Origin of the sequence: Pseudomonas sp. NFACC14 (assembly GCF_900106885.1) — a bacterium.
GTDB classification, from domain to species: domain Bacteria; phylum Pseudomonadota; class Gammaproteobacteria; order Pseudomonadales; family Pseudomonadaceae; genus Aquipseudomonas; species Aquipseudomonas fluorescens_AA.
Genome location: NZ_FNOA01000002.1, coordinates 57672 through 113136, shown reverse-complemented (window position 1 = coordinate 113136; position 55465 = coordinate 57672). Strand labels below are relative to the sequence as shown.

The following is a 55465-nucleotide window of genomic DNA, read 5'->3' as shown; positions in this document are numbered from 1 at the left end:
ACATGGGACTCCTGGGCAAAAAATGCGGCTCGATCACAGGGAGCGAAGCTTATGCCCAGGCCAGCCAGGGCACAAACGCCAGCTGAAAACAGAGTATTACCAGCCGGGTAATAATCGCCTCATACGGTCAACGAGCCGTTGATGCACGTCACCACCGCGCCACCAATCCAGACCTCTTCCCCCAACTGCTCGACATGAATCCGCCCGGCCCGGCCCATCGTCAATCCCTGGCTGACCACATAGGACGCAGGCGCCAGCCCCTTGCCCAACATCCATTGCGCAAGCCCGGCGTTCAAGCTGCCGGTGGCCGGATCCTCGGGCATGCCATCACCGGCGATGAAGCCGCGCACTTCGAAGTGGGCCTCATCGCCATCCACGGCCCGATCCCAGGGTGCGATCACGCCCACGGCCAGGTCCAGCAACTGCTGGTAATCCGGCTCGAGCGTCAGGACTTGCCGGCGATCCTTGAGCATCACCGCCAGCCAGCCGGCACCATTATCGACCCATTGCGCCTCGACAATCGCCTGCGCTGCGAGCCCCAGCCCCTTGCACACCCGCTCCAGCAGCTCGGCCTCCAGCGGACCGGACTTGAGCAAGGGCGGCGCGAGGAACGCCAACCCATGATCGCTGCGGCGCACCCTGACCAGGCCGACGCCGCACTCCTGCACGATCTCCTGCCCTTTGGGCACGCCTCCGGCTTCCAGCCAGGCGTGACAACTGCCCAGGGTCGGATGCCCGGCAAACGGCAACTCGGTGGACGTGGTGAAAATACGCACCCGGTAATCGGCTTCCGGGTGCTGCGGCGCCAACAGGAACGTGGTTTCGCTGAGATTGGTCCAGTTGGCGAAAGCGGCCATGCGCGAGTCACTGAGCCCATCGGCCCCCAGCACCACCGCCAGCGGATTGCCCTTGAGCGGCACATCGCTGAACACATCCAGTTGCTTGTAATCGAATCGGCGGGGCGTCGGTTTGCTCATTCCGGAATCTTCAACCCGCGGGCCACGGCCGGTCGCGCCAGGAAGCGCTCCAATACCCGCGTCACATCGGGGAAGTTCTGGATACCCACCAAATCATCGGCTTCATAAAAACCGATCAAGTTGCGCACCCAGGGAAACGTGGCGATATCGGCAATGGTGTAGCGCTCGCCCATGATCCAGTCCCGCCCTTGCAGACGGCCATCGAGCACCTTGAGCAGGCGCCTGCTTTCCTCGACATAACGATCCCGTGGCCGCTTGTCCTCGTAGTCCTTGCCGGCGAATTTGTTGAAGAACCCCAACTGCCCGAACATGGGCCCGATCCCACCCATCTGGAACATCAGCCACTGGATCGTCTCGTAGCGCGCCGCCGACTCCTGGGCCAGCAACTGTCCGCTCTTGTCCGCCAGATAGATCAGGATCGCCCCCGACTCGAACAACGCCAACGGCTGGTCCCCCGGCCCGTGGGGATCGAGAATCGCCGGGATCTTGTTGTTGGGGTTCAGGGACAGGAACTCGGGCGACAGCTGGTCGTTGTTGGCGAAGTCCACTTTGTGGGGCTCGTACGGCAGGCCGATCTCTTCCAGCATGATCGAAACCTTCACGCCGTTGGGGGTTGGCAGGGAGTAGAGCTGGATCCACTCCGGGTATTGGGCGGGCCACTTCTGGGTGATGAGGTATGGCGTCAAGTCGGGCATGGGGTCGGCTCGGAAATGAAGGAAACCCCGAGGATATCCAAGATGTTGGGGACGACACCACTGCCCGTCACACAATTCACGTCGTCCCTTCTTAATTCAGCAACATCCTGTGGTTAACGTTCGTCCCATCTCCTGACGGAGATCGCTACAGTGCACCGGAATCGAACCAAAGCGCTCGAAGGGACTCTGAGCAATGCCCGCGAAGAACCAACGAGGCGTAACGACAGGGAAAACACCCGAGGCCAAGCGCTTCGCGGTACCGGGGTTTGTCAGCCTGACTCAAGCGTGCTGAAGACTATTATTCGATGATGAACCCACTGAATTTCGCCAGACGCTTCAAACACCGTTCGTGGCTGATGCTGCCGACGCTGCTTGTGGTCTGTGGCCTGGTGCTGTCGCTGGAATCCAGCGTCAGCCGCGCCCAGCCAGCCGACGGCGTACAGACCCTGGTGTTCCTGCGCCACGCCGAGAAACCCGCCGGTGGCCTGGGCCAGCTCAACTGCCAGGGCCTCAATCGCGCCATCGACCTGGCCACCCTGCTGCCGGAAAAATTCGGCAAGGCTGACTACGTGTTTGCGGCCAACCCGACCCGCAATGTCGAAGAGGGTGAGCTGGACAACTCCTACAGCTATATTCGCCCGCTGATGACCATCAGCCCCAGCGCCATCAAGCTCGGGCTGCCGGTAAACATCAGTTTTTCAGCCAACGACACCAGCGACCTGGCTGACGAGTTGCTGCACGACAAGTACCACAACTCCACCATCTATACCGCCTGGTCCCATGGCTACCTGCCGGAGCTGATCAACAAGGTCGCCGGTGAGGCGGTGGGCAAGAAGCAGACCATTACCGAAGACTGGGCATCCGGGGACTTCGATTCGCTGTATGTGCTGACCCTGACCTGGCACAACGGCAAGGCCAGCCTCACCAGCCAGAGCTACAAGCAAGGCTTGGACAATGGCCAGCAAGCCTGTCCGACCTGATCATCAATGTGGGAGCGAGCTTGCTCGCGATGGCGGTGGGTCAGCTTGCCTCAAGGGCGCCTGTGTTGCCGTCATCGCGAGCAAGCTCGCTCCCACAGGTCATCTTCCCCGGGCCGCCCGCTCGCGCAAGTACTCCAGCACCGCCGCCTGCTCCCCCGAGAACTCGATCCGCAAGCCCTTCTTTTCCCGCTGGAACACGTACATCGGGTCGTAATACTCACTCAGCAAACCCTCGATCCAACCGCGATGCACGTCGACGGCACCGCTGTGGGCCTGCTCGGCCAGGGCTGTTTCCAGGATGTCCTTCAAGCGCCGGTGACGGTCGCCACCCAGGCGTTTGTGGATGTTGTCCAGGCTTGCCAGCAATCGCTCGGAAAACAGCGAAAAACCTTCGTCGCCATGTACTGCGACAAACTCCGCACACAGGTCAATGACGTAATCCTGCAGGATCCGTTCGACCCGACGCTCCAGACTGTCTTCCAGCCAGACCATCGGAACCTGCTGCATGCGCTGGTACAAGGACAGTGGCAAGGCGCAGCTGCCGACCGCACGGCTCTCATCTTCCAGCACAAACTGCTCGATGCCGGCGGCGCGTTTTTTCAGCACATCCACGGCCAGGCGGTTTTCAAAATCGATGTTGGAAGGCTGGCCGGTGGCGCGTTTGCCGAAGCTCGAACCGCGATGGTTGGCATACCCTTCCAGGTCCAGGCTGTTGCCCAGTTGGCCCAGCGCTTCGGTCTTGCCGGTACCGGTCATGCCGCCCAGCAGCACCAGGTCGCACTCGGCCACCGCCTGTTCGACGGTGTCCAGCAAGAACGTGCGCATGGCCTTGTAGCCACCGCCGACCCGAGGGTAATCAATGCCCGCTTCGTCCTTGAGCCATTGCTGGACGATCTGCGAACGCAAGCCGCCGCGAAAGCAATACAGCAGACCGTCGGGATGGGCCTTGGCGAACGCCGCCCAAGCCTGGATGCGCTGGGCCTTGGTCTCACCGGACACCAGTTGATGCCCCAGGACGATGGCGGCCTGTTGCCCCTGTTGTTTGTAGCAGGTCCCGACACGTTGCCGTTCGTTGTCGGTCATCAACGGCAGATTGACCACGCCGGGGAAAGCGCCCTTGATGAATTCGACTGGGGCGCGTGTGTCCATCATCGGTCGGTCATGGAGGAAGATGTCGCGGTAATCGGTGATGTCCTGGCTCATCAAGACACCTCGACCGCGTAACGCTGTCGCTCGACCAACTCGCCAATGGGCTCCAGCGCCAGGCCGAGTTCCGTGGCCACCCGCAGGAACTCGTCCTCGCCTTCGGGGGTGACGGCAATCAACAGGCCGCCGCTGGTCTGCGGGTCGCACAGCACTCGCTTGTGCAGTTCCTGGACCCGACCGACCTTGCTGGCGTAGCTGTCGTAGTTGCGCAGCGTACCGCCCGGCACACAGCCCAGGTCGAGGTAGTATTCGACGCCCGGCAGACGCGGCACCGCGTCATAGCGGATGCGCGCGGTCAACTGGCTGCCGTCGGCCATTTCCACCAGGTGCCCGAGCAGGCCGAAACCGGTGACGTCGGTCATCGCCGTCACGCCATCGAGCTTGCCGAAGCGACTGCCGGGTTTATTGAGGGTGCACATCCAGTCACGGGCCAGGCCAACATCGGCAGCGCGCAGCTTGCCTTTCTTTTCCGCCGTGGTGAGGATGCCGATGCCCAGGGGCTTGGTCAGGTACAGCCGGCAGCCGACGGTGGCCGTGTCGTTGCGCTTCATATGGCGCTTTTGCACCAGGCCCGTGACCGCCAGGCCGAAGATCGGCTCGGGCGCATCGATCGAATGCCCGCCCGCCAGGGGAATACCGGCCTCGTCACACACGGAACGACCGCCGCGAATCACTTCCCGGGCAATTTCCGGGGCCAATACGTTGACTGGCCAGCCAAGAATCGCGATGGCCATCAGCGGATCACCGCCCATGGCGTAGATGTCGCTGATGGCATTGGTGGCGGCGATGCGACCGAAATCGAAGGGATCATCGACAATCGGCATGAAAAAATCGGTGGTCGAGACCACCCCACGCTCTTCGTCGATGGCATACACCGCAGCGTCGTCGCGAGAAGCATTGCCGACCCACAGCTTGGGATCGAGGTTCTGCGCACCACTGCCGGCCAGGATCACTTCCAGCACTTGGGGCGAAATCTTGCAGCCGCAACCGGCACCGTGGCTGTACTGGGTCAGGCGAATCGGCTCGCTCATGGGCATCTCTCCGGTCAGTCAAGGGGATCGATTCTAACAGCAACGCCGCCGACTCAGTGCCGTACCGAGCATCCGCCCGTGCAACACTTTGGTGCTGCTTCAGGCGGGCGTGAAGCATTCGGCGCACCCTGCCTGACCAAAAGGACAGGAAAACAGCCTCAATCTCAAGCTTTTCAAGCCACTGCACAAAATTGGTATGGGATGTGCAAACGTTTGCGCATTCGATCCTGCCCCAGCGGATCGACGATTTTTTTCAATCACGGAACCCGGGCTTCGGCCCGCACGAACAAGGACTTTCCATGCACTTCACTTCCCGGTGTCGCGCCACGCCCGGCGTATGGGCAGCCACCCTGCTACTGACCGCCGTTACCGGACTACTCAGCGCCACGACCCACGCCCAACCCACCGAGGTGTCCGCCCAAGGCGAAGCCCTCAGCCCTGAAGCCACCCCGTCGAAGAAAGGCGCCTACCTGTCGGACTGGTACAACCAGGACCTGACGCTCATCGGCAGCAAAGACATCAGCTTCGGCCCGCAACCGGTCGACGATATCTATCTGGAATATGAATACTTCGGACGCAAGGGGCCCTTCGAACTCTATGGCTACGTCGACATCCCGAAGATTTTCAACATTGGCAACAGTCACGACAAAGGTGCGTGGGACCACGGTTCACCCGTGTTCATGGAACACGAGCCGCGGATTTCCATCGACTACCTGGCCGGCCGCAGCCTGGCCATCGGGCCGTTCAAGGAATGGTATGTGGCGTTCGACTGGATCTACGACCACGGCAGCAACAGCGCCAATCGCGCGAACACCTTGTACAGCGGCCTGGGCACCGACATCGACACTCACTCGAGGGTCAACTTGTCGGCCAACCTCTATGGCCGTTATCAATGGGAAAACTATGGCGCCAGCAATGAATATTCCTGGGACGGCTACCGCGCCCAACTCAAGTACATCGTGCCGATCAGCCAGTTCAGCAATGGAGCCTCGCTGACGTACATTGGCTTCACCAACTTCGACTTCGGTTCGGACCTGCACAAGGACAACCCGGCCCGCACCGCCAACGCCACGGTCGCCACCAATGTCTTGCTGTACGCGTTCACCCACGTGCGCTTCACTCTGGTGGGCCGCTACTTCCACAACGGCGGCAACTGGCAGGATGGCAGTGAACTCAACTTTGGCGATGGCAACTTCCGCGCCCGCTCCGATGGGTGGGGCTATTACGCCGGGGTCGGCTATCAATTCTGAGCACATCGTCGCAGCACCCTTTCGAATCCATGGAGGTCACGAACACATGATCAATCGCCTGTTTGCTTCAATCGGCCTGGCAAGTACTGCACTCTTCGCGACAAGCGCCGGGGCCGCACCGCCACTTCAACCCAAAGTGATGCTGATCACGATGTTCGCCCCCGAAGCGCAGAACTGGATCGAACGCTTGCAGCTCAAGGATGAAATCCGTATACCGGGTCTGTCCGCCGAGTACCCGACGATCCGCTGCAATGCCGAACGGGTCTGCCTGCTGATCACCGGCATGGGCCAGACCAACGCGGCGGCTTCGACCCTGGCCCTGGCGCTCTCCCCGACCGTCGACCTGCGCAAGAGCTATTTCCTGGTGGCCGGGATCGCCGGCATCAACCCGCACCACGGCACGCTCGGCACAACCGCCTGGGCCCATTACCTGGTGGAGTTCGGTACTCAATGGGAGCTGGATTCGCGGGATGTGCCCAAGGACTGGCCCACCGGCTACCTGGGCATCAACACCAAGGGGCCGAACGAAAAGCCGCCGCTGGACTACAAGACAGAAGTCTTCGAACTCAACCCGGCCCTGCAAGCCAAGGCCTTTGCCCTCAGCCAGCAGGTGACCCTGGCCGAAAGCAAGGAGTCGGCCGCCTGGCGCTTGAAATATCCGTATGCCCCGGCCAACCAGCCGCCGGTGGTGACCCGCTGCGACACCCTGGCCGGCAACACCTGGTTCTCCGGCACGCGCCTGAGCGAGCGCGCCGAAGTCTGGACCCGCCTGCTCACCGACAACAAAGGCGTCTACTGCACGACCCAACAGGAAGACAACTCGACTTACGAGGCCTTGCTGCGGGCCAGCCGTGAAGGTCGGGTGGACATCAACCGGCTGGCAGTGCTACGGGCCGGGTCCGACTTCGACCGCCCCGAGCCCGGTGGCAATGAAGTGGATAACCTGCTCAAGTACGCCGACCAGGGCGCGTTCGTCCCTGCGCTGGAAAACCTGTTCCGCACCGGCAACCCGCTGGTGCAGGACATTGTGAAGAACTGGTCGGCGTGGAAGAACGGCGTGCCAGGACTCTGATCTTTCAGCGCCAGGATCCTTTGTGGCGAGGGGATTTATCCCCGCTGGGTCGCGAAGCGGCCCCAAGTCTGCCCCGCCCTGATGAGCGGGGCTCAGGACCGCTCCGCGCTCCAACGGGGATAAATCCCCTCGCCACAGGGAACTGATTGGGCTGTTCTCAACGGCTCAGCCAATGGAATTTTCCCTCCCGGGCAGGATCATTTGAACATCAACCGCGCGCCCCCAGGAGACCGCCAATGCCTCTCACACCCTCCGCCGCCGACAGCACTCACCTGGACTACGGTCTCGACACCCTGTTCGGCCGCCAGACCAAAAGTATCGACTGCCAATACGCCGTCCAGCGCCTCGACGAGGACAAGCCGGTGTGGTTCGCGCTGCACGTTCAACCGCCGATGCCGGACGACCTGGACAAGGCCGAGATCGTGGTGTTCAGCGCCGAGGGCCGGCGCCTGAGCGGCATCGTCCGCAGCACTGAACGCCTGGCCGATGGCAGCCTGCAACTCAACGTGGAACCCGACTGAACCGTTCAGGCCTGACGGGCATTGCTGCGATACATGAACACCAGCGCCAATGCCAGGCAGGCCATGGCAAGGACTCGACTGCCGGACAATTCGATGGCCGGGTTGCCCAGCCAGCCGAAATTGTCGATCAGCATGCCCATGCCCAGTTGTCCGACGATGACCGCCACGGTGGCCACGGCCGTGCCGACCCTGGGCACCGCGCCCACCATCACCATCATGTACACCACACCGAACAAGGCCCCGCTGAGTTGCCATTTCGGCATGTCCAACAGCGTCAAGCCGTGGGCCGGCTCGAAAAACACGATCAGCAGCCCGGTGGTCACCGTGCCCACCGTGAACGTCAGCAAGCTGCTGCGCAACACACCGACCGTCTGGCCCAGGCGCCCGTTGATAGCCGCCTGCACACTCAACACCGCACCGGCCGCGACGACCAGCAACAACAAAACAAACAGATTCATGTTCAACCTCGGGCAATCAGGACAAGGGCAACGACAATCAAGGCCAACGCCAGCCAGCGTTCGCCATTGACCCGCTTGCGGGCCGTCCCGAACCAGCCGAAATGATCGATCAGGACACTTTTACCCACCTGGCCGGAGAGAATCGCGACCATGGTCATGGCGATGCCGATGTGCGGCGTGGCGAGTGTCAGCACGACCACATAGATCGGACCGAGAAAACCGCCGATCAATTGCCAGCGTGGCAACTCATGCAAGGCTGGGCCTCGCTGCCGGCCACTGAGCAACAACAGCAGGAAAAGGATCGCCGAACCGACGCCGAAGATGCTCAGCGTGGCCCACAGATGCCCGACCTGGGCCCCGAGCGGCCCGAGCAGGCCGGCTTCCACCGACAAGCCCATGCCGGCCAGGATCACCAGAGGCAGCAACAGCCAGCGCAGTAATGTCCGGGGTCTGGCGGGTGTCGATACCGGCACGGCTTCGCTCAACGAAGATGTTTGCATGAGTCAAAACCTGTTCACTTGAAAGAGGGCCGGCATTATCGGCTGGTGCCGCTGTGCGATAAATGTGAGTATCCCGACAACACTTTTGCGCAATACGCACAGGAAAGCCCGCACCATGCATGGCCTCGATGAACTGGGCTTCAAGGCATTGCGATTGTTCGTCGCCGTGCTCGATCACGGCAGTTTTTCGGAAGTCGCACGGCGCGAAGGCTTGGCGCCGTCCTCGATTTCCCGGCAGATCCAGTTGATGGAACAGGCCCTGAACCAACAGTTGCTCTATCGCCACACCCGCGCCGTTTCACCCACCGAGGCTGGCCGCCTGTTGGGGCATCATGCACGGCTGCTGCTGGTGCAACTGGAGGAAGCCGAACAGGCGCTGCAGGAGCAACACAGCGAACCGTCCGGACTGGTGCGGATCAATGCGCCGGTGGTGTTTGGCCAGCGCCACCTGACACCGTGGTTGGGGCAGCTATGCGAGCGTTATCCGAAGCTGCAACTGGAGATCCAGCAGACCGACAGCTACGTCGACCCACTGCAGGAAGGCGCCGACCTGCTGTTCCGCATCGGTGCGCTGCACGATTCGAGCATGCAGGCGCGCATCCTCGCGCCCCATCGCTTCCAGATCGCCGCCAGCCCGACCTACCTGGCCCGCCACGGCGCACCACTCAAGCCCCAGGACCTGGTTCACCACCGGTGCCTGGCCTACAAGGGCGTGACCGGCCAGCAGCGCTGGTTCTTCCGCCGCCCAGGCCAGGCCTGGACCCCCTACAGCGTCAGCGGCCCGATCACCGGCAACCACGCCGACACCTTGACCCAGGCCGCCGAACAAGGCCTGGGGCTGGTGATGTTCCCGTCGTGGTTGATCGGCGAAGCCGTGCGTAACGGCACGCTGGTCCCGGTGCTAAAGGATTACCAGGCGTCCAACAGCCTCGAACCGCAACAGATCGCCATCCTCTGGCCGGGCAGTCGACGCCTGTCGGTGAAGGTCCGCACGGTCATCGATTTCTTTCTCGAGTGTTTTGGCGAAGTGCCCTACTGGGATCGCTGAACACGGCGCGGCCTCAGTCGAACTTGACCAACGGCCTTGAACCCCGGCACTTCGATGCGCAACCTGAGCGAGGCGGTGCTAACGTGACGGCCCACCTCCGACAAGGATGATCGCGTGCTGCTGCTCCTAATCGCCCTGGTCGCGCTACTGGGGATGCCGTATCTGTTCCCGACGGTACGGCCGGTGTTGAGCGGGCCGGCCTTTGCCTTGGGCGTCGCGGTGTCAGTGGCCATGTTGCGGGTGACCCGCCGCCTGCTGAGGCAGGCGGCATCGCCAAAATGACGGTCTCTTGCTGGAGTCCGGGACGACGCCCATGGGATGATCGGCCTTCAAGCGCGACCATCCGTGGAGATTTTCAATGTCATTGCTGAGTAAACAAGCCGCCGTCCTGTTGCTGGGGGCCTTCGCCAGCCTGGTCGTGGTATCCACCCTGGCGGCCCCGGCCAAACCTGCCAGCGATGCACCGGCGCAGAAGGTGTCGATGCTGGGCGGCAAGTTCACCTTCACCTTGCCCAAGGGTTTTACAGCGACGCCATTGCCCGCCGGTGAAGCCGCCCAGGGCACCGCCGGGGCGACGGGGACGATGTACAGCAATGCCACCAGCAAGACCGTGGTGATCGCAGCGGAAAACACCATCATCGACGGTGCGAATGTGAAGGATGACGATGGCGCGTTCCTCGACGCTACCATGGCCGACTTCGCCGCCCAGCGCCTCAAGTCCCTGCCGGATGCCAAGCTCCTCAGCGAAAAAAGCCTGAAGCAAAAAGGTACCGGCGTGGGCCTGCGCCAACTCGATACCCGCGCGACCCAGGGCGGCGGACCGACCCTCGACACCACCTTGCTGGGAGCCTCCGGCACGCGCATGGCGGTGGTGCAGATCATCTCCCGGGCCAGCGACAAGACCGGCCATGAAGCGTTGGTGAAACAGATCGCCAGCGGTCACTAACCCCCTCAGAACATGTGGGAGCCGAGCTTGCTCGCGATGGCGTCGGCACAATCAGCATAGATGCAAGCTGACACACCGCTTTCGCGAGCAAGCTCGCTCCCACAGGGTTTGTGGAGGTTCATGAGTTTTGCATCCAGCGCAGGTCCATTGTGGGAGCGAGCTTGCTCGCGATGGCGGCGGCACAATCAACATCGACTCAAGCTGACCCAGCGCTTTCGCGAGCAAGCTCGCTCCCACAGGGTTTGTGGAGGTTCATGAGTTTTGCATTCACCACCATGATGCGGTGGTGTGTCTAGCCACCATCGGTGTCGATGTCAGCATCCGTGTCGTCACCGGATTTCGGCCGGTCCGGGTCAGGCTTGAAGCCGGGGCTGAAGGTGTTGTCATTGTCCTGATAATGCTGCTTCTGATCGACCTCAGTGGCGGCGCTGTCAGCCTGGTCCGCTCCTGCAGGACTGACGGGCTCGGCACTCGAAGGCTTGCCCGGGACCTGGGGATCGATGGCCGGATCGTTGCGCGGGGATGGCGCCTGCGCCTGGCCTTGTTGCTGGGTGTCTGCGGGATCGTCGTTCATGGGCACCTCGTTCATGACAGGGCCGGATGGATGACCGGTCTTGAACATTCGAAGGTGACGCGACGGCTTCGGTTCCATTTGTTTAAGACGCCGCGATCAACCGCCCAGCACGCTCCTCACCATCCGGGCCAGTGCGTCCGGACCGTAGGGTTTGCTCAACAAATGGGTATCGGGGCTCAATTGATGGTTGCGGGAGATGATGTCCCGGGTGTGCCCCGAGGTGAACAGCACGGGGACCGGCGGGGTCTGCACCTTGGCCCAGGCGGCCAGGTCGGAACTCTTGATCAGGCCGGGCATGACCACGTCGGTGAAGATCAGGTCGACCGGGGTGCCATCCAGCAGCAGCTTCATCGCCTCATCGCCGTTGGCGGCCGTGAGGGTCCTGTAGCCGGACTGCTCCAGCAGTTCCACCGACGCGCTGCGCACCTCGGCGTTGTCCTCCACCACCAGGATCGTCTCTTGCCGGCCGGAATGAAGCGCATCATGTTGCTCGGTTTCCCCGGCTTCGGGCGCAAGGCTTCGAGGGAAATACATCCGCACCCGCGTGCCTTCGCCCAGGTCACTGGCGATCTCGATATGACCGCCACTCTGCTTGACGAACCCGAACACCATGCTCAATCCAAGCCCGGTGCCCTGGCCATCGGTCTTGGTGGTGAAAAACGGTTCGAACACCTGCTTCAGGACATCGGGCGGCATGCCAACGCCGCAATCGATCACCGACAGCCGGACATAATCGCCGGCCGCAATTCCCTTGCCGGCGCAGAACGCGTCATCGAGCACGATATTCTCGCCGATCAGATGGATAGTGCCCTCGCCCCGCATGGCATCACGCGCATTGATCGCCAGGTTCAACAGGGCATTTTCCAACTGATTGCGATCGACATGGATGCACCAGGGTTCCTGGGGCAGGCTCACTTCAATCAGGATGGTTTCGCCCAAGGCCCGCTGCAGCAGTTCACCCATGCCCTCGTAGATGCGCCGAGGGTTGTAGACCGCCGGTGACAATGGCTGGCGCCGGGCGAAAGCCAACAGCTGCGATGACAACTTGGCCCCCCGCTCCACGGCTTCGATGGAGGCACTGACCCGTCGTTGCACATTGGCGTTGTCCCGTTCGTGGCGGGCCAGCAAGTGCAGATTGCCGGCGATCACCTGCAGCAAGTTGTTGAAATCATGGGCCACGCCACCGGTGAGGCCGCCAATGGCCTCGAGCTTCTGCGACTGGCGCAACTGCTCTTCGGCTGCCAACCGCGCCTGCACCTCGTCGGCGACACGTTGCTCCAGGTCGCGGGTGAATTTGAGCAGCGAAGCTTCGGCCGTCTTGCGTTCGTCGATATCAATCAGCACTCCCGGAAACCGCAGGGGCCGGCCTGTCCTGTCGAACTCGCATCGACCGCTGGCCAGCACCCACCGGTAGTCACCGCCCAGGCGGCGAACCCGATACTCGGCGCTGTAAGGCGTGCCTGTGCGAACGGTCAGTTCGACCCGCTGGTTGACCTCTTCGAGGTCGTCCGGGTGGATGCCCTGGCGGGCAATCTCGATGGGCAGTGCGTCCAGCGGACAGTCGGGGGGGTAGTTGAAGGTGCGGGCAAAACGCTCATCGCCCGACAGCGTGTCGGCCTGGATGTCCCAGACGAACGATCCCAGCAAGGGCCCGGCCGAAAGCGCCAGCTGAATGCGTTCATTGACCGCGCGGTAACTGCGTTCGGCCTCTTGCCGGGCGCGCTCGGTCAATACGTGCTCTGTGGTTTCCACCACAATCGCCAGCACACCCGCCGGAGACTGGTCATCATCGGGCACCGGGCTGTAGTAGAGGTCCATCCACACGTCTTCAGGCTTGCCATCGCGCAGCAGGACCAGCTCTTTGCTGCGGTAGGACAAGGTGCCGCCGGCCAGACAGACGTCCAGTACATGGCGATTGAATTCGGCCACCTCCGGCCAGCCCAACTCCACCGCGCACCCCAGCAAGTAGGGGTGGCGGCCGCCGGCGAACTCGGCATAGGCATCGTTGTAAATCATGAAGCCCTGGCGGCCCCACAACATCACTATCGGCAGGGGCGAAGCCAGCAACAATTGGACAGCGCTACGCAAGCTGGCGGACCAGTGCTCGATGGCGCCCAACTCGGTTCGGCTCCAATCGAACGCCCGGATACGCCCGGCCATCTCACCGCCCCATCCAGGGCAGCCGTGATTCTGGGATAGAAACTCCATGGTCGACTCTGAACCTCAAAATGCCTGCAGGGAATCGACAGACACAAATCCCTTGCGATCAGAGCTTCGAGCGCCGGGTTGGCGTTTGGTTTCATGTGAGGGCGCAGTTCGGATCGGGGAGACGATTAACACTGTGGCGAGGGGATTTATCCCCGCTGGGGTGCGAAGCAGCCCCCATGATTCATCAGCCACCGTGGTGTATCAGACGGGACGCAGGGGGTTGCTGCGCAACCCAGCGGGGATAAATCCCCTCGCCACGTAATTCCGATGCCGCAGCAATCGTGTCTCCAGCCTGCGAATTCAGCGGAAATCGCGGCTCTGCACTTGGATACCCGCCAGCAATTCAGTCAGGTCGCTCAAGCGCCCGGCGATCAAGTGGCGGACCTCGCCGACGCTTTCCCAGCGGCCATCGACCCTGAGCAATTGCGAGCCCACCAGGGTCTTGCGTTGGCGCTCGGCCAGGTCGCGCCAGACCACCACATTGAGGTTGCCGAACTCATCTTCCAGGGTGACGAAGGTCACGCCGCTGGCCGTGCCCGGGCGTTGACGACCGGTGACCAGCCCGGCGACGCTGACATTGCGGCCATGCTCCACGTCCTGCAATTCCCGGGAGCTGCGGCAGCGTCGGGCGCGCAGTTCGGGACGCAGCAGGGCCAGCGGATGAGGGCCCAGTGTCGTGCCCAGCGTGGCGTAATCGGCAAACAGGTTTTCCCCCAGTGTGGGTTCGGGCAGCGCCACGGGCGGTTCTTCCTGGCTGGGCAAACCGGCGAACAAGCCCAGTTGCTTCTGCACTCCGGCCACTTCCCAGCGGGCCCGATGGCGATCCCCCGCCAAACCCTGCAAGGCCCCCGCGTCGGCCAGTTGCGCCTGGGCCCGGGCATCGAGTTGCGCGCGCTCGCCCAGGTCGGCCACATCGCTGAAGGGCCGATGCCGGCGCGCCGCTTCGATACGCAGGGCATCCTCTTCGCGAAAGCCCTTGACCAGGCGCAGCCCCAGGCGGATCGCCGGTTGCCGGCCTTCCATGGGTTCGAGGCTGCAATCCCAATCGCTGGCGCGCACATCCACCGGGTGGATCGACAGTTGATGCCGGCGGGCATCCTGGAGGATCTGGTCCGGGCTGTAGAAGCCCATAGGCCAGCTGTTGATCAGGGCACAGGCGAACGCTGCCGGCTCGTGGCATTTGAGCCAACTGCTGACGTAGGTCAGCAAGGCGAAACTGGCGGCGTGGGATTCGGGAAAACCGTAATTGCCGAAGCCTTTGATCTGTTCGAAGATTTGCGCGGCGAACTCAGCGGTGTAGCCGTTTTTCTTCATCCCCGCTGCCAGGCGTTCTCGATGGGGCTCCAACCCGCCATGGCGTTTCCAGGCGGCCATGGAGCGACGCAACTGGTCGGCCTCGCCGGGCGTGTAGTCGGCCGCGACAACGGCAATCTGCATGACCTGCTCCTGGAACAACGGAATGCCCAGGGTCCGCCCCAGCACTGTCTCCAGCGCTGGCGAGGGGTACGTGACAGCCTCCTCCCCGTTTCGCCGTTTCAGGTACGGGTGCACCATGCCGCCCTGGATCGGCCCCGGTCGTACGATCGCCACTTCGATCACCAGGTCGTAATACGTCTTGGGCTTGAGCCGGGGCAGCATCGCCATCTGCGCCCGTGATTCGATCTGGAACACGCCGATGGTGTCCGCGCGACTGATCATCTCGTAGGTCGCCGGATCGTCCTTGGGCAACGACGCCAGGGTATGGGGTTGGCCCCGGTAGTGTTCGATCAGATCGAAGCATCGACGAATCGCGCTGAGCATGCCCAAGGCCAGGACATCCACCTTGAGCAGCCCGACCGCGTCCAGGTCGTCCTTGTCCCACTGGATGATGGTGCGCTCGGCCATGGCGGCATTTTCCACCGGCACCAAGGTGTCCAGGGGCTGCTCGGAAATCACGAAGCCGCCCGGGTGCTGGGACAAATGCCGGGGGAAGCCGATCAATTGCTGGGTCAGGCTCAGCACCCGGCGCAACACCGGGCTGTCCGGGTCGAAGCCACCTTCACGCAAACGGTCCAGCGGCGGTGCTTCATCGCTCCAGCGCCCACAGCAGTCAGCCAATGCATTGACCTGGTCCGGCGGCAGGCCCAGGGCCTTGGCGACGTCCCGCACCGCCCCTGCACCGTGGTAGCTGCTGACCACCGCAGTCAGCGCCGCGCGATGGCGCCCGTAACGCCGGAAGACGTATTGCAGCACCTCTTCGCGGCGGTCATGTTCGAAATCCACATCGATGTCCGGTGGCTCGTTGCGCTCCTTGGACAGGAATCGCTCGAACAGCAGGTCGGTCTGGCTCGGATCGATTTCGGTAATGCCCAGGGCATAACACACCGCCGAATTGGCCGCCGAACCACGTCCCTGACAGAGGATGCGCTGCTGTCGGGCGAAGCCGACGATGTCCTGCACGGTGAGGAAATAGCTGTCGTAGCCCAGCTCGGCAATCAACGCCAATTCCTTGTCGATCTGTCGCCGGACCTTATCACTGACCCCATCAGCCCAACGCGCGCGCATGCCACGCTCGGTCAACACTCGCAACCAGGACGCCGGATCATGGCCCTCGGGCACCAGTTCACGGGGGTATTGATAACGCAATTGGTCGAGGTCGAAGGTGCAGCGCCGGGCAATCTCAAGCGTTTCGTCGAGCAAGGCATGGGGATAGAGATCCGCCAGATCCTTGCGGCTGCGCAGGTGGCGCTCGCCGTTGGGGTGCAAGCGCTGGCCGGCCTCGGCCACCGTGACGTGGTGACGGATGGCGGTCATGGTGTCCTGCAAGGCGCGACGGCCGCGCACGTGCATGTGCACATCGCCGCTGGCCACGGCTGGAAGCGCCAGGCGCTCGGCCAGCGCCAACGAGTCTGCCAACCGGCGGCGGTCGTCCTGCCCGCAATGCAACTGCACCGTCAGCCACAGGCGTCCGGCAAACCTCGACTGGAGCCAGCGGCCCTGTTCTTCGGAGGCTTTATCATCGGGCACCCACAGCACCAGCAAACCCGGCAGGGGCTCGTCGAAGTCCTCCCGCACGATGCGATAGCGGCCCTTCTCGCTGCGCCGCCGGGCGCGAGTGATCAACCGGCACAAGGTTTGATAACCGTCCAGGTTTTCCACCAGCAACACCAGTTTCGGACCGTACTCGACCTGGATTTCGCTGCCGACGATCAGTGGCAGGTCCAGCTCCCTGGCCGCCTGCCAGGCCCGGACGATCCCGGCCAGGGTGCATTCGTCGGTGATCGCCAGGGCCTGGTAGCCCTGCTGCTTGGCGCGACGGCACAACTCCAGGGCACTGGAGGCGCCGCGCTGGAAGCTGAAGTTCGACAGGCAATGCAGCTCGGCATACTCAACGCTCATGCGAACCAGCCCTGCAGCCACAGCGGACCGCCCTCGCCCACCGGTCGATAGGCCCAGCCACGTTGTCCGCTGCGGGTTTCGATCAGGTAATAGTCGCGGCGCACATCCGCACCGTCCCACCAACCGGTCTCGATGCGCTCGGGGCCCATGAGGATGTGCGCCTGGCCTTGCGCCAATGCCTGGGGCTCCTCCAGCAGCCAGCCGGGACGCTGCACGCCGTCGCGCACCGGACAAGTCTGGGATCGGGGTTGGGGCGTCATCTGCCAGGCGCACTCAGGCCGATGGTCGTCGCGAAACCCCAGGCCCTGCACGGCGTCATCCCCCAGCCGGGCCCGCAAGCGTTCGCGCAGTTGCTCCCAGGGCAATGATTGTTGGGGGCGTTCGTCGAACAGCTCCAGGCGCTGGGGCACGAAACTCGGCAGGTCTTCGGCACACAAGCGAAAGCCCCGCACCGGGGCCTCGACCTGCACCTGTTCCAAGCGACCACGGGCCAGTTCGAAGAGCATCGCCGGGTCCCGTTCGGCGCTGAGCAGGCCGACCTTGACCACTGTATCCGGCAACCCGACGTGCTCCAGGTGCAAGTCGAAGCGTTGCACGCCGCTGTCGCGTCCGCAGAGGAAGGCCGACAGGTCACCGGTCAGGCGACGCAACGGGAACAACAGCGCCTGATGGGATTGCACGTCATAGTTGAGCTCGATGCGCACATCGAAACGGTCCGGTGGCAGGTAGAACGACAGCGCCAGGGTGCGATGGCCCGTCAACGCGTCGAGGTGCTTGAGCACCTGGGCCTCGAAGCGCCGGGCCAGGGTCTGCCGGGGCAAGGCCTGGACCTGGCTCAGGCGACGCAGGCCCATGCGCGACAGCGCCGTGGCGACGTCGGGCTCCAGACCGATTCGCTCCACGGGCATGTGTCCCAGGTATTGTTGCAAGGTCTCGGCATCGGGCACCACCAGGGCGTCATAGGCATTGGCCAACACCCGCGCCGCCACTGGGTTCGGGGCGGCGACGATGCGATGACGAAAGCCCAGCTCGGTCAGCTCGGCTCGCAAGCGCGCCTCGAACACCGGCCAGGGCCCGAACAGGCCCAGGCTCGACTCGATCTCGAACAGCAGCGTACGCGGATAATGCACGCTGACCTGGGCGCTGAAACGGTAGGCCCAGGCTGCCAGGAACTGCTGCCACTGTTCGATCTGCGCCGCGTCGTATTCCGCGGTGGCAAAGCCTTTGCTCATGGCCTGGGCGGCGGTCATGGTCTGGCCGGGCCGCAAGCCCAGGGCCCTTGCCTGCGCATTCACCGCTTGCAGCACCCGACGCTGGGCCGGGCCGGTCAGCAATGCCAGGGGCTGGTCGGGATCGGGGCGCTGACGCAGCGCGGCATCCAGCGCCAATTGCGGGAAGAGAATACAGACCCAGCGCATCGCAACCTCAATGCCCGGTTTGTGGGGCGAGCGTGGCAAAGGCAATCGGCGCCGAACGGACCAGCCCGCCCCGGCACTTGAGCACGCGCAACTGCGCAGGCCGGGTATCGATGGCAATGCGCAGGGCCGCCGGTGACGGGTTGATGGCTTCCTGGATCGAGCGCCAGGCGAACGCCAGGGCCTGGCCGGTTTCCGCCGCCACTTGCAAGCGCCGCAAGGCCCGGTCGTCCGCGTGGCGGGGCCAACACAGCACCGCGCCACAACTGCCCGAACGCAGGCATTGTTCGGTGGCCCACAGGGCATCGCGTTCATCGGCGCGGATCACCGATAACTGGCGCAGGTCGATCCCGGCGTTCTGCCAGGCCTGGGGATAAGGCACGAACGGCGGCGCCACCAGCACGATCCGCTCCCCCGCTGCCGACAGCCGCGCCAGGGTCGGCCACACCAATTGCAACTCGCCCACGCCCGGCGCGGCGATGAGCAGTTCCGTCAAGGCCGCCTCCGGCCAGCCACCACTGGGCAACACCGCATCCAGTGCTGCATGGCCAGTGGGTTGCGGACTGGCGGCCGGCGGCGCAGGCCGGCCCTTCCAGACCTGGCCGCCGTTAAACAGCGTGTCCAGCGCAACGACAGCGCCCATCAACCTTGCCTCACCAAGCCACAGAACACCCCTTCTATCGCCAGGTCCTGGTCGGCCTCGACGATGATCGGCTGGTAGGCCGGGTTACGCGGCAGCAAACGCACCCGCTCGCCGATGCGCTCGAAGCGCTTGATGGTGACTTCACCGTCCAGGCGCGCCACGACGATCTGGCCGTTGGAAGCCTGGGGTGTGCGCTGCACGCCCACCAGGTCACCGTCGAGAATGCCGTCCTCGATCATCGAATCGCCCTGGACCCGCAACAAGTAGTCCGGCGCCTTGGTGAAAATCGCCGGATCCAGCATCAGGCGGCTGTGAACCTCGGCGTCGGCGCCGATCGGCACGCCAGCCGCCACTCGCCCCAGCACCGGTACGTCCAGCAGCTCGGGCCGTGGCGGCTGGTTCAACAGCCGGATGCCCCGGGCCTGGTGCGGATTGACTTCGATGAAACCGGCCTCGGTCAGCGCCATCACATGCTTGCGCGCCACGCTACGGGAGGCGAAACCGAACGCCTCGCTGATTTCAGCGAGGCTAGGGGGCTGACCCTGAGCGGCGATGCGTTCGCGGATGAAGGTCAGGATGGCGGTGCGGCGAGGAGTGAGAGTCGTCATGGAGTACATTTGTACTCTTTCGGGATTTTTCTGACAAGCGCCGCCAGTCAGTTCACAGCTTGCCTGTACCGCCTTCATCGCGAGCAAGCTCGCTCCCACAGGGGGCCGAGGTGATCATGTAGCCTCAAGCCCCGCCAGGTAGGCCCACGGGTAAATCCCGCGCTCATGCCCGTCACTGAAAACCAGTTGCACCCCGTAGCCCTGTGGGTTGACTGCCACCACCCGGATCCGCGGATCGACCTGGACGGTCAGCCCTTGCAGGCGCAGCGCCCGGCACCGCGAGCATGGGCAGTGGCGGCGCAGGGTGACGTGGTCCAGGCGTTGCTCGCGGCCGCCGGGCCAGTCCAGGCGCAATTGACCCTTGCCTTGGGAATTGCCGATCGCCTCCGGGCTCATTGCAGTTGACCCAAGGCAATGCGTACGGCTTTGCGCACTTCGGGGTCGCCATCGTCCTGGGCCGCCTGCAACGCCGGGATTGCACCTGGTTCGTTCAACTCGCCCAAGGCCAGGGCCGCTTCCTTGCGCAAGTTGCTGATGCGATGGCCCAGGGTTTCGATCAAGGCCGACAACGCCGGGGCGTAACGCAAGCGACCGAGGCTGCGGGTCGCCCGCAAGCGCACTTGCCAATAATCGTCGCCCAAGGCCTCGACCAGGGCCGGACCGGCATCGGTATGACCGACCTTGCCCAAGGTGGTGGCGGCTTCTTCGCGCACTGCCCAGGCTGGATCCCGGAGGGCCTGGCGCAGCGCCGGCAAGACCTGCGCATCCGAAGCCAGGCCAAGGGCGCCGGTGGCCGCGCGGCGCACCTCAGTATCCGGATCATCACTGGCCAACCGGGCCAGGGCCGGCAAGGCGTCGAGGTGCTTGAGCCAGCCCAGCACGCCAACCGCCTCGCGACGCACGCTGGCATCGCCGTCAGCCAGGGCGACGATGGCCGCCGGCGCCGCCTCGAGCAGACGCAGCTCGCGCAAGGCCCTGAACGCCGCGACGCGCACACCGGCCTCGGCATGGGCCGTCCAAGGCAGGATCACCCTCCCCGCCGCCTCGCTCTTGAGCAGGCTCAGGCTCTGGGCGGCAGCGGCCTGCACACTTGGCGATGGATCGGTCAGGGCCTCGCACAAGGCGCCCACCACTGGCGCGTCCTCCCAGGCTTCAAGCAATCGCGCAGCTTCGGCTCGCACGTCGGCACTGGGATCTTCAGCCAGACGGTCCACCAGCCACAGCAGGCCTTCAGGCTCCTCAAGGTCGGCCAGTTCGATCAGGGCGATGCGGCGCACGCCCGGATCCTCATCAGTCAGGCGTGGTTGCAGGGCAAGGATGTCGTCGTTGTCGGTGTTTTCGAATAGAGAGGTCATAGGGCAAATCGCGGCAAGGAGGTTTCAGGGGGAAGCCCGAGAGGATTGAGGCGCGGCAACTGCCGGCCGTCTTCATGGCGCAGCAGGTCGAGGCAGTGGCGCTTCAAGCGGGAGAATTCAGGGCGGGTGACCAGTTCGGTCGTGCGTGGCCGTGGGAAGTCCAGGCGCAGGTCCTCGATGATCCGCCCCGGACGCGGGCTCATCACCAGCAAGCGATCGGCCAGGAACAGCGCCTCGTCGATGTCGTGGGTGACGAACACCACGGTGGTGCGAATGCGGGTCCAGATGTCCAGCAGCAGCTCCTGCATATTCAACCGGGTCAGGGCATCGAGCGCGCCGAAGGGTTCGTCCATCAGCAGCAGCCGTGGACGGTTGACCAGCACCCGAGCGATTTCCACCCGTTGCTGCATGCCTCCGGAGAGTTGGTCCGGCCAATGCCCGGCGAAGCCTTCCAGGCCCACCAGCGCAAGAATCTCATCGGCGGCCCGGTGCCGTTCGGCCTTGCCCAGGCCGCGCATCTTCAGGCCGAAAGCGACGTTGTCGCGCACGCTGCGCCAGGGAAACAGCGTGTGTTGCTGAAACACCATGCCGCGTTGGGGCGACGGGCCGGAAACGCTCGAGCCGTCGACATTCAAGCTGCCGGAGCGCGGTTGCAGATGCCCGGCCAAGGCCCCGAGCAAGGTGGACTTGCCGCAACCGGACGGCCCGAGGACACAGACGAACTGACCCGCCTCGATCTGGCAATCGAGCCCCTGGACCGCTTCGAAGGCCTGGGCTCCCTGGCCAAGGACAATGGACAGCTGACGGATATCGATCCGTCCTTCGGGTGTTTGCATCATGCTCATCAGGCTTTTCCTCGTGGTCGATGCCAAGGCGTGAACAACCCACCCAGGCGTTTGATCAACAGGCTGCTGCCCATGCCCAACACACCGATCAGCAACATGCCGACGACGATGTCGGCGTAGTTCTGCACGGTGTAGGAAGCCCAGGTGTAGTAGCCGATGCCGTACTGGCCGGCGATCATTTCCGCCGTCACCAGGCAGAACCAGGACGTGCCCATGCCGATGGCCAGGCCGGTGATGATGCTCGGCGCGGCGCCCGGCAGAATCACCTCCAACAGGATCGCCCGGCGTCCGGCCCCGAGGCTTTTCGCCGAGGCGATCAAACGCCGGTCCACGCCTTCGACGCCGTGTACGGTGTTGAGCAGGATCGGGAACAGCGCGCCGGTGAAGGTGATGAACACCATCGACAGTTCCGACGAGGGAAACATCAGGATCGCCAGGGGAATCCAGGCCACCGCCGGGATCGGCCGCAGCACTTCCAGGGGTGGCAGCAGCAGGTCTTCGGCCCATCTCGAACGGCCGATGGCCAGGCCCAGCGCCACGCCGAGCAACAGCGCCGCGCCATAACCGGCAAAGACCCGGCCCAGACTGCTGCCCAGGTGCCGGCCGAGGTTGCCCGACTCTCCCAGGCCCAGCGCCGCCTGGATCACCGCCAGCGGGGTCGGAACATTGGCGAAAGTCACCAGGCCGAGGTTCCAGTGGCCGGTTGCAGCGAGTTGCCAGAACAACAGGCAGAGCAGCAGTGAAGCGGCTCGCAGGAGCCAGCGTTTGGATAATGGATACACTGATTTCTTCCTCGGTTATGGAGATCCCTTGTGGGAGCGAGCCTGCTCGCGATAGCGGTGTGTCAATCACATCAACTTCAACTGATCTGACGCCATCGCGAGCAGGCTCGCTCCCACAGGATCATGAGTCAGGTCAGCGGGCAGCGACCGCCTGAGTGGTGGCCTCGCTGAAGTCGAAGACTTTTCCGCCCTGGGCCGTGGCAAATTGCTGGGCCTGGCCCCTGAGCAGGAACGCATTGAGCTGGCCCTTGGCATCACTGGCGAACCACGCCTGTTCGGCCAGCAGCTTGATTCCGCTGTCGCTGGCCTGGGCATAGACGGCGCGGATGCCCTTGCCTTCCTGCTTGAGGCTCGCCAGCGCGGCGAAGGCCGATTGGGCCGAGGCGTAATGGCGCACTTTCGGCTCGCCACGTACCCAGATCTCGGCCACGTGGCGGGCGTCGGCGATTGCCTGGCCGGTCGACGCATCGCTGCTGCCCAACGGGGTCTGGGCGTAATTAGCCAATTGTGCGGTGTAGTCCAGGTTCGACGCCTTGAAGGCGGCGCGGATGTACTGGTCATCGATGAAGGTATTGAGGTCCAGGCCACGATCAGCCTTTTTCAGCAGCTTGAGGGTGTCGATAGCGGTGCCGACGGCCTGGCGGTATTCCGGTTTCCAGGTCAGGTCGCGGGTCTGCACGCCCAGCGGCCCGTGGAACAGGTAATTGACCTCGGCATCCACCCCGGTGACCTTGGCGATCAGCTCGCTGTACTTCTCCGGCTCGGCGGCCAGCAGTTGATTGGCCTCGAGGGTGGCGCGCAGGTAGGCGACGACGATTTCCGGGTACTGCTTGGCATAGGCCTGGTCCACCAGCGCGCCGTGGAACGTCGGTGTGTTGGCCTGGGCACCGTCGTAGATCTTGCGGGCGAAACCTCGGCTGGGGAACAGCTCGGCGAACGGCACGAAGTCGGCGTGGGCGTCGATCTTGCCGGCTTGCAGCGCCGAGCCGGCGACTTCCGGCGGCTGGGCGATGATGTTCACATCCTTGAGCGGGTCCCAGCCCTGGGCGGCGACGGCGCGCAATAACATGCCGTGGGCAGTGGAGGCGAACGGCACGGAAATGGTCTTGCCCTTGAGCTCGGCCAGGGACTGCACGCCCGACGCACTGGGCACCACGATGCCGTTGCCGCTGCCTTGGGTGCTGCCCGACAGCACACTGATGAACAGGCTGTGCTTGCCGGCGGTTTCGAACGCTACGCCATTGAACGCGCCGGGGAAATCGGCCATGGCGCCGAAGTCGAGTTTGCCGGCGACCATCTCGTTGGTCAGCGGCGCGCCGCTGGTGAAGTTCTTCCACTGGATATCGTATCGGGCGTCCTTGTAGGCGCCGTCATGGGGCAGGTATTTATCCAGCAGGCCCAGCTCCCGGATCAACAACCCGCCGGCGGCGCAGTTGATGGTGGTGTCCTGGGTGCCGATGGCGATACGGATGGTTTCTGCCTGGGCAGGCAGGGTCAATGAAGCCAGTACCAGACTGGCGAGTGCTGCACGCAATAGCATGGGTGTGTCCCCTCGAATCATTTATTGGATGTCGTCTCCGCCACGATCAGGGCGCGGTGGGAAACGAGGGGTGTTCTGAATGTGGCGTCCGGGGGTGGCCGGATGGCTTTTGTGGTGTTTGGGTGGGCCTCATCGCGAGCAAGCTCGCTCCCACAGGTTTATCGGTGTACATAAGATCTGCGGCTGGCTTCGACCCACTGTGGGAGCGAGCTTGCTCGCGATGACGTCCTGTCAGTCAGCGCAACAGATATGGAATCTCCACTTTCACCGCCCCCGTCGGGCAGTCCTTTTCACAGGGCATGCAGTACCAGCATTCGTCGAATGCCATGTAGGCCTTCTGGGTCGCCGGGTTGATCGCCAGCAGGTCCATGGGGCAGACATCGACGCAAACCGTGCAGCCCTTGTGGGCGATGCATTTGTCCTCGTCCACGGTGACGGGGGCGTTGGAGCGGAAAAAGATTTCCTGGGGTTGATAGGCCATGGGCGTTCTCTCTGGGTGGACGGTTCACGCCGCGTCGGCACCGACCCGCAGCCGGTCGTAGGCCTGCAGTTCGTCGGCATCGAGGGCGATGACGTAGGGTTCGACGGCTTTCTTGAATGAAGTCATCGCGCCGTCATCGCCCTTCTTCAAATGGCAATGGCAGAACCAGTCGCTGTCGTTGCGTTGTGGATGATCGACCCGATAGTGGTACAGGCCCCAACGGCTTTCGGCGCGAAACAGCGAGGCACGGGCGGCCATTTCGGCGCAGTCGCGGATCACGCTGACTTCCATGGCGCGCATCAGCTCATGAGGGTTGTGAGCCTTGAGCTGGTCCAGGTCGCGCTGGATATCGCTGAAGCGTTGCAAGCCGATCTGCATTTTCTTGGTGACTTTCGGCGGTTGCAGGTAATCGTTGACGAAGCGGCGCAGCTTGTATTCCACCTGGGCCGGCGGCAGGCCGTGCTCACGGTCCAGCGGTGCGTAGACACGTGCCCTCTCCCGTTCGATCTGCCCGGCATCCAGCGCCGAGAAATCCTTCCCGGCCACGAAATCCGCGGCGTTGTTGCCGGCAAACCAGCCGTAGGTGAACGCACCGAGCATGTAGTTGTGTGGCACTGCCGCCATGTCGCCGGCCGAGTACAGGCCCTTGACCGAGGTCTCGGCCCGCTCGTTGACCCACACGCCCGACGCCGAATGGCCGCTGCAAAAACCGATTTCGGAGATGTGCATTTCCACCATCTGCGTGCGGTAGTCGGTGCCGCGGTTGGCATGGAACTGGCCGCGACTCGGCCGTTCGTTGCTGTGCAGGATCTCTTCGATGTTCTGGATGGTTTCCTCGGCCAGGTGATCGAGCTTGAGGAACACCGGGCCATTGCCGCCTTCGAGTTCCTGATGGAACTCCCACATCATCTGCCCGCTCCAGTAGTCGCACTCGATGAAGCGCTCGCCCTTGTTGTTCGCGGTATAACCGCCCAGGGGCCCGGTGACATAGGCGCACGCCGGACCGTTGTAATCCTTGATCAGCGGGTTGATCTGGAAGCATTCCAGGTTCGCCAGTTCGGCACCGGCGTGGTAGGCCATGGCATAGCCGTCGCCGGCATTGGTCGGGTTCTCATACGTGCCCATCAGGTAGCCGGAGGCCGGCAACCCCAGGCGCCCCGCCGCGCCGCAGCAGAGAATCACGGCCTTGGCCTTGATCACATGAAAGTCGGCGGTGCGGCAATCGAAGCCCATCACACCGTTCACCGCGCCGGCTTCGTCGGTCAGTAACCGGGTGCAGACCAGCCGATTGGTGATGCTCACTCGCGCCCGTTTCAGTTGGCGATAAAGCACCTTCTTGATGTCGTGCCCTTCCGGCATCGGCAGCACGTAGGCGCCCATGTGATGGACTTTTTTCACCGCGTAGTCGCCGGTTTCATCCTTCTCGAACTTCACGCCCCAGCGGTCCAGTTGCTCGATCGTTTCGAAACTGTGGGTGGCATAGGCGTACACCGCCGCCTGGTTGACGATGCCGTCGTTGGCGATGGTGATTTCCTTGGTGTACTGCTCGGGCGTGGAATGGCCGGGGATGATTGCGTTGTTCAAGCCATCCATGCCCATGCTGATGGCCCCGCTGCGCTTGACGTTGGCCTTGTCCACCAGCAGCACGCGCAAGTCACGGTTGCGTTCCTTGGCCTTGATCGCCGCCATGGGCCCGGCCGTGCCACCGCCGATGACGACAATGTCGTATTCCTGTTCCAGGGTGCTTCTAGTCATGGCGCTGCGTCCCTTTTTGTCGGTCGATCCGCAAGCGGTACTGGAAGGCATCGCCACGGTAATAGAGGTGTTCGAAGTCCAGGGGCTGGCCGCTGGCGTCATGGGTCAGGCGCTCGATGCGCATGATCGGCGAGCCTGGCTCGACCTCCAGCGCCTGGGTCAGGTCGCTGTCGGCCAGCACCGCATCGATGGCCAGGTCGGCATGGCCCAAGGTCAGGGCGCAGTCGTTTTCCAGGATCAGGAAAATATCGCGGGTGACCAGGTCGGCCTTTTCCAGGCGTTCGCCCAGGGCCTTGGGCAGGTAGGTGATCTCCAGGGAAACCGGCTCGCGGTTGATCAAGCGCACCCGTTTGATCTGCGCCACTGTGTCCCCTTCCGTCAACTTCAGGCGCTCGGCCACCAGCTTGTCGGCCGCGATGAACTTGAAACTGAGCAAGCGGTTGATCACCTCGAAACCGCGCCCGGTCATGGACTCGGCCAGGCCTTGGAGAGTGCTGACGTTCTGGAAGGTCTTGGGCTTGGCCACGAACGTGCCTTTGCCATGGATCTTGAAAATCAGGCCTTCCTTTTGCAGATCGCCCAAGGCCTGGCGCACGGTGATGCGGCTGACGCGAAACAACGCGCCGAGCTCGCTTTCCGAGGGCATCTGCCCGCCCTGGGGGTATTCGCCGTCGAGAATGCGTGCGCGCAACACATCTCGCAGTTGCGTGTGCAGCGGTACGCCGCTGAGGGAAAGAACGTTGTCGGCCATGGCGCCTATCACTTGTCATAACGAGTTATGACGTGATCTTAGGGAAACCCGCCAAGACTTGAGAAATACCGTTTGGACATAACCTTAGAGCTGGGCGCCTTCACTGCGAAAGGCACTGGGGCTCATGCCGGTCCAGCGCCGGAACGCCCGGCGGAAACTGCGCACATCGCTGTAGCCGACTTCTTCGGTGATGCGCTCGATGGACAATTCGGGGTTGGCCAGCAGGTTCAGGGTGCGGCTGCGGCGCACTTGTTCGAGCAAGGTCTCGAAGGTCAGGCTGTGTTCGGTCAGGCGCCGACGCAGGGTGCGGCTGCTCATGTTGAGATCGCTGGCGATTTTCTCGATGTGACTGCCACGGCTCAGGTCCCGGGCAATGGCCCGTTCCACGGTCTGGATCAGGTCGATCTTCTGGTGGACCTCGCAGGCCTCCTGCTCCAGCAAGGCCAATGCCTGGCGCAGGGCCAGCGGGTGATGATTGGGCAGGCGCATATCCAGCCAGCGCACATCGATCAACATGCGATTGTGCCGGCAACCGAAGCGCACATCCGGCCCCAGTATCCGCTGATATTCCTGGGCATAGGACGGCGCGGCGTGCATGAATTCCACGGCCAGGGGCTTGAAATCGGGACTGGCCAGCGCCCGGCCATAGACCATCAGGCTGGCGAAGAACTCTTCCACGGCAAACACCTGGACCTCGGCGAAAGGCAGGCGGCAAGTGGCCTCGACCATGATTCGGTCGGTGGCTTCTTCGACACGGGTCACGGCGATGCCGCCGGTGGTGTGCTGGTAACGAACACCCAAGGCGAAGGCATCGCGCAGGGTTTCGCACAACGACAAGACGTGACCCAGCAGGCCGAGGGTGCCAAGCACGTTGCGGTCACCCACCCATAACCCCAGGCCCTGGTCGGGCAACAACTTGAGCGAACGCTGAATCATGATCACGGCCTGGCGGTAGGAAATGCGCTGGGCCGGATCTTGCAGGTCATCGAGGCCGAACCCCAGGCCGCGACACAGGCTGGCGGCATCGAAACCCTTGTCCGCCACCACCTCGGCCAGGGTTTGCAGCAGGAATGGCGAGACCAGCGCCAATTCATAGGTGGGGTCGATGACTTTCATCTGCATGGGCGGATTCCGGAACACGTTAGGTGGCGTTTTTTGTAACCGGTTATTTCATAAAGTTAGCATGAGCCGCTGGATAGAGGGGCCTGAAAATCTGGCCGCTCAAGTCCCCTGTATGGCCGCCAATACCCTGCCCTGTCGGCGGCGAACGGCTTATTTGTATGACTCGGACCTCCGGTGCGTTTCCAACAATAATAATGAGCCCCTCCAATGAACCCGACCCGCACGACATTCGCCTTGCAACTGACCCTCGGCCTGGCCTGCGGCGGTGCCCTGCCCGCCCAGGCTACCGAATCGGGGGTGGACAACATCGGCCCCGGCACCGACGGTTTTTTTGTGTTGCCACTGGAGGTCGACAGCCTTCCGGACCACATGGTCGCGTTCAACCTCTACTACAACCATTACAAGGCTCGGAAATTCAACATCAGTTCATTGGGCGGCGAACTGCCGGATGTCGAAATCGAATCCACGGCAGTGGTCCCGCGCATCGACTACCTGAGCCCGTTGCGGGTGGCCGGTGGGCGCGCGGGGATCTACATCGCCCAGCCCTGGATCAAACAGGAAGTTTCGGTGTTCGGCCTGCATGACACCCGCGAGGGCATGGGCGACACGACCATTTCGCCCATCGTGCTCTGGGACATGGGCAAAAACCTGACCCTGGCCGCGGCGGTGGAAATCACCGTGCCGACCGGCGAATACAGCACCGATCGACTGGCCAACACCAGCAACAATTTCTACACCTACAAGCCGCTGTTTTCCTTCACCTGGTTGCCCACGGAAGACACCGAGGTGTCGATGAAAAGCACCTACAGCTTCAACCGCAAGAACAAGGACACCGACTACCGGTCGGGGCAGATTTTCCACTTCGATTATTCCGTCAGCTACCGCGTGACCGACAACCTGAGGCTGGGGCTCAACGGCTACTACCTCAAGCAGACCACTGACGACAAACAGTACGGCCGCACCGTGCAATTCGCCGGGCAAGACGTGGACGATGGCGTACGCGGCCAGGTCTTTGCCATTGGCCCGGCGCTGCACCTGACCTTCCTCAAGTACGCCAGCGCCGAGATCCGCTGGGCCAAGGAGTTCGACGTGGAGAATCGCCCGGAAGGGGAAATGCTCTGGGCCAAGATCAGTATTCCGTTTGCGTTCTAGAAAGCCTTCGCAGCTCTTGTGGCGAGGGAGCTTGATCCCGATCAGCTAGGTAGGAGCTAGCTATGTAGGAGCTGTGTAGGAGCTGTCGAGTGCAACGAGGCTGCGATCTTTCCACGACCAATTGAGTCATAAGTAAACGATCAAGCTCAAAAGATCGCAGGCTTCGCCAGCTCCTACACCGCCATCGCGAGCAAGCTCGCTCCCACAGGTGCCTGGCTTCAGCTCAAACCCAGAATCGATGAAAGATGCCCATTGAGAAACTTGCCGCCAGGGTCCAGTGCCTGGCGCACCTGGGTGAATTCAGTCCAGCGCGGGTACAGGGCCTGGAGGGCCTTGGCGTTCAAGGAGTGCAATTTCCCCCAGTGCGGACGGCCCTGGTATTTCCAGAAAATCGGCTCGATGGCGGCGAAGAAATTGTGATGGTCCATCTGGTAGTGCTGGTGCACGGAGATCGAGCAACTGTCCCGGCCTTCGAACATGCTCAAGGCAATGTCGTCGGCCTTCACGTAGCGGTATTCGATGGGAAACCAGGTGCGCAGGTCCTTGTCGCGGATCAGCGCGAGGATCTCCCGCAGGCACGCCGGGCCGTGTTCGGCCGGCACTGAGTACTCCATCTCGTTGAAGCGCACGGTACGGGCGTTGGCGTAGATGTCGTGGGAATCACCGACACGGTCATCGAAATCGGCCACCAGCCGCAGGCTGTTGAGCAACGCTCGCCGGATCGCGGGAAAATCGCTGCCGTACTTGTCGAGGTTTTCGATCAGGGAAACGAACTCATTGCCGCCCTCCTCCTCGGGGCTGATCGGCGGCGTGGCCGGATCCGTGGTCTCGTTCAGGGTGATCGACAACGCATAGTCGGAATGGGTAACGACTTGCATTTCCCAGTGCTGGTTGTCCCGGGTGTTGGCGTCCACGTCCTCGAGCAACTCCTCGGTTTTCGCCACCCACTGGTGCTCGCGCAAACGATAGGCGGCGCGGTTCTGCAGGCGCACGCGGGTCACCAGCCCCAGCGCGCCAAGGGACACCCGGCCAGCCTTGAACACTTCGGCATGATGCTGGGCATCGCAATCGAGGACCTCGCCGCTGGCCGTCACCAGTTGCAGGCCGACGACCTGGGAGGCGTAGGAGCCAAAGGCCTTGCCGGTGCCGTGGGTCGAAGTGGCGATGGCACCGGCCAGGGTCTGGTAATCCACGTCGGCCATGTTCGGCAGTGCCTGGCCGATGGCCTTGAGCGCCGGGCCCATGCGCGACATGGGCGTGCCGCCGCCGAACGTGGCTTGCAGGCTGGCCTCGTCGTGATCCAGCAGGCCACTGAAAAAACTCAGCGACAACAAGGTGCCATCGGTGGGTACCAGGGCGCTGAAGGAATGACCGGAACCCACCGGACGGATTCGCCCTTCGGCGCGGCGCACCACCTGCACCAGTTCATCGAGATCCTTGGGAGCCAGGCGCGCCGCCGGCAGGCAACTCTGCGCACCGGACCAGTTGCGCCACGGGATCAACCGCGGCGCACGCATCAGCTCGGCCAGGGCGCCCTGGCTGCCCAGCGCCGTGAAGGCGGCGACCACGCCGGCCTGTTGCAGCAACCGACGCCGTGAGTAATCCATCGTCATGCCGTAGTACCCGTATTCATTATTGGAAGTGTTGACCGGACATGAAGGCGATCAGGGCCAGGAACTGCTCTTCGGAACAGTGCATGCACAAACCCATCGGCGGCATGCCGTTGTAGCCGTTGATCGCGTGGTCCAGCAGGGTGTCGGCGCCCTGGGCAACCCGCGGGGCCCAGGCGTTCGTATCGCCGGTCAACGGTGCCCCGGCACCGGGGTTGGCGTGGCAGAGCTTGCAACTGCTGTCGTAGACCTGGGCCAGTGCCGCATCGCTGGGCATGGCCGTGAATACCGTGGGCGCGGGCGGCTTGGCCTCTTCGCCACAGGCGGCAAGCAACGCGCCGAACGACACGACGGCAGCGGTTCGAAGCAGGAAGGAAGGCGTGATTGCCGACATAAGGCCCCTCTTGCGGCGCAACGGTTGCGCCTTTCTTGTGGTGGGTCTGGCAGTTCCCACACTAAGGCACGCCACCGCGTCGGCTTGAGGTCATTGGGGGCCATAAAAGGGGGCTTGGGCGGCCAGCACTTACACAGCCCACTGTGACGAGGGATTTGGGGTCAGGGCAGTAGCAGGGCCTGCTCGCGCTCGCACAACTGCACCACGTAATCCCACAACACCCGCAGGCGTACGGACTTGTGCAGTTCGCGACGGGTGCTGATCCAATAGCTGCGGCGGATGGTTTCGTCCGGCAGCAACGGCACCAGCGCCGGGTCAGCGCTGGCCATGTAGCACGGCAACACGGCGATCCCCAGGCCCGAGCGCGCGGCCTGTTGCTGGGCGATGACGCTGGTGCTGTGGAACACCACCCGGGGGTTGCGGCAAAAGCTGTTGAGGAACATCAGTTCCTGGCTGAACAAAAGGTCATCGACATAACCGATCCAGGCGTGGCGAGCCAGGTCCTCGCGGCTGCGCAACGCCGGCGAGCGATCCAGGTAGGCCTGGCTGGCGTACAGCGCCAGGCTGTAGTCGGTGAGTTTGCGGGTCACCAGCAGGTCGGCCGCCGGGCGTTCGAGGTGGATGCTGATTTCCGCCTCACGGTTGAGGATGCTGACAAAGCGCGGCACCGCCACCAGTTCCACCTCCAGCCCCGGATAGCGCTGGAACAACCCGTCCATGCGACTGGCGAGGAACATGATGCCCAGCCCTTCGGTCACCCCCAGGCGGATCTTGCCCAGGGGTGCACTGGACTGGGTGATGTCCTCCTGGGCCAGCAATGCCACGTTTTCCATGGCCTCGGCGTGCTTGAGCAACGTCTCGCCCGCCGGGGTCAGTTCATAGCCCTGGGCATGCTGGACGAACAATGCGGTGCCCAGGCTTTTCTCGATGGCCTCGATATGCCGGGCCACCGTGGCGTGGGTGGTGTTCAGGCGCCGTGCAGCCGTCAACAAACGCCCGCTGCGTTGCAGTTCCAGGAAATAGCGCAGGTCATTCCAGTCGAACATGAAGCGATCCTTGAGCATGCCTGAAGGCATGACTGTTTATAAACGCACAGCCACTGCGCAAAAACTAACATTCTTTTGACGAAAACTAACAACTAGGATGGGTCCCACAACAACAAGAATGAGGTCGCGAATGCAACCTGTCGTCGATGAATACGATTACGTGATCGTGGGCGCCGGCCCTGCCGGGTGCTTGCTGGCCAATCGGCTCTCGGCCAACCCGCAACACCGGGTGCTGCTGCTCGAAGCCGGTGGACGCGACAACTATCCGTGGATTCACATCCCGGTCGGCTACCTGTTCTGCATCGGCAACCCGCGCACCGACTGGTGCTTCAAGACCGAAGCACAACCGGGCCTGCAAGGGCGGGCCCTGAGCTACCCGCGCGGCAAGGTCCTGGGCGGTTGTTCTTCCATCAACGGCATGATCTACATGCGCGGCCAGGCTGCGGACTACGATGGCTGGGCTGCCGAGGGCAATCCCGGCTGGGCCTGGGAAGACGTGCTGCCGCTGTTCCGCCAGAGCGAAAACCACTTTGCCGGCGCGTCCGAATTTCACGGCAGCGGCGGCGAATGGCGGGTCGAACGCCAGCGCCTGTCATGGCCGATTCTCGATGCCTTCCGCAGCGCCGCCGAGCAGAGCGGCATCCCCAACGTCGACGATTTCAACGGCGGCGACAATGAAGGCTGTGGCTACTTCCAGGTCAACCAGAAAGCCGGGGTGCGCTGGAACGCGGCCAAGGCGTTTCTCAAGCCGGTTCGCCAGCGCGCCAACCTCACGGTGTTGACCGACGTCGAGGTCGACCGCGTGTTGCTGCGTGACGACCGCGCCCACGCCGTCAGCGCTCGCTGGCAAGGCAAGGGCATGACCTTCAAGGCCCGCAAGGAAATCGTCCTGTGCGCCGGGGCCGTGGGGTCGCCGGGGATCCTGCAACGCTCCGGGATCGGCCCGCGCAGCCTGCTGCAACGCCTGGGCATCGGCGTGACCCATGAACTGCCCGGTGTCGGCGGCAACTTGCAGGACCACCTGCAACTGCGGCTGATCTACCAGTTGGAAAACGCCCGCACCCTGAACCAGATCGCCGGCACCCTGTGGGGCAAGATGGGCATGGGCCTGCGCTACCTGTACGACCGCAGCGGCCCGCTGTCCATGGCCCCGAGCCAACTCGGCGCGTTCGCCCGCTCGGGCCCGGAACAGACCTCGGCCAACCTCGAATACCACGTGCAGCCGCTGTCCCTGGAGCGCTTCGGCGAACCGCTGCACAGCTTCCCGGCGTTCACCGCGTCGGTCTGCGACCTGCGCCCGCAAAGCCGTGGCCGGGTGGACATTCGTTCGGCCGACCCGCACGAAGCGCCGCTGATCCAGCCCAACTACCTGAGCCACCCCGAGGACCTGCGGGTCGCCGCCGACGCCATCCGCCTGACCCGCCGCATCGTCGCGGCCCCGGCCCTGAGCGCGTTCAAACCGGTGGAATACCTGCCGGGCCCCAGCCTGCAAACCGAAGAGCAACTGCACCAGGCCGCCGCCCGGATCGGCACGACGATTTTCCACCCGGTGGGCACTTGCCGCATGGGCCAGGATCGCGACGCGGTGGTGGATGCGCAACTGCGCGTCCACGGCATCAAGGGCCTGCGCATCGCCGATGCCTCGATCATGCCGCGCATCACCTCGGGCAACACCTGCTCGCCGACGCTGATGGTTGCCGAGAAGGCGGCGCAGATGATGCTCAACCCCACAACGAGGAACACTGGCGTCGAAAAAACACCTGCCACGGTCTGAAGAACAACAGAACCACCTGTGGGAGCGAGCTTGCTCGCGATGACGGCGGCACATTCAACTTGTGGGTGACAGACAGGCCGCCATCGCGAGCAAGCTCGCTCCCACAAGGGACTGAGTCGATTCAAGGAAAGTGTGTCAAATCAGGAGACGCCACCCCGGCGTCGCAGTGGAACAACAAAAACAATCACTGTGAGGGATACCGCTATGTCCGAGCATGTTCAGCCCCTGGAAGCCACGCGCAGCGCCGGCACCAGCCAGGAAACCCAGAAAGTCATCTTCGCCTCGTCCCTGGGGACGGTGTTCGAGTGGTACGACTTTTTCCTCTATGGCGCCCTGGCGGCGGTGATCAGCAAGCAGTTCTTCGCCGGGGTCAACGACACCACCGCGTTCATCTTCGCCCTGATGGCCTTCGCCGCCGGTTTCATCGTGCGGCCATTCGGGGCACTGGTGTTCGGTCGGTTGGGGGACATGATCGGGCGCAAGTACACGTTCCTGGCCACCATCATCCTCATGGGCCTGGCGACGTTCTGCGTCGGCCTGCTGCCCAACTACGCCAGCATCGGCATCGCCGCGCCGATCATCCTGGTGGTGTTGCGCATGCTCCAGGGCCTGGCCCTGGGCGGTGAGTACGGCGGCGCCGCCACCTACGTCGCCGAGCATGCGCCGATGGGCAAGCGCGGTTTCCATACCAGTTGGATTCAGTCCACCGCCACGTTGGGGCTGTTGCTCTCGCTGCTGGTGGTGCTGGGCTGCCGCTACTTCACCGGCGATCAGTTCGAAGTCTGGGGCTGGCGCATTCCGTTCCTGCTGTCGATCCTGCTGCTGGGCATCTCCACCTGGATTCGCCTGAGCCTGCACGAGTCGCCGGCCTTCCTGAAAATGAAAGAAGAAGGCAAGTGCTGCAAGGCGCCGATCCGCGAATCCTTCGGCAAATGGGAAAACCTGAAGGTGGTGCTGATCGCCCTGTTCAGCATCAATGCCGGGCAAGCGGTGACCTTCTACGCCGCGCAGTTCTACGTGCTGTTTTTCCTCACCCAGTTCCTGAAGATGGACCCGGCCCTGGCCAACAGCCTGCTGATAGTCAGCGTGGTGATTGGCGCGCCGTTCTTCATCTTTTTCGGCTGGCTGTCGGACAAGGTCGGGCGCAAACCGGTGCTGATGATCGGCCTGCTGCTGGCGACGGCCCTGTACTTTCCGATCTTCAAGACGCTGGCCCACTACGCCAACCCGGCCATCGACCAGGCCAGCCGCCAGGCGCCGATCACCGTGGTCGCCGACCCGGCCACCTGTACCTTCCAGTTCGACCCGGTGGGCAAGGCGCGTTTCGACAGCCCGTGCGACAAGGTCAAGACCTTCCTGGTCAAGCAAGGCCTGCCCTACAGCAGCGTCGCGGCCCCGGCCGGCAGCGCGGTGCAGGTCAGCGTCGGTGACGTGAAACTCGAAGGTTACGACGAAGCCGCCCTGCGCGGCGCGGTGACCCTGGCCGGTTACCCGCAGCAGGCCGATGCCCAGCAGATCAACCGGCCGATGATCGTGGCCTTGATCGTCGCGCTGATCATCATCTCGGCGATGTGCTACGGACCGCTGGCGGCGTTGATGGTCGAACTGTTCCCCACCCGGATCCGCTACACCTCCATGTCCCTGCCCTACCACATCGGCAACGGCTGGTTCGGCGGCTTCCTGCCCACCGTGTCGTTTGCCCTGGTGGTCTACACCGGGGATATTTTCTACGGGCTGTGGTACCCGGTGGTGATCACCGGGGTGAGCCTGGTGGTGGGCATGATCTGCCTGCGGGAAACCCGCAACGTGGACCTGGATAAGAACTGAGAAACGGCTGTTTCAGCAACATCTGTGGCGAGGGGATTTATCCCCGCTGGGCTGCGAAGCAGTCCCGTTTTGACGGTTGCTACGCAACCGAGCGGGAGCAAGCTCCCTCGCCACAAGGTCTGGTTCCAGGCCAAGCCATCAGTGCACCTGATGGCTTTTCACCGTACTTTCCACCAGATCCAACATTTGCCCCAACGCCCAGGGCTTGGCGATGAACGACGCATGGTGCTTGATCCCGGCGCTTTCCGGCGTTTCGAAGCCGGACATGATCAGCAGCGGGATCTGCGGCCAGCGGTCTCCGGTCAGGTTGGCCAGGTCGGCACCGTCGATCTTGCCGGGCATGGTGATGTCAGTGAGCAACAGATCGACGAAGTGGGCGCTCTTTTCGAGGAACTCCAAGGCATCGTCAGCGCTTTTCTGAGGCTCCACGACAAATCCTTCTTCCTCGAGGATTTCACAGAGAAACTCCAGGATAGTCGGATCATCTTCCACCACGAGAATCAAACGCGTAGTCGCCTGGCCGTTGCCATTGGGCATCGAATTCATGAAAGTGACTCTCCTTGACCTCATAAACCTACTTTGCGGGTTTCAACCGCCTTGAAGTTATGAGCCATCCCCCTGCGAGAAATTCATTCTGCGTGCCGACAGGACGCCGAATGTCACGCCAGACACCCCTTGGCAACGCAGCGCAACGCTTTTATCTGTATATCCATACAGATAAAACTTGCCCTTGCGCGCATCCATGACCATGCTACAAGCCCATGAAATCTGCTCAGGAAAAGGGCGCTATGCAGCTGTACCTGTGTGAAAAGCCGTCCCAGGCCAAGGACATCGCCGCGGTGCTCGGTGCCACGCGCCGTGGCGATGGTTGCTGGCTGGGTCCTGGCGTCACGGTCACCTGGTGCATCGGTCATCTGCTGGAAACCGCCCCACCCGACGCCTACGACGCGCGCTACAAGCGCTGGGTCCTGGCCGACCTGCCCATCGTGCCCGCGCAATGGAAAATGACCGTCAAGCCGAAAACCGCCAGCCAGTACAAGGCGGTCAAGCGCCTGTTGGGGGAAGCGAAGGAGCTGGTGATCGCCACCGACGCCGACCGCGAAGGCGAAATGATCGCCCGGGAGCTGGTGGAGCATTGCCGGTATCGCGGACCGATCCGGCGGCTATGGCTGTCAGCCCTGGACGAAGCGTCGATCCGCAAGGCCCTGGCCGCCCTCAAGCCGGGCGTCGAAACCTTCAACCTGTATCACTCGGCCCTGGGCCGCTCCCGGGCCGACTGGCTGATCGGCATGAACATGAGTCGCCTGTTCACCTTGCTGGGGCGCCAGTCCGGCTACCAGGGCGTGTTACCGGTAGGCCGCGTGCAGACGCCGACGCTGCGACTGGTGGTGGACCGCGACCGCAGCATCGCCAACTTCGTGCCGGTCGCCTATTGGGCCATCGACGTGCAGCTCAGCCATGAAGGCACGGCGTTCACCGCCCAGTGGCGCGCCGACCCGGATGCCTGCGACGACCAGGAACGGTGCCTGAACCAGGCCCTGGCCCGAAACGCGGCCCAGGCCATGCGCAACGCCAGCACCGCCCGGACACTGAAGGTGCGTACCGAGCGCCTGCGCGAAGCGGCGCCGTTGCCCTTCGACCTGGGCACCCTGCAAGAAGTCTGCTCGAAGAAACTCGGCCTCGGTGCCCAGGAAACCCTGGACATTGCCCAGTCGCTCTACGAGACCTACAAGCTCATCACCTATCCCCGCAGCGATTGCGGTTTCCTGCCCTTGAGCCAGCACAGCGAAGCACCGGCCATCCTGGCCGCCCTCGCCCAGGCCGACCCGAGCCTCGCGCCACTGCGCGAGCATTTGCAACCGCAGCGCAAATCCCGGGCCTGGAACGACGCCAAGGTCAGTGCCCACCACGGCATCATTCCCACCGCCGCCGCCAGGAACCTCGACAAACTCGCCGGCAAGCAGCGTGCGGTCTATACGTTGATTCGTGCGCGCTACCTGGCGCAGTTCCTGCCCAACCACGAATACGACCGGACCCAGGCCGACTTCGACTGTGCCGGCCAGGCGCTGCGTGCCGTGGGCAAGCAGATCGTCGAACCCGGCTGGAAACGCGCCCTGCCCGAAGCGCTGGCGCCGGCAAAGGGCCGTGAGGCACCGGCACCGCAAACCTTGCCGGCACTGGCCGAAGGTCGCGATTGCGCGGTGGACGAGGTAAACCCCAAGGACCTATGGACCCAGCCGCCCAAGCCCTTCACCGAAGGCGACCTGATCAAGGCGATGAAGAACGTCGCCAAGCTGGTGGAAGACCCGTTGCTCAAGCAGAAGCTCAAGGACACCACCGGCATCGGCACCGAAGCGACCCGAGCCTCGATCATCCAGGGACTACTCGACCGCGGTTACCTGGTGAAGAACGGCAAGGCCCTGTCCGCCACACCGGCGGCCTTCAGCCTCATCGACGCCGTGCCCCGGGCCATCGCCGACCCGGGCACCACCGCCATCTGGGAGCAGGCCCTGGACATGGTGCAAAGCGGAGAAATGAGCCTGGAAGAGTTCGTGACCCGGCAAGCCGCCTGGATGAGCAAGCACGTCGCCCGCTGCCAGGGCATGAGCCTGACCATCAGCGGCCCGGCCAGCCCCGCCGGGCGAGGCGCGACGCCGTGGAAGAACAAGCGCAAGCCGGCCAAGCGCAAGACCGGCGGCGCACCGCGCAAGGCGAGCAAAGCCAACAAAAATCAGCCTCCCTGATTCCCCCTGTGGGAGCGAGCTTGCTCGCGATGACGGTAAATCAGCCATCAGATAATTGACTGACACACCGCCATCGCGAGCAAGCTCGCTCCCACATGGATTGTGGGTCTGACCGGAAATCCTCATGCCCAAACCATTTTGTCCGACAATATGTAGTGAACAAAAATAATCACTACAAAACCGTTGACGCCTCCGATTTGCCCTTGCATGATGCAGACGTCTCCCCGATCGGGAGTACAGGCAACTGTTTGAGCAAGCTCGTCTGACCGCCGAGCTGTTTTTTGGATAAGGGACTGCCCACAAGGCAGATTGAAGGTGCTGACCTGGCATGACCGTCCGGTAACAAGGACGAGAAACGTCGGCGAAGATCCTCATGACGCGCGTGGTCGACCCTCGAAAGTTGACAATGCCTGATGATTCTTCGCTGTTTCTCTTCGTTGTAGCGCATTTGCGTAGCAGCCCTTCGATAACACTACACAACCGATGCACGACCCCGTCGAAGTTCGACGGACGAACGCTGACGGCCTGGTTTCGGTAGCAGGCAGGCACTTACCGAGAAGCGAAGTTTTTGCGAACCACCAGACAGATCAACCAAATGGTCAAGGGGCTTACACATGAATCTGAACAATCAACCATCTATTGATGAACTGGCTCGCATGTTCGCCGCACACAAGGACACACTCGACAGCCATATCCTGTGGATCAGCAAGACTGGCCAGGTCCACATGGACTGCCTGTCGCCCTACACCCAAGAAGACGAGTTCGAAAAGAACACGCAAGAACTGTGTGCCCGGCTGAAGATGTACCGCCGTGGCCAGGGCTACGTCGGCAAGAAGGCCGCGGCTGACAAAGACTTCATGGGCCGCGTGCTGCAAACGCTGACCCAGGCCTGGCAGTCGATGCAGCACACTTCCGAGGTCCGGGTCATCGACCGCCTCTGCTGATATCCCCTAACGAAAAGGCCCGCTCCTGGATCAGGAGCGGGCCTTTTTTTATGCGGCAGGAAACTAGAACACCGACCAGCCGATCCGCTGGCTCATCAACTCCAGCGCCGCCATGCCGGCCAGGGAGTTGCCGGCGGCGTTGAGTTCCGGCGACCAGACGCATACGGTGAACCGCCCCGGCACCACGGCGACAATCCCGCCACCGACACCGCTCTTGCCCGGCAGGCCGACGCGATAAGCGAAGTTGCCGGCCTCATCGTACAGGCCGCTGGTGGCCATGATGGAATTGACCTGTTGGGTCTGCCGGGCGCTGAGGATCTGTTCGCCACTGTGTTTGCAGAACCCGTCGTTGGCCAGGAAGCAGAATGCCCGCGCCAGATCGATGCAGCTCATCCGCAAGGCACAATGGCTGAAATAACTGCGCAGCACCGCTTCCACGTCGTTATGGAAGTTGCCGAACGATTGCATCAGGTACGCCATCGCTGCGTTGCGGGCGCGGTACTGGTATTCCGACTCGGCGACCTTGCCGTCCACCATCACCTGTGGGTTACCCGACAGGCGGCGCACAAAATCGCGCATCGACAGCGCCGGCGCGGCGAAACGCGACTGGTTGATATCGCAAATCACCAACGCGCCGGCATTGATGAACGGATTGCGCGGCCGGCCACGCTCGAACTCCAGTTGTACCAGGGAATTGAAGGGCTGGCCGGATGGCTCATGGCCCAGGCGTTCCCAGATCGCTTCGCCGGAATGCCCGATGGCCTGCACCAGGCTGAACACCTTGGAAATACTCTGCACCGAAAACGCTGTTTCGGCGTCGCCGGCACAATACAACTCGCCATCATTGCCATACACGGCAATACCCAACTGGTTGGGCACCACAGTGCCCAGGGCAGGAATGTAATCGGCTACCTTGCCCTGACCGATCAGGGGGCGAACCGCATCGAGGATCTCGTTCAACAGTGCTTGCATATGCGCGGGGTCCAGTCATTCCCCGTTCGAGTGCGGGGATACAGACGCTAGACGCTGGTGGACGGGGTCAGAGCACACTGATTATCAAGCTTCAGGCACACAACCCATGCAAGCGTCTTCATCGAGCGGTCTATAGTTCAAAGGATCAATCGGCAGGAGTAGACGATGCGTCAGATCATGCAAAAAGAGCCCTGGTGGGCCTCGCCGCCCCAGCCCGGGCAGGATGAAAGCGAACTGGAATGGGGATGGCTGGTGATCTACAGCGAAGGCGAGCCGCGCTTCGAGTTCATCAAGGAACGCCCATCGGACGAGCAGATCCGCCATCGCAAGGGTTGTCGCGTCACCCTCGGCTCAGAATGAAGCGGCCCGTCACGGCTTGATGTCCGGCAATGCCACCGCTCGATTGGCCAGGTCCGCCTCCACCAGGTTGCCTTCTATTTCCTCGTCCAGGTAGTACACCGGTGCCATCACCCCGCTGAGGGGATGCTTGAGTGACTTGAACCACGCTTCGTCGAACGCAACGCTCAGGCTTTTGCGGATCTGCGCTTCCATTTCCGGCCGCTCGCCCTCGTGGATGATCGCGCGGATGCCCGCCACGCCCACCGAGATCAACGCCCCCGCCGCCTTCCCGGCCACGGCCGCCGCCGCACCGGTTGCCCCACGCGTGGCGAACTGGGCCTCGATTTTTTCGCTGGTGCGTTGCGCCACCGTGGCGATCACCGCCTCCGAGGGTCCGGCCCCTGTGGTTGCAGCCTTGTTGACGTGATCGATCAGGGCCGCATAGGCCGGCAGGGTGTTCAACGGTTCGGTGTGGACCATCTCGTACAACGAAGCGTCACGCGCCGCTGGCGGGCCGAGGCGGATGGCCGGGTGCCGTGCAGCCGTCGGTTCATCAGTTCGCTGGGGATACGATGTCGCAGGGCGATGACCTGGACCTGCTGATCGAGCTGGCGCAGGTAGTAGCCTATGGCGTTGGCCCTGATCGCCTCGGGATCGATTTCCACCGCCACCGGTTCCAGCACCTTCTCGCGATATTGTTCTTGCAGGTAAACCGCCAGGCGCCTGGCCGAGGAATCCGTCTCGCCCTCGGCACTGGCGGCGTACCAACTGACCTTCACCGCCAGCCACTCCTGGGTCCAATAGCTGCTGAACCAGGGGATGAATTCAACCTCGGTGCGCTCATAGACCAACGTGCGCCAATGCTCCATCGACCCACGGGCGTAGAGTGCCGCCTGTTCGACGGCGCTTTTCGATGCTGCGATGAGCTGCTGGTCCACCTGTCGCCAAGTGTCCTGGGAAATCGCCACCGGCGCGGCCTGTTGACCGCGCTGGGGCGTGGCGCACCCCGCCAGAACGAGCACAACGGCCAACATCAGCGAACGCAGCACGATCGCGCCACCCCGGATTCATGTCATCCACGGAATTGAGTATAGGTGGCGAGCAACGAAACCTGCGGGCTCAGGCAGGCTTATCTGGCGTTTGCAGTTACTACGGCGTGGTGGTTTATCGGCGCTTCCATCAAAGCCGGATGAACTGCTCGAACTGCCAGTCAAACGCCGCTTGGTCCCGGGAAGTTTCGTAGAGAGCAGTGCTCGGCTGCCAGTCGGTACGTTTGCCCACCAGGCTGCCAAGGTAGGGCCTGGCCACTTCCAGTACGCGCTCGTAGTCCATCTGCTCCGGCTCGACGATGCCACGATCCGGATGCTCCACCGCCCATACGATTCCCGCCAACACGCCCGCGGCCACCTGCAAGCTGGTGGCGTTGTTGAAAGGCAATCGCGCGCGCGCCTCATCGATACTCAACACCGAGCCGAACCAGTAGGCATTCAGTTCGTGCCCCATCAGCAGGACACCCAGCGCATCGATGCCGCCGCTGTCGATTTCACCGTTGAGGATGCGTTGCCGAGGCTGGCTCTGCCAGCCGCGACCGATCAACTCGTGCATCGATAACAAGGCATCGTTGCACGGGCGGTAGGCGTAATACAGGGTCGGCCTGTAGATCAATTGGCGTTGATCTTTCACGGTCAGCAGGTCGGCGGTCGACGCCGTTTCGTGATGCGTGATCATCAGGCCCAGGCAGGGCCCGGCCAACGGCGTCCAGGTCTTGACCCGTATACTGGCGCTCGGCCGTTCCAGGTAAATGGCGTTGCGGCTCCCGAAGCGATGGCGCCTGGCAGACGACGGCCAACTGCGCTCGTGGGTGCCCCAGCCCAACTCCGCCGGCTGGCAACCCTCACTGATGAATCCTTCCACTGACCATGTGTTCACGAACTCATCGTCCTGCTTTATTTGCTTGGAGCGCTGGGTGTCACGCTCGGCAAAATGAATCACCTTGATACCCGTCTCCCTGCACAACCGGGCCCAGTCCACGCCCTCGCTATTGTGTGGCAGCGGATGATTCAGCTGCACCGCCAGTTCCACCAGGCCGGCTTTGAGCAAATGGGTGATCAGACCGGGATTGGCTCCATGGGCCACCACCGCCGTCGGCCCTCTGCCCAGTTTTTTTTGCAAAGCCAGGACCTGATAGCGCAAGGCGTAGTTGGTGCGACGCGACAGGCTCAATTGCGGATCGTCGTAGCCGCCCACCCAAGGCTCGACGCAGGTATCGAGGTACAGCGCGCCCTTGTTGAAGGCATAGGCCATCAGCGCCAACGAACTGACCTCCACCGACAGGTTGACGATGAAGTCGCCGCGCCTGACGAAGCGATCCAGGACTTGCACGAAGGTTGGTTCAGTCAGCGCCTTGGGAACGAAGCTGATCCCTCGCTCCTTGAACCAGATGTGCTTCTCGATAACGGGCGCGATGACCGTGATGTGCTGGACAGGGACATGATCCTGCCCCAATAGCAACGGCAAAGTGGCCCGGGTGATTGAACCAAACCCGATGAAGATCAGATGGCCGGTGAACGGGACCTGATGTTCCATGAGCTGCCTCCGGGGCAGAACGAAAACAATGGAGCCATGAGATACCGGCATCGGGGCTTTGGCTACTGTCAGAGTCGACAGGCGCTTGGCGCAGGCATTGTCGATCCTGCGCCAGCCCCCCCATAGCTCGTCAAGAGTCCATCGTCGCGGCCTGGTTACCGCCCTGCTCAGCGATCTTGGAAAGTTTCTCGTCGGTGGCTTTTTCTTCCTTGAGCGTTGCCAGCAACAACCCGACCACTTCATCGCCCAGGTTCAAGTGCTTGGCCATGGCGATCAGAGTCCCGTAACTGGCGATCTCGTAATGCTCGACTTTTTGCGCCGCACCGATCAACCCGGCATCGAGCACCGCCCCCTTCTCGATTTCCTCGAGCAATTCCTTGGACTCTTCCACCAAACCTTCCATGGCCACGCATTTCATGCGCTTGAGCTTGATGCCGGCCACGTCGATGAGGGTGTCGATACGCTCGATCTGACCCTGGGTTTCTTCAAGGTGATCGTTGAAGGCTTGCGCCAGCAAAGGGTTGGTCGCGGCCCTGGCCATGCGGGGCAATGCGCGGGTGATCTGCTTCTCGGCGCTGTAGATATCGGACAGTTCGTGAATGAACAGGTCGGTCACTGTTTTCCTGGCCATTTCAATCATCCTCCGGTCAAGAAAAGGCACCGCACTGGGCGGGCCTCAAAGGGTAGATGAGGTGAAGCCGGCCTACGCCGCTCACCTGTCATCAACACTGACCCGAAGAAAATTTCAGATGTTCAAGAAATTTTTCGAAGCGTGGACGGAGGGTTTCGAAACAGTCGAGCGGCGTTCAACCGAGCGCCGTGTCGAGAAACATCATCACCGCAAACCCCATCATCAGGCCCAGCGTCGCCGGCGTTTCATGGCCGTTGCGGTGGGTCTCGGGAATCACTTCGTGGGACACCACGAAAATCATCGCGCCCGCCGCCAACCCGAGGCTGATGGGGTAGGCGACGGCGACACCCGAGGACATACCCAGGCCAATCACCGACCCCAACGGTTCCATCAGCCCGGAGCCCACCGCAATCAGCGCAGCACGCAAGGTGCTGATGCCCGTCACTCGCAGCGCCATGGCGATAGCCAGGCCTTCGGGGATGTCCTGGATGGCGATGGCAGTGGTCAGGGGCAAGCCGACCTTGAAGTCGCCGTCGGCAAAACTGACGCCGATGGCCATGCCTTCCGGCAGGTTGTGCAAGGTGATGGCGAGCACGAACAGCCACACACGGTTAATGCGCTCGACTTCAGGACCGCGCCGCCCACTCAACTCGTGTTCGTGGGGCACGAAACGGTCGAGGCCGATCATCAGGACCACACCCAATCCCAGGCCGACCACGACGACAAACGCGGCCAGCAACTGATTGCCACAAATCACCTGCGCGGCTTCGATGCCCGGCAGGATCAGTGAGAAAGAGCTGGCGGCGAGCATCATCCCGGCGGCGAAACCCAGCATGATGTCCTGGGTGCGTGACGAGATATCCCGCAGCACCACCGCCATCAATGCGCCCAAGGCCGTGGCGGCGAAACCGGACGTGCCGCCCAGGACCGCGTAGCCCAGATTGTGCCGATCAGCACCGACCAAGGCGTTGTAGCCGCTGTAGAGTAACAACGCGGTTATCACGGCCAGCCCGAGCCAGAAACTCACCCCGAGCAGCAGGTTGTTTTGCACAGGACCCAGCCAGGTACGCCATGGGGATCGGATCCGGGAAGTGGGCTGGTCCATCGAATGTCCTTAATGCTCTGCGGGCATGGCTAGTCTGAGGGTTGCATGACGGGAACGCTCAGACGAATAAGGTTCAGGCGAGGGAGTCTCCCCCCTCGCTGTTGTTTACAGTTTGTCACCTTGCATCCCTGAACCCAAGTCGGCACCCGTGACGGGGTTGCTTTCCGGGTTGGACATCGTCCGTGCCTTCATGTCCATCAGCAGCGCTTCGTCTTTTTCACTGAGCTGGACGCTGGCCAGGCCATCGCCGCCATCCACCGCTGGCGCTGGATTTTCGACGAACTCCCAATCGTCGCCCTGATTCCATGGGCCGCGCACGGTAGGTTCGCCCTGGGACATATTGAAGTAAACGTTGGTGAACTCCGGCATGCCCGGCAATTTGCCTTGGGGGAAATTGGGCTGGATCGAGTGCAGGGCTTTTTCGAACGACAGCTGGTGGGCGATTTCGCGGGTCATCAAAAAGCCCAGCGCTTCCTTCACACCGGGATCGTCAGTGACATTCATCAAGCGCTCATAGACGATTTTCGCCCGCGCCTCGGCCGCGATATTGGAACGCATGTCCGCTGTCGGCTCGCCAATCGTATCCACATAGGCGGCGGTCCAGGGCACACCGGCGGAGTTGGTCAATGGCGAGCCGGCGCCATACAGGAGGCTGGTGATGTGGGAATCATTGCCGGCACCGTTGATGTCCCGGTACAACTGGCCCTCCTTTTCCACGCCCTCGGCCATCTTGCCCTTGGCACCTTTGTTCAGCATCACGATGATCGAACCGATGACTTCCAGATGGCTGAGTTCCTCGGTGGCGATGTCCATCAGCAGATCCTTACGGCCTGGATCGTCCTCGGACAAGGCCTGGGTGAAGTAGCGCGACGCCGCCGCCAGCTCCCCCTGGGCACCACCGAACTGTTCAAGCAGCAAGTTGGCAAGGCCGGGATTGGGTTCGGCGACGCGCACGGTGTATTGCAGTCTTTTATTATGTAAAAACATGATCAAAGCCCTCGATCAGACATAAACCATGGAGACACTGCCAGCAATAACAGGGCCCACAAGGCATCAGAAAAAGTTAAGGGAACGTGATTTGTTTTTTATTCGATAAATGAGACGAACGGTAATGACAAAGACAATACCGAACATCTCATCTCGAATAAAAAGGAAAAGATTGTAAAGCCAGGCGAAACTTTATATCCGCATTCAATTATTGCCGCCCATGGGGCCCCATGCCATGGGCACGGGGCCTGCCTGGTCAGCGGGCATTACGAGTCACGACCGCCGCCACGGCTATTTTCGCCGCCCTTCCTACCGGCTTCGGAAGCCTTTTCCCGGTCATTGGCAAAATTGCCGCCCGAAGCCTGGCCACCTTTGCGGCCCGCTTCCGAGGCGCGCTCAGGATCGTTGGCGAAATTACCACCCGATGCCTGCCCGCCTTTGCGGCCGGCCTCTGCAGCGCGTCCAGGGTCGTTGGCAAAGTTGCCGCCCGATGCCTGTCCGCCCTTACGCCCAGCCTCGGATGCGCGCCCAGGGTCGTTGGCAAAATTGCCGCCGGACGCTTGTCCGCCTTTTTTCCCGGCTTCCGATGCCTTCTCACGATCGTTAGCGAAATTGCCAGGATTGTTATTTCCTGTATTAGCCATTTCATTCACCTCGTTAGTTAGTGTTTAACGAGCCTCGCTGGCCCGTATTTACTATGAGAATTGGACTTCGCCAAGGTTTGAAAGAAATTCAGCGAGCGGCGACGAACGGTCAGAACCAGACAATTCAAATCCATTCAACGCCTGAACATTACAACTCGCTATCAATTAAGCGGCGAGCCATAAATTATCTTAAACACCTTAGCAATTACTTATTACATTCAATTGAAAGCAGTGCGTGTCTTTCCACGCTGTCCGCCAAAGGTCGGGCGGCGCCGGCACCCCATTGCACCGGTCTCGTCACCCTGGCCTCGCGCCGTTCCAGGAAGCCAAAACTCGCGGGCTGCCGGTGTTTTCCTGCACCACCGCACTGACCGGCTTGCGGCGTCCGGATGCCCTGTCGCCGGCACCCGGATAAGAGATCGATCAAGGTGAAATCGGATCACTGGCCGGAAACGTTTCCTCCAGCGCATCATCCAGCTGCTTACTGGTGACGTCCCGCTCACCCACCTTGCCACTGCGTTCGCAATGGCAGTCTGGCGCCGGACACGGCTCCCCATTGGGGTGTTGTTCGGCACAGGCTTGGCTGCAGTAAGCTTCGCCGTCGTGATTGAAAACCCGTTGCGGATCTACCTCACACTGACAATCGGGGCAACCGCACTTTAATTCGCTCATGCTCTTTCTCCCGAATAAGGGGTCGAAGGCGCCGTCAGGCAGAGCCGACCATCAGCTGAACCTCCAGGTTCGCCGCCGCAACGCCGTGGTTGGCCACATACACATCGGCAGTCCAGCCTTTGGTCAGGTTGTGATAGGACTGCGTGCCCAAGGCCGTGCCGCTGTTCCACTCGAGGATGTCGCCAATATCGATGTCGTTGGCCGAACCCAGCTCGAGCACGGTATGGCCGTCCTCCTGCGCCACATACACCCCCACCATTGCGCTCTGTCGATTGATGGCCCGTACTTCACCCGTGGTCTGCTTCATACGTTTCCTCTTCTCGGCAGCTTCAAGGAGCGACCGGCACGCTAGCCTGTCGCTCTTCCATACCTGGCCGTACTCAGCGCTTGGCTTCGGTGTGCGGATTGGCCGAACGCTCCAGAAACGCCTGGGTGATTTCCGGCAAGTGATCGCGCAACCACTCGGCCATGGCGATTTCCTGGGGCAGGATCTGTTCGCACGCCCGTTGCGTTTCCACATCCCCGGCGACTTTCGCCGCCTCGATCAATACGGTGTACGAGGCGATTTCAAGGTTCTCGAACACATAGCCACTCATGGCCCCCTTGACCACTTCATCGCTCATCGTCATGCCGCCCACCGCCTGACCAAAGGCCATGAGCTTGCCGGCCAGGTCCTTGAGCGTCGACGTACTGCCGCCCAGCCGCTGGATGCATTGTTCGACCAATTTTTGTTGTCCGAGGGTTTCCTGCAAATGCTCCTCGATGCGGGCCTTGAGCACCGGATAATGTTCCAGGCGTTCGGCCTGGGCCTTGAGCATTTTTTCCGCTTGCTGCTCCATGGCATGGGCATCGTTGAGCCAGTCCAGCAGGTTCTCTTTAGGCGTTGCCATTTCCTTCTCCTTAGCCGTGGTCGCTACTGCAACGCAGCGCGACGGTTCTGAAGTACCGCACATAAAAGTGGATAGCGCAGCACTGGGGAAAGTTTGAACAAACCAACCCCCAGGGCGACGAAAGGCGTCGACTCGATCCAAGTGCTAACCTCAACGGCTCAAGGCCAGCGCAGACACCTCCCATGCCCGAAGATCTTCACCAGGCACCCATCGATCAGTTACTGGCGTACACCGCCGGGCGGCGCTTCCTGGTGCTCACCGGCGCCGGCATCAGTACCCCGTCGGGCATCCCCGATTACCGCGACAGCGACGGGGTCCGTCGGGGTCGACAACCGATGATGTACCAGGAGTTCCTCGCCCAGCCCGAGGCACGACGGCGCTATTGGGCAAGGGCGATGCTGGGCTGGCCCCGGGTCAGGCAGGCCAGGCCGAACGTGGCTCACGAAGCCTTGGCCGAGTTGCAGGCGCAGCAACGCATCACCGGCCTGATTACCCAGAATGTCGACACCCTGCATGACCAGGCCGGCAGCCAGGACGTCATCGAACTGCACGGCAGCCTGCATCGCGTGCGGTGCCCGGATTGCGGCCAGCTCAGCGAGCGACAGCAGATTCAACGGTTGATGGAAGCCGAAAACCCTTACCTGGCGGGCGTCGATGCGGTGCAGGCCCCCGATGGCGACACCCTGCTCGACCCCGCGTTCGAGGCGCGCTTCCAAGTGCCCCATTGCCCCCATTGCGGCGGCGAGCGGTTGAAACCCGACGTGGTGTTTTTCGGCGAGAACGTCGCCCCCCTCACCGCGACCCGCGCCATGCAAGCCGTCGAGCAAGCGGACGGCCTACTGGTGGTGGGTTCGTCGCTGATGGCGTATTCGGCGTTTCGCCTGTGCCGGGCCATCAAGGACCAGGGCAAGCCGCTGCTGGCAATCAACCGCGGCAAGACCCGGGCCGATGAGTTGCTGGACCTCAAGCTCGAAGAGCCGTGTGAACAACTACTGCCATTGCTGGCACAACACCTGCTCTAACCACACCACCCACCCCCTGTGGGAGCGAGCTTGCTCGCGATGGCGTCGGATCAGCCAGCAGCGATATTGACTGACACACCGCTATCGCGAGCAAGCTCGCTCCCACAGGGTCATTGCTCACACAGGGTCAGTGTCGGCCTGCGGTCAACGTGCCCAACTCCTGATCCCTGAGCGTATCGAACAACGCCTGCGCCGCCGCCGACAATTCATGCCCCGGTTTGGTCAGCACGCCGATGGCTCGCTCGATCACCGGATCGCTCAAGGTGATGCAGCGGGCCCCCAGCTCATGCATCTGCCCGACACACAGCGCCGGCACGGCACTGACCCCCAGCCCACTGGCGACCATCCGTCCGACGGTCGCCAACTGGTGGCTCTCGAACTCCACCGGCAGTTTCATGCCCCGGGCCCGCAGATGCTCTTCCAGCATCACCCGTACGGTGGAGGGTCGTTGCAGCGTGATGAACGGCTGCTCCAGCAGGGTTTGCCAGTGGATTTCGTCGCGCTGGGCAAAGGCTGAATCCAACGGCACCACCGCGACGAAGCGATCGAGGTACAAGGGCGTGAACGCCAGGGACGAACCCTGCATCGGCTCGAACGCCACGCCCAGTTCGACATGACGATCACGGACCATTTCCAGCACTTGTTCATTGATCACATCGTTGACCGTGACGTTGACATTCGGATAGCGGGCGCGGAAGGTCTTGAGGATCGGCGGCAGCAGGTTGCCGGCGAACGAAGGCATCGCCGCCAGCGTCACGCGACCGCGCTGCAAGGTGAAGCGCTGGCGCATTTCGTCCTCGGCGTTGTCCCAGTCGGCCACCAGCCGGCGGGCCAGTGGCAGCAAGGATTCACCTTCGGGGGTCAACGCCACGTTACGGGTATTACGGCTGAACAAACGACCGCCGAGGCCTTCTTCCAGGGCCTTGATAGTCAGGCTCAAGGCCGATTGGGACAGGTGCAGCCGCTCGCAGGCCACGGCGAAGCTCAGGCTCTGGGCCACCGCGAGGAAGGCACGGATTTGCTTGAGGGTCATGGGATGTTCGTGTCCGGTTGGGTAGGAGCTGCCGAAGGCTGCGATCTTTTGATCTTTTGCTTGGGATTCAAGTGTTTTTGGAAAGATCGCAGCCTCGTTGCACTCGACAGCTCCTACAGAGGGAGGCAATTGTTGAGTTTTATCAATCAATCCAATCTAAAAATCAACTTAACAAATATATGACTTGGCGCAACACTGCATCTCATTGCGACCCCATCAAGAATAAAAGAGGTGTCTATGGCAGGTTTCGACAAACGCGTGAGCTCTTATGAACAAGCGCTGGAAGGCTTGAAGGACGGCATGACCGTCATCGCCGGCGGCTTCGGCCTGTGCGGTATTCCGGAAAACCTGATCGCCGAGATCAAGCGCAAGGGCATCCGCGACCTCACCGTGGTGTCCAACAACTGCGGCGTCGACGGTTTCGGCCTCGGCGTGCTGTTGGAAGACCGGCAGATCCGCAAGGTGATCGCCTCCTACGTGGGCGAGAACGCCCTGTTCGAGCAGCAACTGCTGAGCGGCGAAATCGAAGTCGTGCTCACCCCCCAAGGCACTCTCGCCGAAAAAATGCGCGCCGGCGGCGCCGGCATCCCAGCATTCTTCACCGCCACGGGCGTCGGCACGCCGGTGGCCGAAGGCAAGGAAGTGCGTGAATTCCATGGCCGCCAATACCTGATGGAAGAGTCCATCACCGGCGACTTCGCCATCGTCAAAGGCTGGAAGGCCGACCATTTCGGCAACGTCATCTATCGCCACACCGCCCAGAACTTCAACCCGCTGGCCGCCACGGCGGGCAAGATCACCGTGGTGGAAGTCGAAGAAATCGTCGAACCCGGCGAGCTGGACCCGACCCAGATCCACACCCCTGGCATCTACGTCGACCGGGTCATTTGCGGCACGTTCGAAAAACGCATCGAACAGCGCACCGTGCGTAAGTGATCCCCTGCCCCCGGCCCGAATGAAGGAATAAGAACATGGCACTTTCCCGCGAACAAATGGCTCAACGCGTCGCCCGCGAAATGCAGGACGGCTACTACGTGAACCTGGGCATCGGTATCCCGACCCTGGTCGCCAACTACATTCCCGAAGGCATGGAAGTCATGCTGCAATCGGAAAACGGCCTGCTCGGCATGGGCGCGTTTCCCACCGAAGCCGAAGTCGATGCCGACATGATCAACGCCGGCAAACAGACGGTCACCGCGCGCATCGGCGCCTCGATCTTCTCTTCCGCCGAATCGTTTGCCATGATCCGTGGCGGCCACATCGACCTGACCGTGCTCGGCGCATTCGAGGTGGATGTCGAAGGCAACATTGCCTCGTGGATGATCCCCGGCAAGTTGGTCAAGGGCATGGGCGGTGCGATGGACCTGGTGGCCGGTGCCGAGAACATCATCGTCACCATGACCCATGCGTCCAAGGACGGTGAGTCGAAACTGCTGCCGCGCTGCAGCTTGCCGCTGACCGGCGCCGGTTGCATCAAGCGCGTTCTGACCGACCTGGCCTACCTGGAAATCCAGGACGGCGCCTTCATCCTTAAAGAACGCGCCCCAGGCGTCAGCGTCGAGGAAATCGTCGCCAAGACCGCCGGCAAGTTGATCGTGCCGGACCATGTGCCTGAAATGCAGTTCGCTGCCCAGTGAGGAGAGATTCGATGCAAGAAGTCGTGATTGTCGCCGCTACCCGTACCGCCATCGGCAGCTTCCAGGGTTCGCTGGCTGCCATTCCCGCGCCGGAACTCGGTGCCGCGGTGATTCGTCGCCTGCTGGAGCAGACCGGTTTGTCCGGCGAACAGGTCGATGAAGTGATTCTCGGCCAGGTACTGACCGCAGGCTCCGGGCAAAACCCGGCGCGCCAGGCGTCGATCCTCGCCGGCCTGCCCCATGCGGTGCCGGCGCTGACCCTGAACAAGGTCTGCGGTTCGGGCCTCAAGGCGTTGCACCTGGGCGCCCAGGCGATCCGCTGTGGCGACGCCGAGGTCATCATCGCCGGCGGCATGGAAAACATGAGCCTGGCGCCCTACGTCCTGCCGGCCGCCCGCACCGGCCTGCGCATGGGCCACGCGAAGATGATCGACAGCATGATCACCGACGGCCTGTGGGATGCCTTCAACGATTACCACATGGGCATCACCGCCGAGAACCTGGTGGACAAGTACGGCATCAGCCGCGAGGAGCAGGACGCCTTCGCCGCCGCTTCCCAGCAGAAGGCCGTCGCCGCCATCGAGGGCGGTCGGTTTGCCGATGAGATCACGCCGATCCTGATTCCCCAGCGCAAAGGCGATCCCGTGGCGTTCGCCACCGATGAACAACCGCGCGCCGGTACCACTGCCGAATCCCTGGGCAAGCTCAAGCCTGCCTTCAAGAAGGACGGCAGCGTCACCGCGGGTAACGCGTCCTCGCTCAACGATGGTGCCGCCGCCGTGATCCTGATGAGCGCGGAAAAAGCCAAGGCCCTGGGCCTGCCGGTGCTGGCGAAAATCAGTGCCTACGCCAATGCCGGCGTCGACCCGGCCATCATGGGCATTGGCCCGGTCTCGGCCACCCGTCGCTGCCTGGACAAGGCCGGCTGGTCGCTGGAGCAGTTGGACCTGATAGAAGCCAACGAAGCCTTCGCCGCCCAGTCGCTGGCCGTGGCCCGGGAACTGAAATGGGACATGGACAAGGTCAACGTCAATGGCGGCGCCATCGCCCTGGGCCACCCCATCGGCGCGTCGGGTTGCCGGGTCCTGGTGTCGCTGTTGCATGAAATGATCAAGCGCGACGCCAAGAAAGGCCTCGCGACCCTGTGCATCGGCGGCGGCCAAGGCGTAGCCCTGGCGCTGGAACGGGCATAACCGACACGGGTTCAACGGTGGCGGCACGGACCCACGACTATCCGTGCAGCCACTGGCACCACCACCGGCGCGACCTCGGTTGCGCCGTTTTTTTTGCCTGTTGGTTTATGTGGATGGCTTGCCGGCCTCATCGCGAGCAAGCTCGGCTCCCACAGGGGAACTGTGGTGTATGCAGCATTCATGGACACCGCCAAATCCTGTGGGAGCAGCGCCCACAATGGATTTTGGGTGTACGCAATATCTGGGGCCACCACCAAACCCTGTGGGAGCGAGCTTGCTCGCGATGGCGGCGGGTCGGTCTGTTGCGTGAGCCCAGACCCCAAAAAAAACGGCACCTTTCGGTGCCGTTCGTTTTCACATCCGGGGCTTTACTTGCGTGCCGCCTCCCATGATTTCAACAGCTCGGTGTAGCTCACGGTTTCGCCTTTAGGCTTCTCGTTCGCCAGTTTCGGCTTCGGTGCGCCCGGTTGATCGAACCAGTATTGCGCGTCGCGCTCAGGGTTCATCTTAGGTGCGCAGGTGGCTTGGGCCTTGGAGCGTTCCAGGCGGGTCATGATCGCATCCTGGTCCTTGGCCAACCCGTCGAGGGCCTGCTGCGGCGTTTTCTCGCCGCTGGCAGCTTCGGCGATGTGGCTCCACCACAATTGCGCCAAGCGTGGGTAGTCCGGCACGTTGGTCCCGGTCGGGGTCCATTGCACACGGGCCGGGCTGCGGTAGAACTCCACCAGGCCACCGAGTTTCGGCGCCAGGTCGGTCATCGCCTGGGAGTTGATGTCCGATTCACGAATCGGCGTCAGGCCCACGATGGTTTTCTTCAGCGACACGGTCTTGGACGTCACGAACTGCGCATAGAGCCAGGCCGCGAGTTTCTGTTTCTCAGGCGTGGACTTCATGAACGTCCAGGAACCCACGTCCTGGTACCCCAGCTTCATGCCCTGTTCCCAGTAAGGTCCGCGCGGCGAAGGTGCCATGCGCCATTTTGGCGTGCCATCGGCGTTCACCACCGGCAGGCCCGGTTTGGTCATGTCGGCAGTGAAGGCGGTATACCAGAAGATCTGCTGGGCGATGTTGCCTTGGGACGGCACCGGTCCGGATTCGGAGAAGGTCATGCCCGCCGCTTCCGGCGGCGCATATTTCTTCAGCCAGTCCACGTACTTGGTGGTGGCGAACACGGCCGCGGGGCCGTTGGTGTCGCCGCCACGGGTCACGCTGGAACCGACCGGATGGCAGTCCTCTACGCGAATGCCCCACTCGTCCACCGGCAAGCCGTTGGGCAGGCCCTTGTCGCCGCCACCGGCCATGGAGAACCAGGCATCGGTGAAGCGCCAGCCCAGGGACGGGTCTTTCTTGCCGTAGTCCATGTGCCCGTAGACGCGCTTGCCGTCGATTTCCTTGACGTCTTCGGAAAAGAACTTGGCGATGTCTTCATAGGCCGACCAGTTCACCGGGACACCCAGCTCGTAGCCGTACTTTTCCTTGAACTTGGCCTTCAGGTCCGCACGCTCGAACCAGTCGGCGCGGAACCAGTACAGGTTGGCGAACTGCTGGTCGGGCAGTTGATAGATCTTGCCATCCGGCGCAGTGGTGAAGGAGATGCCGATGAAGTCCTTGATGTCCAGGGTTGGCGAAGTGTAAGCCTTGCCTTCGTTGGCCATCAGGTCGGTGATCGATTCGGTCTTACCGTAGCGAAAGTGCGTACCAATCAGGTCCGAATCGTTGACCCAGCCGTCATAGATGTTCTTGTCCGACTGCATCACCGTCTGCATCTTCTCCACCACGTCGCCTTCTTGCAGCAGATCGTGGGTCAACTGGATCCCGGTGATTTCGGTGAAGGCCTTGGCCAGTACCTTGGACTCGTATTCGTGAGTGGTGAGGGTTTCCGACACCACGTTGATCTTCATACCGCGAAACGGCTCGGATGCCTTGATGAACCATTTGAGTTCTTCGAGCTGCTGGGCGTCCGTCAAGGTCGACGGTTTGAATTCACTGCCGATCCATTTTTTAGCGGCGTCTTCATAGGCGTCGGCCCAGGCCGCAGCGCTCAGCCCGCTGAGTGCCAGCATGGCTGCCAATGAAACGCTATGTCGCAGCTTATTGTTTTTATTGAACATAGAGACCTCCT

56 protein-coding genes (1 of these 56 running past the window's edge) are annotated in these 55465 nt (G+C 62.5%); 17 read left to right on the top strand and 39 right to left on the bottom strand.

Going from position 1 to position 55465, the window contains the following annotated elements; genetic code table 11:
* The 3 genes from hemB to BLU85_RS05045 all read right to left on the bottom strand — a co-directional run.
* Positions 1-4, bottom strand: the beginning of a protein-coding gene (hemB, locus tag BLU85_RS05055) for a porphobilinogen synthase (protein WP_092203661.1). It extends 971 nt beyond the left edge of the window; only the first 4 of its 975 coding nucleotides appear in the window; its start codon is at positions 2-4; its stop codon lies off the left edge, out of view.
* A 115-nt stretch (positions 5-119) separates the two neighbouring features.
* Positions 120-977: a PhzF family phenazine biosynthesis protein gene (locus BLU85_RS05050; RefSeq protein WP_092203663.1), complete on the bottom strand. Its 858-nt coding sequence runs from the start codon at positions 975-977 to the stop codon at positions 120-122.
* On the bottom strand, positions 974-1672 hold the full coding sequence (locus BLU85_RS05045) for a glutathione S-transferase family protein (RefSeq protein WP_092203665.1): 699 nt from the start codon (positions 1670-1672) through the stop codon (positions 974-976). Before BLU85_RS05045 ends, BLU85_RS05050 begins: the two co-directional genes overlap by 4 nt.
* 305 nt (positions 1673-1977) lie before the next feature.
* Here BLU85_RS05045 and BLU85_RS05040 point away from each other — a divergent pair, with 305 nt between their 5' ends.
* Positions 1978-2652: a histidine phosphatase family protein gene (locus BLU85_RS05040; RefSeq protein WP_092203667.1), complete on the top strand. Its 675-nt coding sequence runs from the start codon at positions 1978-1980 to the stop codon at positions 2650-2652.
* Between the two features lie 99 nt (positions 2653-2751).
* Here the strand turns inward: BLU85_RS05040 and mnmH are convergent, their stop codons facing one another.
* Positions 2752-3855: a tRNA 2-selenouridine(34) synthase MnmH gene (gene mnmH / locus BLU85_RS05035; RefSeq protein WP_092203669.1), complete on the bottom strand. Its 1104-nt coding sequence runs from the start codon at positions 3853-3855 to the stop codon at positions 2752-2754.
* Positions 3855-4889, bottom strand: coding sequence for a selenide, water dikinase SelD (selD, locus tag BLU85_RS05030; RefSeq protein ID WP_092203671.1), 1035 nt, complete (start codon positions 4887-4889; stop codon positions 3855-3857). The genes mnmH and selD overlap by 1 nt, the downstream gene beginning before the upstream one ends.
* Before the next feature lie 299 nt (positions 4890-5188).
* Between selD and BLU85_RS05025 the strand changes: the two genes are divergently transcribed.
* The 3 genes from BLU85_RS05025 (at position 5189) to BLU85_RS05015 (ending at position 7732) form a co-directional block, all read left to right on the top strand.
* Positions 5189-6139 (top strand): nucleoside-specific channel-forming protein Tsx, encoded by a 951-nt coding sequence (locus BLU85_RS05025; protein ID WP_092203673.1) that lies wholly within the window; start codon positions 5189-5191, stop codon positions 6137-6139.
* 46 nt (positions 6140-6185) lie between these two features.
* Entirely contained in the window at positions 6186-7211 is a 1026-nt protein-coding gene (locus tag BLU85_RS05020) for a purine-nucleoside phosphorylase (RefSeq protein ID WP_092203675.1), read from the top strand.
* Positions 7212-7447: 236 nt separating this feature from the next.
* The gene (locus BLU85_RS05015; RefSeq protein ID WP_060738266.1) at positions 7448-7732 is read left to right on the top strand and encodes a hypothetical protein; all 285 of its coding nucleotides are present in this window, start codon (positions 7448-7450) and stop codon (positions 7730-7732) included.
* Between the two features lie 5 nt (positions 7733-7737).
* On the opposite strand, the gene BLU85_RS05010 is transcribed toward BLU85_RS05015, so the two are convergent.
* Together BLU85_RS05010 and BLU85_RS05005 are read right to left on the bottom strand one after the other, a co-directional pair.
* A complete protein-coding gene (locus BLU85_RS05010) occupies positions 7738-8190 on the bottom strand; it encodes a DMT family transporter (RefSeq protein ID WP_092174976.1) in 453 nt (150 codons plus the stop codon).
* A 2-nt stretch (positions 8191-8192) separates the two neighbouring features.
* Complete coding sequence (locus tag BLU85_RS05005; protein WP_092203677.1) at positions 8193-8690, bottom strand: DMT family transporter; 498 nt, start codon at positions 8688-8690, stop codon at positions 8193-8195.
* 115 nt (positions 8691-8805) lie between these two features.
* Between BLU85_RS05005 and BLU85_RS05000 the strand changes: the two genes are divergently transcribed.
* From BLU85_RS05000 to BLU85_RS04995, 3 genes are all read left to right on the top strand, one after another.
* A complete protein-coding gene (locus BLU85_RS05000; protein WP_092203679.1) occupies positions 8806-9738 on the top strand; it encodes a LysR family transcriptional regulator in 933 nt (310 codons plus the stop codon).
* 114 nt (positions 9739-9852) lie between these two features.
* Entirely contained in the window at positions 9853-10020 is a 168-nt protein-coding gene (locus BLU85_RS31080) for a hypothetical protein (protein WP_170847622.1), read from the top strand.
* Between the two features lie 76 nt (positions 10021-10096).
* Entirely contained in the window at positions 10097-10684 is a 588-nt protein-coding gene (locus BLU85_RS04995) for a DcrB/PsbP domain-containing protein (protein ID WP_092203681.1), read from the top strand.
* Positions 10685-10976: 292 nt separating this feature from the next.
* On the opposite strand, the gene BLU85_RS04990 is transcribed toward BLU85_RS04995, so the two are convergent.
* The 15 genes from BLU85_RS04990 to BLU85_RS04920 all read right to left on the bottom strand — a co-directional run bounded on the left by BLU85_RS04990 (position 10977) and on the right by BLU85_RS04920 (position 28141).
* Positions 10977-11258 carry a hypothetical protein gene (locus BLU85_RS04990; protein WP_256572880.1) on the bottom strand — a complete coding sequence of 94 codons (282 nt, stop codon included), beginning with the start codon at positions 11256-11258 and terminating at the stop codon, positions 10977-10979.
* A gap of 96 nt (positions 11259-11354) precedes the next feature.
* Positions 11355-13466 carry a hybrid sensor histidine kinase/response regulator gene (locus tag BLU85_RS04985; protein WP_092203685.1) on the bottom strand — a complete coding sequence of 704 codons (2112 nt, stop codon included), beginning with the start codon at positions 13464-13466 and terminating at the stop codon, positions 11355-11357.
* A gap of 300 nt (positions 13467-13766) precedes the next feature.
* Positions 13767-16844 (bottom strand): error-prone DNA polymerase, encoded by a 3078-nt coding sequence (locus BLU85_RS04980; RefSeq protein WP_092203687.1) that lies wholly within the window; start codon positions 16842-16844, stop codon positions 13767-13769.
* A complete protein-coding gene (locus BLU85_RS04975; protein ID WP_092203689.1) occupies positions 16841-18262 on the bottom strand; it encodes a Y-family DNA polymerase in 1422 nt (473 codons plus the stop codon). Before BLU85_RS04975 ends, BLU85_RS04980 begins: the two co-directional genes overlap by 4 nt.
* Positions 18263-18269: 7 nt before the next feature.
* Positions 18270-18902, bottom strand: coding sequence for a translesion DNA synthesis-associated protein ImuA (gene imuA / locus BLU85_RS04970; protein WP_092203691.1), 633 nt, complete (start codon positions 18900-18902; stop codon positions 18270-18272).
* Positions 18902-19519, bottom strand: coding sequence for a transcriptional repressor LexA (lexA, locus tag BLU85_RS04965; RefSeq protein ID WP_092203693.1), 618 nt, complete (start codon positions 19517-19519; stop codon positions 18902-18904). Before lexA ends, imuA begins: the two co-directional genes overlap by 1 nt.
* A 105-nt stretch (positions 19520-19624) precedes the next feature.
* Positions 19625-19906, bottom strand: coding sequence for a DUF971 domain-containing protein (locus BLU85_RS04960; protein ID WP_092203695.1), 282 nt, complete (start codon positions 19904-19906; stop codon positions 19625-19627).
* The gene (locus tag BLU85_RS04955; RefSeq protein ID WP_092203697.1) at positions 19903-20865 is read right to left on the bottom strand and encodes a HEAT repeat domain-containing protein; all 963 of its coding nucleotides are present in this window, start codon (positions 20863-20865) and stop codon (positions 19903-19905) included. The genes BLU85_RS04960 and BLU85_RS04955 overlap by 4 nt, the downstream gene beginning before the upstream one ends.
* Positions 20862-21710: an ABC transporter ATP-binding protein gene (locus tag BLU85_RS04950; protein ID WP_092203699.1), complete on the bottom strand. Its 849-nt coding sequence runs from the start codon at positions 21708-21710 to the stop codon at positions 20862-20864. The genes BLU85_RS04955 and BLU85_RS04950 overlap by 4 nt, the downstream gene beginning before the upstream one ends.
* A complete protein-coding gene (locus tag BLU85_RS04945) occupies positions 21710-22492 on the bottom strand; it encodes an ABC transporter permease (RefSeq protein WP_092203701.1) in 783 nt (260 codons plus the stop codon). Before BLU85_RS04945 ends, BLU85_RS04950 begins: the two co-directional genes overlap by 1 nt.
* Before the next feature lie 133 nt (positions 22493-22625).
* Positions 22626-24032, bottom strand: a complete 1407-nt coding sequence (locus BLU85_RS04940) for an ABC transporter substrate-binding protein (protein WP_092203703.1) — start codon at positions 24030-24032, stop codon at positions 22626-22628.
* A 235-nt stretch (positions 24033-24267) separates the two neighbouring features.
* Positions 24268-24513 (bottom strand): 4Fe-4S dicluster domain-containing protein, encoded by a 246-nt coding sequence (locus BLU85_RS04935; protein ID WP_003180418.1) that lies wholly within the window; start codon positions 24511-24513, stop codon positions 24268-24270.
* A gap of 24 nt (positions 24514-24537) precedes the next feature.
* A complete protein-coding gene (locus tag BLU85_RS04930; RefSeq protein WP_060741498.1) occupies positions 24538-26268 on the bottom strand; it encodes a fumarate reductase/succinate dehydrogenase flavoprotein subunit in 1731 nt (576 codons plus the stop codon).
* Positions 26261-27019, bottom strand: a complete 759-nt coding sequence (locus BLU85_RS04925) for a GntR family transcriptional regulator (RefSeq protein ID WP_092203705.1) — start codon at positions 27017-27019, stop codon at positions 26261-26263. The genes BLU85_RS04930 and BLU85_RS04925 overlap by 8 nt, the downstream gene beginning before the upstream one ends.
* Positions 27020-27103: 84 nt before the next feature.
* Entirely contained in the window at positions 27104-28141 is a 1038-nt protein-coding gene (locus BLU85_RS04920; protein ID WP_092203707.1) for an AraC family transcriptional regulator, read from the bottom strand.
* Between the two features lie 207 nt (positions 28142-28348).
* Here BLU85_RS04920 and BLU85_RS04915 point away from each other — a divergent pair, with 207 nt between their 5' ends.
* Positions 28349-29293, top strand: coding sequence for a SphA family protein (locus BLU85_RS04915; RefSeq protein WP_092203709.1), 945 nt, complete (start codon positions 28349-28351; stop codon positions 29291-29293).
* A 218-nt stretch (positions 29294-29511) separates the two neighbouring features.
* Here the strand turns inward: BLU85_RS04915 and BLU85_RS04910 are convergent, their stop codons facing one another.
* The 3 genes from BLU85_RS04910 to BLU85_RS04900 all read right to left on the bottom strand — a co-directional run bounded on the left by BLU85_RS04910 (position 29512) and on the right by BLU85_RS04900 (position 32343).
* Positions 29512-30810, bottom strand: coding sequence for a D-arabinono-1,4-lactone oxidase (locus BLU85_RS04910; protein WP_170847624.1), 1299 nt, complete (start codon positions 30808-30810; stop codon positions 29512-29514).
* Between the two features lie 115 nt (positions 30811-30925).
* The gene (locus BLU85_RS04905) at positions 30926-31297 is read right to left on the bottom strand and encodes a c-type cytochrome (protein WP_092203713.1); all 372 of its coding nucleotides are present in this window, start codon (positions 31295-31297) and stop codon (positions 30926-30928) included.
* Positions 31298-31458: 161 nt separating this feature from the next.
* Positions 31459-32343, bottom strand: coding sequence for a LysR family transcriptional regulator (locus BLU85_RS04900; protein ID WP_092203716.1), 885 nt, complete (start codon positions 32341-32343; stop codon positions 31459-31461).
* 130 nt (positions 32344-32473) lie between these two features.
* Between BLU85_RS04900 and BLU85_RS04895 the strand changes: the two genes are divergently transcribed.
* On the top strand, positions 32474-34117 hold the full coding sequence (locus BLU85_RS04895) for a GMC family oxidoreductase (protein ID WP_092203718.1): 1644 nt from the start codon (positions 32474-32476) through the stop codon (positions 34115-34117).
* A gap of 204 nt (positions 34118-34321) precedes the next feature.
* A complete protein-coding gene (locus tag BLU85_RS04890; RefSeq protein WP_092203720.1) occupies positions 34322-35944 on the top strand; it encodes an MFS transporter in 1623 nt (540 codons plus the stop codon).
* 138 nt (positions 35945-36082) lie between these two features.
* Here BLU85_RS04890 and BLU85_RS04885 read toward each other — a convergent pair whose 3' ends face one another.
* Positions 36083-36490 (bottom strand): response regulator, encoded by a 408-nt coding sequence (locus BLU85_RS04885; protein WP_092203722.1) that lies wholly within the window; start codon positions 36488-36490, stop codon positions 36083-36085.
* A 242-nt stretch (positions 36491-36732) separates the two neighbouring features.
* Here BLU85_RS04885 and BLU85_RS04880 point away from each other — a divergent pair, with 242 nt between their 5' ends.
* Entirely contained in the window at positions 36733-38688 is a 1956-nt protein-coding gene (locus BLU85_RS04880) for a DNA topoisomerase III (protein ID WP_092203724.1), read from the top strand.
* A 614-nt stretch (positions 38689-39302) separates the two neighbouring features.
* On the top strand, positions 39303-39632 hold the full coding sequence (locus tag BLU85_RS04875; protein WP_092203726.1) for a hypothetical protein: 330 nt from the start codon (positions 39303-39305) through the stop codon (positions 39630-39632).
* Between the two features lie 63 nt (positions 39633-39695).
* Here BLU85_RS04875 and glsB read toward each other — a convergent pair whose 3' ends face one another.
* Positions 39696-40604 carry a glutaminase B gene (gene glsB, locus BLU85_RS04870; protein WP_092203728.1) on the bottom strand — a complete coding sequence of 303 codons (909 nt, stop codon included), beginning with the start codon at positions 40602-40604 and terminating at the stop codon, positions 39696-39698.
* Between the two features lie 165 nt (positions 40605-40769).
* On the opposite strand from glsB, the gene BLU85_RS04865 reads away from it, so the two are divergent.
* On the top strand, positions 40770-40964 hold the full coding sequence (locus BLU85_RS04865) for a hypothetical protein (RefSeq protein ID WP_053123348.1): 195 nt from the start codon (positions 40770-40772) through the stop codon (positions 40962-40964).
* 9 nt (positions 40965-40973) lie between these two features.
* On the opposite strand, the gene BLU85_RS31295 is transcribed toward BLU85_RS04865, so the two are convergent.
* From BLU85_RS31295 to BLU85_RS04820, 10 genes are all read right to left on the bottom strand, one after another.
* Positions 40974-41432 (bottom strand): hypothetical protein, encoded by a 459-nt coding sequence (locus tag BLU85_RS31295; RefSeq protein WP_256572881.1) that lies wholly within the window; start codon positions 41430-41432, stop codon positions 40974-40976.
* A complete protein-coding gene (locus BLU85_RS31290; protein ID WP_256572882.1) occupies positions 41402-41992 on the bottom strand; it encodes a hypothetical protein in 591 nt (196 codons plus the stop codon). Before BLU85_RS31290 ends, BLU85_RS31295 begins: the two co-directional genes overlap by 31 nt.
* Before the next feature lie 130 nt (positions 41993-42122).
* Positions 42123-43529, bottom strand: a complete 1407-nt coding sequence (locus tag BLU85_RS04855; protein WP_092203730.1) for a saccharopine dehydrogenase C-terminal domain-containing protein — start codon at positions 43527-43529, stop codon at positions 42123-42125.
* Positions 43530-43659: 130 nt separating this feature from the next.
* Positions 43660-44160 (bottom strand): YciE/YciF ferroxidase family protein, encoded by a 501-nt coding sequence (locus BLU85_RS04850; protein ID WP_092203827.1) that lies wholly within the window; start codon positions 44158-44160, stop codon positions 43660-43662.
* A 175-nt stretch (positions 44161-44335) separates the two neighbouring features.
* On the bottom strand, positions 44336-45265 hold the full coding sequence (locus BLU85_RS04845) for a ZIP family metal transporter (RefSeq protein ID WP_092203732.1): 930 nt from the start codon (positions 45263-45265) through the stop codon (positions 44336-44338).
* A 105-nt stretch (positions 45266-45370) separates the two neighbouring features.
* Complete coding sequence (locus BLU85_RS04840; RefSeq protein ID WP_092203734.1) at positions 45371-46252, bottom strand: manganese catalase family protein; 882 nt, start codon at positions 46250-46252, stop codon at positions 45371-45373.
* A gap of 266 nt (positions 46253-46518) precedes the next feature.
* On the bottom strand, positions 46519-46896 hold the full coding sequence (locus BLU85_RS04835; RefSeq protein ID WP_092203736.1) for a con-10 family general stress protein: 378 nt from the start codon (positions 46894-46896) through the stop codon (positions 46519-46521).
* Positions 46897-47319: 423 nt separating this feature from the next.
* Complete coding sequence (locus BLU85_RS04830) at positions 47320-47568, bottom strand: metallothionein (RefSeq protein ID WP_092203738.1); 249 nt, start codon at positions 47566-47568, stop codon at positions 47320-47322.
* A 34-nt stretch (positions 47569-47602) separates the two neighbouring features.
* Positions 47603-47875 (bottom strand): hypothetical protein, encoded by a 273-nt coding sequence (locus BLU85_RS04825; RefSeq protein WP_092203740.1) that lies wholly within the window; start codon positions 47873-47875, stop codon positions 47603-47605.
* 73 nt (positions 47876-47948) lie between these two features.
* Positions 47949-48458, bottom strand: coding sequence for a ferritin-like domain-containing protein (locus BLU85_RS04820; protein WP_092145531.1), 510 nt, complete (start codon positions 48456-48458; stop codon positions 47949-47951).
* Positions 48459-48640: 182 nt separating this feature from the next.
* On the opposite strand from BLU85_RS04820, the gene BLU85_RS04815 reads away from it, so the two are divergent.
* Positions 48641-49480 (top strand): NAD-dependent protein deacetylase, encoded by an 840-nt coding sequence (locus BLU85_RS04815; RefSeq protein WP_092203742.1) that lies wholly within the window; start codon positions 48641-48643, stop codon positions 49478-49480.
* Positions 49481-49607: 127 nt separating this feature from the next.
* On the opposite strand, the gene BLU85_RS04810 is transcribed toward BLU85_RS04815, so the two are convergent.
* Positions 49608-50513 carry a LysR family transcriptional regulator gene (locus BLU85_RS04810; protein WP_092203744.1) on the bottom strand — a complete coding sequence of 302 codons (906 nt, stop codon included), beginning with the start codon at positions 50511-50513 and terminating at the stop codon, positions 49608-49610.
* A gap of 237 nt (positions 50514-50750) precedes the next feature.
* On the opposite strand from BLU85_RS04810, the gene BLU85_RS04805 reads away from it, so the two are divergent.
* Genes BLU85_RS04805 through BLU85_RS04795 form a run of 3 tightly spaced genes read left to right on the top strand, consistent with a single transcriptional unit; the run spans position 50751 to position 53343 of the window.
* Complete coding sequence (locus BLU85_RS04805; RefSeq protein ID WP_060741476.1) at positions 50751-51449, top strand: CoA transferase subunit A; 699 nt, start codon at positions 50751-50753, stop codon at positions 51447-51449.
* Between the two features lie 35 nt (positions 51450-51484).
* Positions 51485-52150 carry a CoA transferase subunit B gene (locus BLU85_RS04800; protein ID WP_003180355.1) on the top strand — a complete coding sequence of 222 codons (666 nt, stop codon included), beginning with the start codon at positions 51485-51487 and terminating at the stop codon, positions 52148-52150.
* A gap of 11 nt (positions 52151-52161) precedes the next feature.
* Positions 52162-53343 (top strand): acetyl-CoA C-acetyltransferase, encoded by a 1182-nt coding sequence (locus BLU85_RS04795; protein WP_060741475.1) that lies wholly within the window; start codon positions 52162-52164, stop codon positions 53341-53343.
* A 368-nt stretch (positions 53344-53711) separates the two neighbouring features.
* Here the strand turns inward: BLU85_RS04795 and BLU85_RS04790 are convergent, their stop codons facing one another.
* Positions 53712-55454, bottom strand: coding sequence for an ABC transporter substrate-binding protein (locus BLU85_RS04790; RefSeq protein ID WP_092203746.1), 1743 nt, complete (start codon positions 55452-55454; stop codon positions 53712-53714).
* Positions 55455-55465 lie beyond the last annotated feature (11 nt).

What these genes read in the sequence shown, in the direction of transcription:
- BLU85_RS05050 (WP_092203663.1), bottom strand. Translation starts at nt 977, where the DNA reads ATGAGCAAACCGACGCCCCGCCGATTCGATTACAAGCAACTGGATGTG.
- BLU85_RS05045 (WP_092203665.1), bottom strand. Translation starts at nt 1,672, where the DNA reads ATGCCCGACTTGACGCCATACCTCATCACCCAGAAGTGGCCCGCCCAA.
- BLU85_RS05040 (WP_092203667.1), top strand. Translation starts at nt 1,978, where the DNA reads ATGATGAACCCACTGAATTTCGCCAGACGCTTCAAACACCGTTCGTGG.
- mnmH (WP_092203669.1), bottom strand. Translation starts at nt 3,855, where the DNA reads ATGAGCCAGGACATCACCGATTACCGCGACATCTTCCTCCATGACCGA.
- selD (WP_092203671.1), bottom strand. Translation starts at nt 4,889, where the DNA reads ATGAGCGAGCCGATTCGCCTGACCCAGTACAGCCACGGTGCCGGTTGC.
- BLU85_RS05025 (WP_092203673.1), top strand. Translation starts at nt 5,189, where the DNA reads ATGCACTTCACTTCCCGGTGTCGCGCCACGCCCGGCGTATGGGCAGCC.
- BLU85_RS05020 (WP_092203675.1), top strand. Translation starts at nt 6,186, where the DNA reads ATGATCAATCGCCTGTTTGCTTCAATCGGCCTGGCAAGTACTGCACTC.
- BLU85_RS05015 (WP_060738266.1), top strand. Translation starts at nt 7,448, where the DNA reads ATGCCTCTCACACCCTCCGCCGCCGACAGCACTCACCTGGACTACGGT.
- BLU85_RS05010 (WP_092174976.1), bottom strand. Translation starts at nt 8,190, where the DNA reads ATGAATCTGTTTGTTTTGTTGTTGCTGGTCGTCGCGGCCGGTGCGGTG.
- BLU85_RS05005 (WP_092203677.1), bottom strand. Translation starts at nt 8,690, where the DNA reads ATGCAAACATCTTCGTTGAGCGAAGCCGTGCCGGTATCGACACCCGCC.
- BLU85_RS05000 (WP_092203679.1), top strand. Translation starts at nt 8,806, where the DNA reads ATGCATGGCCTCGATGAACTGGGCTTCAAGGCATTGCGATTGTTCGTC.
- BLU85_RS04995 (WP_092203681.1), top strand. Translation starts at nt 10,097, where the DNA reads ATGTCATTGCTGAGTAAACAAGCCGCCGTCCTGTTGCTGGGGGCCTTC.
- BLU85_RS04990 (WP_256572880.1), bottom strand. Translation starts at nt 11,258, where the DNA reads ATGAACGACGATCCCGCAGACACCCAGCAACAAGGCCAGGCGCAGGCG.
- BLU85_RS04985 (WP_092203685.1), bottom strand. Translation starts at nt 13,466, where the DNA reads ATGGAGTTTCTATCCCAGAATCACGGCTGCCCTGGATGGGGCGGTGAG.
- BLU85_RS04980 (WP_092203687.1), bottom strand. Translation starts at nt 16,844, where the DNA reads ATGAGCGTTGAGTATGCCGAGCTGCATTGCCTGTCGAACTTCAGCTTC.
- BLU85_RS04975 (WP_092203689.1), bottom strand. Translation starts at nt 18,262, where the DNA reads ATGCGCTGGGTCTGTATTCTCTTCCCGCAATTGGCGCTGGATGCCGCG.
- imuA (WP_092203691.1), bottom strand. Translation starts at nt 18,902, where the DNA reads ATGGGCGCTGTCGTTGCGCTGGACACGCTGTTTAACGGCGGCCAGGTC.
- lexA (WP_092203693.1), bottom strand. Translation starts at nt 19,519, where the DNA reads ATGTACTCCATGACGACTCTCACTCCTCGCCGCACCGCCATCCTGACC.
- BLU85_RS04960 (WP_092203695.1), bottom strand. Translation starts at nt 19,906, where the DNA reads ATGAGCCCGGAGGCGATCGGCAATTCCCAAGGCAAGGGTCAATTGCGC.
- BLU85_RS04955 (WP_092203697.1), bottom strand. Translation starts at nt 20,865, where the DNA reads ATGACCTCTCTATTCGAAAACACCGACAACGACGACATCCTTGCCCTG.
- BLU85_RS04950 (WP_092203699.1), bottom strand. Translation starts at nt 21,710, where the DNA reads ATGAGCATGATGCAAACACCCGAAGGACGGATCGATATCCGTCAGCTG.
- BLU85_RS04940 (WP_092203703.1), bottom strand. Translation starts at nt 24,032, where the DNA reads ATGCTATTGCGTGCAGCACTCGCCAGTCTGGTACTGGCTTCATTGACC.
- BLU85_RS04935 (WP_003180418.1), bottom strand. Translation starts at nt 24,513, where the DNA reads ATGGCCTATCAACCCCAGGAAATCTTTTTCCGCTCCAACGCCCCCGTC.
- BLU85_RS04930 (WP_060741498.1), bottom strand. Translation starts at nt 26,268, where the DNA reads ATGACTAGAAGCACCCTGGAACAGGAATACGACATTGTCGTCATCGGC.
- BLU85_RS04925 (WP_092203705.1), bottom strand. Translation starts at nt 27,019, where the DNA reads ATGGCCGACAACGTTCTTTCCCTCAGCGGCGTACCGCTGCACACGCAA.
- BLU85_RS04920 (WP_092203707.1), bottom strand. Translation starts at nt 28,141, where the DNA reads ATGCAGATGAAAGTCATCGACCCCACCTATGAATTGGCGCTGGTCTCG.
- BLU85_RS04915 (WP_092203709.1), top strand. Translation starts at nt 28,349, where the DNA reads ATGAACCCGACCCGCACGACATTCGCCTTGCAACTGACCCTCGGCCTG.
- BLU85_RS04910 (WP_170847624.1), bottom strand. Translation starts at nt 30,810, where the DNA reads ATGCGTGCGCCGCGGTTGATCCCGTGGCGCAACTGGTCCGGTGCGCAG.
- BLU85_RS04905 (WP_092203713.1), bottom strand. Translation starts at nt 31,297, where the DNA reads ATGTCGGCAATCACGCCTTCCTTCCTGCTTCGAACCGCTGCCGTCGTG.
- BLU85_RS04900 (WP_092203716.1), bottom strand. Translation starts at nt 32,343, where the DNA reads ATGTTCGACTGGAATGACCTGCGCTATTTCCTGGAACTGCAACGCAGC.
- BLU85_RS04895 (WP_092203718.1), top strand. Translation starts at nt 32,474, where the DNA reads ATGCAACCTGTCGTCGATGAATACGATTACGTGATCGTGGGCGCCGGC.
- BLU85_RS04890 (WP_092203720.1), top strand. Translation starts at nt 34,322, where the DNA reads ATGTCCGAGCATGTTCAGCCCCTGGAAGCCACGCGCAGCGCCGGCACC.
- BLU85_RS04885 (WP_092203722.1), bottom strand. Translation starts at nt 36,490, where the DNA reads ATGAATTCGATGCCCAATGGCAACGGCCAGGCGACTACGCGTTTGATT.
- BLU85_RS04880 (WP_092203724.1), top strand. Translation starts at nt 36,733, where the DNA reads ATGCAGCTGTACCTGTGTGAAAAGCCGTCCCAGGCCAAGGACATCGCC.
- BLU85_RS04875 (WP_092203726.1), top strand. Translation starts at nt 39,303, where the DNA reads ATGAATCTGAACAATCAACCATCTATTGATGAACTGGCTCGCATGTTC.
- glsB (WP_092203728.1), bottom strand. Translation starts at nt 40,604, where the DNA reads ATGCAAGCACTGTTGAACGAGATCCTCGATGCGGTTCGCCCCCTGATC.
- BLU85_RS04865 (WP_053123348.1), top strand. Translation starts at nt 40,770, where the DNA reads ATGCGTCAGATCATGCAAAAAGAGCCCTGGTGGGCCTCGCCGCCCCAG.
- BLU85_RS04855 (WP_092203730.1), bottom strand. Translation starts at nt 43,529, where the DNA reads ATGGAACATCAGGTCCCGTTCACCGGCCATCTGATCTTCATCGGGTTT.
- BLU85_RS04850 (WP_092203827.1), bottom strand. Translation starts at nt 44,160, where the DNA reads ATGGCCAGGAAAACAGTGACCGACCTGTTCATTCACGAACTGTCCGAT.
- BLU85_RS04845 (WP_092203732.1), bottom strand. Translation starts at nt 45,265, where the DNA reads ATGGACCAGCCCACTTCCCGGATCCGATCCCCATGGCGTACCTGGCTG.
- BLU85_RS04840 (WP_092203734.1), bottom strand. Translation starts at nt 46,252, where the DNA reads ATGTTTTTACATAATAAAAGACTGCAATACACCGTGCGCGTCGCCGAA.
- BLU85_RS04835 (WP_092203736.1), bottom strand. Translation starts at nt 46,896, where the DNA reads ATGGCTAATACAGGAAATAACAATCCTGGCAATTTCGCTAACGATCGT.
- BLU85_RS04830 (WP_092203738.1), bottom strand. Translation starts at nt 47,568, where the DNA reads ATGAGCGAATTAAAGTGCGGTTGCCCCGATTGTCAGTGTGAGGTAGAT.
- BLU85_RS04825 (WP_092203740.1), bottom strand. Translation starts at nt 47,875, where the DNA reads ATGAAGCAGACCACGGGTGAAGTACGGGCCATCAATCGACAGAGCGCA.
- BLU85_RS04820 (WP_092145531.1), bottom strand. Translation starts at nt 48,458, where the DNA reads ATGGCAACGCCTAAAGAGAACCTGCTGGACTGGCTCAACGATGCCCAT.
- BLU85_RS04815 (WP_092203742.1), top strand. Translation starts at nt 48,641, where the DNA reads ATGCCCGAAGATCTTCACCAGGCACCCATCGATCAGTTACTGGCGTAC.
- BLU85_RS04810 (WP_092203744.1), bottom strand. Translation starts at nt 50,513, where the DNA reads ATGACCCTCAAGCAAATCCGTGCCTTCCTCGCGGTGGCCCAGAGCCTG.
- BLU85_RS04805 (WP_060741476.1), top strand. Translation starts at nt 50,751, where the DNA reads ATGGCAGGTTTCGACAAACGCGTGAGCTCTTATGAACAAGCGCTGGAA.
- BLU85_RS04800 (WP_003180355.1), top strand. Translation starts at nt 51,485, where the DNA reads ATGGCACTTTCCCGCGAACAAATGGCTCAACGCGTCGCCCGCGAAATG.
- BLU85_RS04795 (WP_060741475.1), top strand. Translation starts at nt 52,162, where the DNA reads ATGCAAGAAGTCGTGATTGTCGCCGCTACCCGTACCGCCATCGGCAGC.
- BLU85_RS04790 (WP_092203746.1), bottom strand. Translation starts at nt 55,454, where the DNA reads ATGTTCAATAAAAACAATAAGCTGCGACATAGCGTTTCATTGGCAGCC.